This is a genomic window from Runella defluvii (assembly GCF_014195535.1).
GTDB lineage: Bacteria > Bacteroidota > Bacteroidia > Cytophagales > Spirosomataceae > Runella > Runella defluvii.
On record NZ_JACIBY010000026.1, the window covers coordinates 1 to 52908 of the forward strand.

Annotated in this window: 48 protein-coding genes, 1 pseudogene and 1 riboswitch; of the genes and pseudogenes, 16 read left to right on the top strand and 33 right to left on the bottom strand. The window is 44.9% G+C overall.

Annotated elements, in window-relative coordinates; translation table 11 throughout:
- Positions 1-219: 219 nt before the first annotated feature.
- Positions 220-1092, bottom strand: a complete 873-nt coding sequence (locus FHS57_RS29990; protein WP_183980222.1) for a ribokinase — start codon at positions 1090-1092, stop codon at positions 220-222.
- Between the two features lie 77 nt (positions 1093-1169).
- Here FHS57_RS29990 and FHS57_RS29995 point away from each other — a divergent pair, with 77 nt between their 5' ends.
- Positions 1170-2753 (top strand): Na+/H+ antiporter, encoded by a 1584-nt coding sequence (locus FHS57_RS29995; RefSeq protein WP_183980223.1) that lies wholly within the window; start codon positions 1170-1172, stop codon positions 2751-2753.
- 7 nt (positions 2754-2760) lie between these two features.
- Here the strand turns inward: FHS57_RS29995 and FHS57_RS30000 are convergent, their stop codons facing one another.
- From FHS57_RS30000 to FHS57_RS30020, 5 genes are all read right to left on the bottom strand, one after another.
- On the bottom strand, positions 2761-3024 hold the full coding sequence (locus tag FHS57_RS30000) for a hypothetical protein (RefSeq protein ID WP_183980224.1): 264 nt from the start codon (positions 3022-3024) through the stop codon (positions 2761-2763).
- 42 nt (positions 3025-3066) lie between these two features.
- Positions 3067-3576, bottom strand: coding sequence for an XAC2610-related protein (locus FHS57_RS30005; protein ID WP_221225772.1), 510 nt, complete (start codon positions 3574-3576; stop codon positions 3067-3069).
- Between the two features lie 377 nt (positions 3577-3953).
- On the bottom strand, positions 3954-5252 hold the full coding sequence (locus FHS57_RS30010; protein WP_183980226.1) for a prolyl oligopeptidase family serine peptidase: 1299 nt from the start codon (positions 5250-5252) through the stop codon (positions 3954-3956).
- Between the two features lie 133 nt (positions 5253-5385).
- Entirely contained in the window at positions 5386-5730 is a 345-nt protein-coding gene (locus FHS57_RS30015; protein ID WP_183980227.1) for a zinc ribbon domain-containing protein YjdM, read from the bottom strand.
- Between the two features lie 79 nt (positions 5731-5809).
- The gene (locus tag FHS57_RS30020) at positions 5810-6208 is read right to left on the bottom strand and encodes a winged helix-turn-helix transcriptional regulator (RefSeq protein ID WP_183980228.1); all 399 of its coding nucleotides are present in this window, start codon (positions 6206-6208) and stop codon (positions 5810-5812) included.
- Positions 6209-6333: 125 nt separating this feature from the next.
- On the opposite strand from FHS57_RS30020, the gene FHS57_RS30025 reads away from it, so the two are divergent.
- The 3 genes from FHS57_RS30025 (at position 6334) to FHS57_RS30035 (ending at position 9604) form a co-directional block, all read left to right on the top strand.
- The gene (locus FHS57_RS30025) at positions 6334-7206 is read left to right on the top strand and encodes an SDR family oxidoreductase (RefSeq protein WP_183980230.1); all 873 of its coding nucleotides are present in this window, start codon (positions 6334-6336) and stop codon (positions 7204-7206) included.
- 243 nt (positions 7207-7449) lie between these two features.
- Positions 7450-8343 carry a dioxygenase family protein gene (locus tag FHS57_RS30030; RefSeq protein ID WP_183980232.1) on the top strand — a complete coding sequence of 298 codons (894 nt, stop codon included), beginning with the start codon at positions 7450-7452 and terminating at the stop codon, positions 8341-8343.
- Positions 8344-8455: 112 nt separating this feature from the next.
- Entirely contained in the window at positions 8456-9604 is a 1149-nt protein-coding gene (locus FHS57_RS30035) for an acetyltransferase domain-containing protein (protein WP_183980234.1), read from the top strand.
- A gap of 370 nt (positions 9605-9974) precedes the next feature.
- On the opposite strand, the gene FHS57_RS30040 is transcribed toward FHS57_RS30035, so the two are convergent.
- Positions 9975-10892, bottom strand: a complete 918-nt coding sequence (locus tag FHS57_RS30040) for a CE1 family esterase (protein ID WP_183980236.1) — start codon at positions 10890-10892, stop codon at positions 9975-9977.
- A gap of 174 nt (positions 10893-11066) precedes the next feature.
- On the opposite strand from FHS57_RS30040, the gene FHS57_RS30045 reads away from it, so the two are divergent.
- The 5 genes from FHS57_RS30045 (at position 11067) to FHS57_RS30065 (ending at position 14475) form a co-directional block, all read left to right on the top strand.
- Positions 11067-11567 (top strand): DinB family protein, encoded by a 501-nt coding sequence (locus FHS57_RS30045; protein ID WP_183980238.1) that lies wholly within the window; start codon positions 11067-11069, stop codon positions 11565-11567.
- A gap of 59 nt (positions 11568-11626) precedes the next feature.
- Positions 11627-11717, top strand: a riboswitch (TPP riboswitch).
- A 107-nt stretch (positions 11718-11824) separates the two neighbouring features.
- Positions 11825-12550, top strand: coding sequence for a class I SAM-dependent methyltransferase (locus FHS57_RS30050; protein WP_183980240.1), 726 nt, complete (start codon positions 11825-11827; stop codon positions 12548-12550).
- A 2-nt stretch (positions 12551-12552) separates the two neighbouring features.
- Entirely contained in the window at positions 12553-13605 is a 1053-nt protein-coding gene (locus tag FHS57_RS30055; protein WP_183980242.1) for an AIR synthase family protein, read from the top strand.
- Complete coding sequence (locus tag FHS57_RS30060) at positions 13602-14240, top strand: thiamine phosphate synthase (protein ID WP_183980244.1); 639 nt, start codon at positions 13602-13604, stop codon at positions 14238-14240. The genes FHS57_RS30055 and FHS57_RS30060 overlap by 4 nt, the downstream gene beginning before the upstream one ends.
- Positions 14218-14475: a Trm112 family protein gene (locus tag FHS57_RS30065; RefSeq protein ID WP_183980246.1), complete on the top strand. Its 258-nt coding sequence runs from the start codon at positions 14218-14220 to the stop codon at positions 14473-14475. Before FHS57_RS30060 ends, FHS57_RS30065 begins: the two co-directional genes overlap by 23 nt.
- A gap of 4 nt (positions 14476-14479) precedes the next feature.
- Here the strand turns inward: FHS57_RS30065 and FHS57_RS30070 are convergent, their stop codons facing one another.
- A complete protein-coding gene (locus tag FHS57_RS30070) occupies positions 14480-15064 on the bottom strand; it encodes a Crp/Fnr family transcriptional regulator (RefSeq protein ID WP_183980248.1) in 585 nt (194 codons plus the stop codon).
- A gap of 6 nt (positions 15065-15070) precedes the next feature.
- Positions 15071-16093 (bottom strand): SDR family oxidoreductase, encoded by a 1023-nt coding sequence (locus FHS57_RS30075; protein ID WP_183980250.1) that lies wholly within the window; start codon positions 16091-16093, stop codon positions 15071-15073.
- Positions 16094-16280: 187 nt separating this feature from the next.
- On the opposite strand from FHS57_RS30075, the gene FHS57_RS30080 reads away from it, so the two are divergent.
- Complete coding sequence (locus tag FHS57_RS30080) at positions 16281-17471, top strand: MFS transporter (RefSeq protein ID WP_183980252.1); 1191 nt, start codon at positions 16281-16283, stop codon at positions 17469-17471.
- Between the two features lie 89 nt (positions 17472-17560).
- Here the strand turns inward: FHS57_RS30080 and FHS57_RS30085 are convergent, their stop codons facing one another.
- The 16 genes from FHS57_RS30085 to FHS57_RS30160 all read right to left on the bottom strand — a co-directional run bounded on the left by FHS57_RS30085 (position 17561) and on the right by FHS57_RS30160 (position 38176).
- Entirely contained in the window at positions 17561-18721 is a 1161-nt protein-coding gene (locus tag FHS57_RS30085) for an NAD(P)/FAD-dependent oxidoreductase (protein WP_183980254.1), read from the bottom strand.
- Between the two features lie 10 nt (positions 18722-18731).
- Positions 18732-19052: a 2Fe-2S iron-sulfur cluster-binding protein gene (locus FHS57_RS30090; RefSeq protein WP_183980256.1), complete on the bottom strand. Its 321-nt coding sequence runs from the start codon at positions 19050-19052 to the stop codon at positions 18732-18734.
- A gap of 92 nt (positions 19053-19144) precedes the next feature.
- Positions 19145-19513, bottom strand: coding sequence for a four helix bundle protein (locus tag FHS57_RS30095; RefSeq protein WP_183980258.1), 369 nt, complete (start codon positions 19511-19513; stop codon positions 19145-19147).
- Positions 19514-19598: 85 nt separating this feature from the next.
- A complete protein-coding gene (locus FHS57_RS30100; protein ID WP_183980260.1) occupies positions 19599-20366 on the bottom strand; it encodes an SDR family NAD(P)-dependent oxidoreductase in 768 nt (255 codons plus the stop codon).
- Between the two features lie 28 nt (positions 20367-20394).
- On the bottom strand, positions 20395-20994 hold the full coding sequence (locus FHS57_RS30105) for an HD domain-containing protein (RefSeq protein WP_183980262.1): 600 nt from the start codon (positions 20992-20994) through the stop codon (positions 20395-20397).
- Between the two features lie 455 nt (positions 20995-21449).
- A complete protein-coding gene (locus FHS57_RS30110) occupies positions 21450-22877 on the bottom strand; it encodes an aldehyde dehydrogenase family protein (RefSeq protein WP_183980264.1) in 1428 nt (475 codons plus the stop codon).
- 4 nt (positions 22878-22881) lie between these two features.
- Positions 22882-23469: an HD domain-containing protein gene (locus tag FHS57_RS30115; RefSeq protein WP_183980266.1), complete on the bottom strand. Its 588-nt coding sequence runs from the start codon at positions 23467-23469 to the stop codon at positions 22882-22884.
- 97 nt (positions 23470-23566) lie between these two features.
- The gene (locus tag FHS57_RS30120) at positions 23567-25381 is read right to left on the bottom strand and encodes a PEP-utilizing enzyme (protein ID WP_183980268.1); all 1815 of its coding nucleotides are present in this window, start codon (positions 25379-25381) and stop codon (positions 23567-23569) included.
- Between the two features lie 126 nt (positions 25382-25507).
- A complete protein-coding gene (locus tag FHS57_RS30125) occupies positions 25508-26581 on the bottom strand; it encodes a PEP/pyruvate-binding domain-containing protein (RefSeq protein ID WP_183980270.1) in 1074 nt (357 codons plus the stop codon).
- A 24-nt stretch (positions 26582-26605) separates the two neighbouring features.
- Complete coding sequence (locus FHS57_RS30130; RefSeq protein WP_183980272.1) at positions 26606-27841, bottom strand: cytochrome P450; 1236 nt, start codon at positions 27839-27841, stop codon at positions 26606-26608.
- A gap of 103 nt (positions 27842-27944) precedes the next feature.
- The gene (locus tag FHS57_RS30135) at positions 27945-29426 is read right to left on the bottom strand and encodes an AfsR/SARP family transcriptional regulator (protein WP_183980274.1); all 1482 of its coding nucleotides are present in this window, start codon (positions 29424-29426) and stop codon (positions 27945-27947) included.
- Between the two features lie 103 nt (positions 29427-29529).
- On the bottom strand, positions 29530-30864 hold the full coding sequence (locus FHS57_RS30140; RefSeq protein ID WP_183980276.1) for a TolC family protein: 1335 nt from the start codon (positions 30862-30864) through the stop codon (positions 29530-29532).
- Positions 30865-30882: 18 nt separating this feature from the next.
- Positions 30883-33939 (bottom strand): efflux RND transporter permease subunit, encoded by a 3057-nt coding sequence (locus tag FHS57_RS30145; protein WP_183980278.1) that lies wholly within the window; start codon positions 33937-33939, stop codon positions 30883-30885.
- Positions 33940-33945: 6 nt separating this feature from the next.
- On the bottom strand, positions 33946-34986 hold the full coding sequence (locus tag FHS57_RS30150) for an efflux RND transporter periplasmic adaptor subunit (protein ID WP_183980280.1): 1041 nt from the start codon (positions 34984-34986) through the stop codon (positions 33946-33948).
- Positions 34987-35100: 114 nt separating this feature from the next.
- Complete coding sequence (locus FHS57_RS30155) at positions 35101-35664, bottom strand: Crp/Fnr family transcriptional regulator (protein ID WP_183980282.1); 564 nt, start codon at positions 35662-35664, stop codon at positions 35101-35103.
- 49 nt (positions 35665-35713) lie between these two features.
- Positions 35714-38176 carry a TonB-dependent receptor gene (locus tag FHS57_RS30160; RefSeq protein ID WP_183980284.1) on the bottom strand — a complete coding sequence of 821 codons (2463 nt, stop codon included), beginning with the start codon at positions 38174-38176 and terminating at the stop codon, positions 35714-35716.
- 172 nt (positions 38177-38348) lie between these two features.
- Between FHS57_RS30160 and FHS57_RS30165 the strand changes: the two genes are divergently transcribed.
- The 3 genes from FHS57_RS30165 to FHS57_RS30175 all read left to right on the top strand — a co-directional run bounded on the left by FHS57_RS30165 (position 38349) and on the right by FHS57_RS30175 (position 40964).
- On the top strand, positions 38349-40016 hold the full coding sequence (locus FHS57_RS30165; protein ID WP_183980286.1) for a 7TM diverse intracellular signaling domain-containing protein: 1668 nt from the start codon (positions 38349-38351) through the stop codon (positions 40014-40016).
- A 101-nt stretch (positions 40017-40117) separates the two neighbouring features.
- Positions 40118-40480, top strand: a complete 363-nt coding sequence (locus tag FHS57_RS30170; protein ID WP_183980288.1) for a hypothetical protein — start codon at positions 40118-40120, stop codon at positions 40478-40480.
- Positions 40481-40538: 58 nt separating this feature from the next.
- Entirely contained in the window at positions 40539-40964 is a 426-nt protein-coding gene (locus FHS57_RS30175) for a hypothetical protein (protein ID WP_183980290.1), read from the top strand.
- A gap of 212 nt (positions 40965-41176) precedes the next feature.
- Here FHS57_RS30175 and FHS57_RS30180 read toward each other — a convergent pair whose 3' ends face one another.
- Entirely contained in the window at positions 41177-42346 is a 1170-nt protein-coding gene (locus tag FHS57_RS30180) for a hypothetical protein (RefSeq protein WP_183980292.1), read from the bottom strand.
- 131 nt (positions 42347-42477) lie between these two features.
- On the opposite strand from FHS57_RS30180, the gene FHS57_RS30185 reads away from it, so the two are divergent.
- Complete coding sequence (locus FHS57_RS30185; protein WP_183980294.1) at positions 42478-44076, top strand: hypothetical protein; 1599 nt, start codon at positions 42478-42480, stop codon at positions 44074-44076.
- A gap of 293 nt (positions 44077-44369) precedes the next feature.
- Here FHS57_RS30185 and FHS57_RS30190 read toward each other — a convergent pair whose 3' ends face one another.
- Both FHS57_RS30190 and FHS57_RS30195 read right to left on the bottom strand, forming a co-directional pair.
- Positions 44370-47987: an alpha-L-rhamnosidase gene (locus FHS57_RS30190; protein WP_183980296.1), complete on the bottom strand. Its 3618-nt coding sequence runs from the start codon at positions 47985-47987 to the stop codon at positions 44370-44372.
- Between the two features lie 129 nt (positions 47988-48116).
- Complete coding sequence (locus tag FHS57_RS30195; RefSeq protein WP_183980298.1) at positions 48117-48524, bottom strand: EthD family reductase; 408 nt, start codon at positions 48522-48524, stop codon at positions 48117-48119.
- Between the two features lie 127 nt (positions 48525-48651).
- Between FHS57_RS30195 and FHS57_RS30200 the strand changes: the two genes are divergently transcribed.
- Entirely contained in the window at positions 48652-49518 is an 867-nt protein-coding gene (locus FHS57_RS30200) for a LysR family transcriptional regulator (RefSeq protein WP_183980300.1), read from the top strand.
- Between the two features lie 63 nt (positions 49519-49581).
- Complete coding sequence (locus FHS57_RS30205) at positions 49582-49962, top strand: STAS/SEC14 domain-containing protein (RefSeq protein WP_183980302.1); 381 nt, start codon at positions 49582-49584, stop codon at positions 49960-49962.
- A 79-nt stretch (positions 49963-50041) separates the two neighbouring features.
- On the opposite strand, the gene FHS57_RS30210 is transcribed toward FHS57_RS30205, so the two are convergent.
- The 5 genes and pseudogenes from FHS57_RS30210 to FHS57_RS30230 all read right to left on the bottom strand — a co-directional run bounded on the left by FHS57_RS30210 (position 50042) and on the right by FHS57_RS30230 (position 52642).
- A complete protein-coding gene (locus FHS57_RS30210; protein ID WP_183980321.1) occupies positions 50042-50914 on the bottom strand; it encodes a metallophosphoesterase family protein in 873 nt (290 codons plus the stop codon).
- A 50-nt stretch (positions 50915-50964) separates the two neighbouring features.
- Positions 50965-51327, bottom strand: a pseudogene (locus tag FHS57_RS30215) (molybdopterin cofactor-binding domain-containing protein); the annotation flags it as partial.
- A gap of 69 nt (positions 51328-51396) precedes the next feature.
- Entirely contained in the window at positions 51397-51972 is a 576-nt protein-coding gene (locus tag FHS57_RS30220) for a hypothetical protein (RefSeq protein ID WP_183980323.1), read from the bottom strand.
- 9 nt (positions 51973-51981) lie between these two features.
- A complete protein-coding gene (locus tag FHS57_RS30225; protein ID WP_183980325.1) occupies positions 51982-52389 on the bottom strand; it encodes a protein-export chaperone SecB in 408 nt (135 codons plus the stop codon).
- Positions 52349-52642, bottom strand: a complete 294-nt coding sequence (locus FHS57_RS30230) for a hypothetical protein (RefSeq protein WP_183980327.1) — start codon at positions 52640-52642, stop codon at positions 52349-52351. Before FHS57_RS30230 ends, FHS57_RS30225 begins: the two co-directional genes overlap by 41 nt.
- Positions 52643-52908 lie beyond the last annotated feature (266 nt).

Below are 52908 nucleotides of genomic sequence, written 5' to 3' on the forward strand. Positions count from 1 at the left end.
TACTAACAAACGGGCATCCCCAAAAAAATGTGTCTTCTTGCGCATTTACAATATTAAAAATAAATTACGTACACTTATGGGGTTAAGGTAGGTTGCTTAACCCCAACGCACGAGGTTTCTCAAAACTGAAATAATCGAGGTTTTGAGAAACCTCCTAGTCAGATTTGAGAATCTGACTTCACACTTGATTTAAGAATCTGACTACACGACTTTCACTTCTTACATTACTTCTTCTTTGGATGGGATTGATACCGCGCCACCTGCACGGGTAACGCAAATGGCGGATGCTTGGGTGGCTTTTTGGAGGCAAGTATCTAAGGTTTCACCCAATGCCCAGTTAGCCAAAAAATAACCAATAAAGGTGTCGCCTGCGGCGGTGGTATCTATCGCTTTTACTTTTTTAGCATTAATGGATCTAATTTCAGACGCATGTTGGTAGCGTGCCCCTTTTTCGCCCAACGTCAGGAGCGTAGCTGCATTGGGAAATTGTTCTGCCATTTTTTGCAAAATACCCTCTGCTGTATTTCTGTTGGTTAGTTCTTCACCTTCTACTTCATTGATGATAAAAACGTCAATGGTTTCCAAAGGCAATTCAAAAACACTGGGCGTCATGGGGGCAGGATTAAAGAAAATTTTCAGCCCGCGTTCGGAAGCCGCAAGGAGCAATTCGGGCAAAGCATTGATTTCATTTTGTACCAATAAAATATCTCCTTTTTCAAAATGCTGAAGCACATCATGGATATGGAAAGAATGGATAGCCTGATTAGACCCGCCGTGAATGATGATGGCATTTTGGCCGCTAGGCTCCACCTGAATAATGGCGTGTCCCGTTGGGCCGTCAGAAATCGTTAAGAAATCAACGTTTACTCCCCAATCGTTCAACTGGTTTTTTATCCATATTCCATCTTCTCCAATAGCCCCTGCGTGATAGACTTGCACGCCTGCTTTGGCCAATGCCACACTTTGATTACAGCCTTTACCCCCCATAAAAACTTGGTACGACGTACTGGCAATTGTTTCGGCGGGTTTTACAAAATGGGGAACTCCGTACACATAGTCGATGTTGATAGAACCAAAATTTAAGATTTTCATATATTTTTGGAAACGTTAGTCAAAATTAAATTTGATTGATTTTGCTAACTTTACCAAATCCACCTATACATTCTCCCATGATTCACGAAAATTTACTGCTTATTGTTACCCTTTTGATGGCCGTGTCGATGCTGTCGATGCTCAGTGAAAAGCTAAAGGTGCCGTATCCCATTTTTTTGGTGCTTGCGGGCTTGGTGATTAGTTTTATCCCTGGCATTCCAGTTGTGACGTTGAATCCCGACATCGTTTTTCTCATCTTTTTACCTCCCATTCTCTACGCAGCGGCTTGGAATACTTCATGGCGAGAGTTTTGGGCGGCACGACGAACGATTAGCATGATGGCCTTTGGACTCGTATTTTTTACTTCCACGGCGGTTGCACTCGTCATGCAGTTGCTCATTCCTGATTTTCCTTTGGCACTCGGTTTTTTGTTGGGGGGCATCATTTCACCTCCCGATGCAGTGGCAGCGACGTCGGTGCTACAAACCGTAAAAGTACCTAAGCGTGTCGTCACTATTTTAGAGGGTGAAAGCCTCATCAACGATGCATCGTCATTGATTGTTTTTCGATTTGCGTTAGCAGCTGCTTTGACGGGAGAATTTACGTTTTCCAACGCGGCCACAAACTTTTTTGTAGTAGCAGGGGTGGGCGTATTTATTGGGCTTTTGTTTGGCTTTGCGCTTTTTTATATCCACAAATACCTGCCCACCACGGCCAGTATTGACACTTCTTTGACCGTTATTTCTCCGTATTTGATGTACATCGTTGCTGAGTATTTTCACACTTCGGGGGTAATGGCAGTGGTAAGTGGCGGGTTGTTTTTGAGCTATCGCTCGCACGAAATGTTTTCCTACAATACCCGCATTCAAGCCTATTCAGTGTGGGATGTTTTTATATTTATCCTCAATGGATTTGTCTTTATCCTGATTGGCCTACAGCTCCCCGCTATTTTTACGGCGCTTCAGTTGTACTCCTTGGCCGAACTTGTTTTTTATGGGTTAGTGATAAGTGTATTAGTGGTGCTTATTCGGCTAATGTGGGTATTTTCTGGCATGTATTTGTCGTGTTTTTTCAACAAAAGAGAGCGCAAATTGAGTTGGCGAAATGAGTTTTTGATTGCTTGGAGTGGTATGCGGGGCGTAGTTTCGTTGGCATCTGCGTTGGCCATTCCTTTGACCTTGGAGGGAGGCGCGCACTTTCCCCACCGCGACCTACTGCTTTTTATCACCTTTGTTGTGATTTTGTTTACGTTGGTATTTCAAGGGCTCAGTTTATCGCCCATTATTCGTTGGTTGAAAATCAGCGAAGAAGAGAACGAAGATAAAGAGCAAGAGGTGGAGATTCGGCTTCGTTTGGCAGATGCGGCGCTCAATCATTTGCAAACCAACTACGTTGCAGAACTCGAAACCATTGATGCCTATGGCCGCATCAAAGATCGGTACCAACGAATGTCCGAAATTGCCAATCAGAAATTATTAAAAGAAGATACCGAAAAGGCCGTGCCGCACTTTTTGCCCAAATACCGCCGTATGTTGCTGGAGTTGGTCAATGTACGCCGCCGAGAGCTTTATAAACTACGAAATGAGAAAAGCTATTCGGATGAATTGCTTCGCCGAAAAGAGCACGAATTAGACTTGGAAGAGGCCCGATTGAACGAATAAGGGCAACCTAAAATGGGCTATTTCTACGTTGAATTTCAGCTTGAAGGCTCTTGAGTTTATGAGTGGCATTGCGCCCAATAATAAAAGCCGCAACCATCAAAATGACGGGAAGGAATTTGCCATTGTGCGTAGCGGAATAAATGGCAATACCAACCAAAAAGCCAACAAAAATCGCCATCGGGATGCGTTGCGACTTTAGCTTTTTTTCTTCTGCCCTCAATTCTTCGAGCGTTAAGTGCCCATAATCTTTTGTGCCAAACGGATTTTCCATGTTTAACGTGGGTTTGTTTGGCACAAAGATAAGTAGCAGTCGTTACGGTTTGTAATAATCTGCCACTTTGTACTTTTTAAGGTTGGATACCCACTGTCCATTTCTTAGTTCACGGGTCGTCACTTTCACAGTTTCTCCATCAGAAGTTTCTTCAACTTCACGTACTTTTTTGAGGCCCTTTCTAAAAACAACTTCGTACTCGGTCTTTAGAAGCAAACAGCAACCTGATTTTTCCTTACAAATCAAACGTTTACGCGCGTGGTTCACCTCGAACATTCCCAAATTATCTACGACCAAATCAGTCAATTCTTCGCTTTTGACAAAACGTTGTTTCGTACTGTTGAACACATAAATGTCGTACGTTGGTGCTCCATAGCTGCCGTTGTTGCCGTTCCGAATGGCAAGGTCAGTTTGATTATCAAAGTTAAAATCATCAAACTTTAGTACTTGCTGTTGGTCGTATTTTATGACATTGTTTTTACCCCTCACAATATCAAAATCAATATTTTTCGACGTAAATACTTGAGAAACACCTTTTTTTACGCTGGACATTAACTCTATCGTCCCCTTTCCATGGCAGTTGGATTCTGTACATTTTTCGACCTTTACTTTGACTGCATAATTGTGGGGAGCTTGGGTAATTAGAAATGTATGCTGCGCCCATAACGCATTTGAGACAGTTATATATAGAAGAAAAGGAAACCACTTTGCCATTTGCGAGATGATACGAATTATACTTTCAAGTTGATTTTAAGGGTGAAAATACGTTAAAATTTGTTCAGCTTCAATGTTATCAAATCAGGGTGTACGAATAAATGCAGGGTTTAGAAGCATTTATTCTAAAACACATAGAGCACATTAGAATAAACACATAGTAAACATAAAAGACAGCCTCGCCACCTGCAAAATTTCGTACACCCAGAATCGCTCTACTTCTTCCGCTGTGCGGCCATCCATTCCATGATGGTGGTAGGGCGGCCGTTGAGACGAACGAGCGAGCCGTCGTAGTCGAGTTGGGCGTGGTTTACGTGCAAGTAAATCCACGACCAGTGTCCGTTGTAGTAATAATTGTCGCCACCAAAAAAGCCCGAAAGATCAGTGACGTGGTCGTAGTAGCTGAAATACACGTTTTTAGCACCTGCCTTTTTCAAGCGCTCGTACACGGGCACTACCGTCAAATCAGGCTTAGTCGTGGCGTCTTCTTTGCAGTGGATAAACCACATCGGCACATTTTTGATGCTGCTGATTTGGGCGTCGGTTATGTACTGCGATTGGTAGGCCAAGGCACTAATATAACCCGCCGCAAAATACGCAGGTTCTTTTAAAATTAACTTGAGCGCCATGTAGCCACCGTTTGAGCAACCACCCACGTAAATACGCTTAGAATCAATGTCGGGGTGTTGGGCCACATACGCTTTGATGAGCGCCATCAACCCTATGTTATATACGTCCTCGCCCGAGCCAGGCTGCATCACGCCCTCTTTGTTGTGCATCCACGCGCCAGGGCACTGAGGCACCAATACGTAGGCAGCGCCAAAGTATTTTTGAATATCGACAGAGGCATAGTTGAACGCTTTGTTGCCAATTAGCGGAATAGTGGGGTCGGTGCCACCCTCACCACCACCGTGCAACCAAATAATCAAGGGATTTTTGGCTGACTTATTTTTGGGGGCAAAGGCCGCGTACGACATGGTTTTGCCCGCTTCGTACTCGTATTTCCCTGTCAAATCAAACTCGTCGATGCCTGGACGAAGTCTTGCTTTTTCTTTGTTCCACACCTGATTGGTTTTGGTGTTGGTAGCGGTTACTTGATAGTTGACCCACGAATTACCTCGACATTGGCCACTCTGCGAGTACTGAAAAGGCGAAGAGAGAGGCATGTTGGGCGCTACGGTCAGCACGAGCGTAGCGTGCGAACCTTCTTTGATTCGATTACCTTGGACATCGGAAATGTAGGCAAAGACCACCGTCCGATTGCCGCTTTTGAGGGCATCGGGAATCGTGGCGCAGTCCGAACTCCGCGTTACGGCAACGGTAAAATCTTTAAAATCGACGTTGTTTGAGGGTGCATCCAGCGCAACAATCACTTTGCTGACTGCGGGTCCCCAATCGTAGCCTTCCACCACGAGGGTGTAGTCGCTCGAAGATTGAGCTTGGGCGGAAGTCCCCAAAAAAAGTGCGCACACAAGCGCAATACAAATGACTTTGGTAAGGTGTAATACTTTCATGAAAGGTTAAAGATTAAGTAAACCGCCAAAGTTAGCATTTATGCCGAGGGAAAGGAATTTAACACAAAGTTATTCACGCAAAGTCACAGGCATCTGAGCTCCTTAGCGACTTTGCGTGAAGACAACACTGTATTTACGCCTTGCGTACAAACTCCGATTTGAGTCCCATCGAACCAAAACCGTCGATTTTGCAGTCGATGTTATGGTCGCCTTCGGTGAGGCGGATGTTTTTCACTTTCGTACCCGCTTTGATGGGCTTTGGCGCACCTTTCACGGGTAAATCCTTGATAACCACTACCGAATCACCGTTTTGAAGAACGTTTCCGTTGGCATCTAGTACTTTCAATTCACCCTCTACCACTTCTACCTCCGCATCTTCGGGGTTCCATTCGTGAAAACATTCGGGGCACACCAACAAACCATCGCTTGGATAAGCGTATTCACTACCGCATTTGGGACAAGGAGGAAATTCTGACATAGGAAGGTTTTATTTTGATTAGGCCGCAAAAGTAGAAAAATTAGCCACAAAAAGACATACAAAAGTACCTCCTAACAATTTATCCTGCATTCCGCACGCCACTAAACGCAGGTAAATTGTCCATAATATTGGTTTGGCGATGCTGCAATCCCCACTCAATCATGGTATCAATTACCCTGTGCAATTGTTCCCCCGATTCGGTGAGTTCGTACTCTACCGTGACTGGAATGGTATTATAGACCTTCCGACTGATAATTCCATTGGCTTCCAAATCTTTCAATTCTTGAGAAAGCATCCGTGGAGTGATTTTGGGGATTTCACGCTCAATTTCTTTAAAGCGTTTTTTACCAAACAACAACGTCCCAATGATGGGCATTTTCCACTTCCCCTGAAAAGCGTTGAGGGTATCTTGCACGGCCAAAACGTAGGAGACGGGGCATTTTTTTACGTTTTCGACAGATTTTAGTGACTGTATCATGTTGTTAATCAGATTGCTATACTTTTTAATAGTGCTATACTTTTGTATATCGCTATATTTTCCATAGCAAAGATAACCTACTTTTGTGACCATCAAAAACATTTTTCACATAAACTTTTACAACAATGATATTAGTAACAGGCGCCACAGGACAACTCGGAGGCAGTGTAGTTGAAAATTTACTTACAAAAGTACCCGCCAGCGAAATCGCGGTATTGGTACGGGATGCAGCAAAAGCCGAACACCTCGCTGCCCAAGGGGTGGACGTCCGTGTAAGCAGCTATTTTGACAAAGCATCGTTGGCATCGGCATTGCAGGGCATCGAAAAGGTGCTTTTGGTTTCTTCCAACGATTTTAATGACCGTTTGGGGCAACACAAAAACGTGGTGGATGCTGCCAAAAATGCGGGTGTAAAGCATATTTTATATACGGGGGTGGCGATGAAAGACATTAACGAGTCGCCCTTAAAGCCTTTGTTGGGCGATCATTTCCAGACGGAAGATTACATCAAAGAAAGCGGATTGACGTACACATTTCTCCAAAACAACCTCTATTTCGAAGTTATTCCGATGTTTGTAGGGGCGGGGGTGTTGGAAACGGGTATTTTCTTCCCAGCAGGAAATGGAAAAGTAGCCTTTGCGGCCCGTCAAGAATTGGCAAAAGCGACTGCTACAATTTTGACAACCGAAGGCCACGAAAACAAAACGTATCCGTTGACGGGTTCGGAAGCCTATTCATTTGCCGAAATCGCGGTGGAGCTTTCTACGTTGTCAGGTAAAAATGTACCATACGTAAGTCCCGAACCTGCGGCATTTGAGGGCGCTTTGAAACAATTTGGCTTACCAGAGGGGATTATTTTGATGTCAGTGCTGTTTGCCGCAGCGGTAAAAAACGAAGATTTCGACCAGCCTTCACCTATCCTTGAAACTATTTTGGGCCACAAAACAATGCCTTTGGCAGCCTTTTTGAAAGAAGCTTTTGCCTTGGAAACGGTTTAGTAGTGTCGTTGGTTACGCATTGTGGTGCCGTCAGTTGCTCATTGTAGTGCCGTCGGTTGCTCACAACCGACGCTTGAGGTTTCTCAAAACCTCGTTTACGGAACTGATTTTTTCGCTGTTCATTCGGTTAATCATAACCGAATGAACAGCCGAGGTTTTGAGAAACCTCGGACACAAAAGAAACCTCGGATTCATGTTTTTTGAAGAAATTACCGTTATTTTAAGGAAGAAAACCTTACTACGATGGAACGCAAGGAATTTATTCAATCACTTCTAACGCTTTCTGCCATGGGAACCTTGAGCAGTTTTAAACAATATACCGATACTTTACCCACGCAAAGCACCCGAATGCCCGTGTTGTTTACATCGCACGGCAGCCCGATGGACATCCCTTTATCGAAAGAACAGCGTCCTTTTTGGAATGCACTGTTTCAGTTGGGGCTTGATTTGCAGAAAAAATACGAAGTGAAAGCGGCCTTGGTTGTTTCGGCACACTGGTGTTCGAGGGGTACGTTTGTGAATATTTCGCCCGAGCAACAGCAAATCTACGATTACTACGGTTTTCCGAAACATTATTACGACCCCAAGTACCATGCACATGGAGCGCCAGACATTGCGAAAGAGGTAACCAAAATTATTCCTTCCGTGAAAGAAACTACCGAGTGGGGACTCGACCACGGCGCGTGGCCTATGCTGATGCACCTATTTCCCAATGCCAATATTCCTGTGTTTCAGATGAGTATTAGCTACTACGAAACACCTCAGTACCATTATGAATTGGGCAAACAGCTCAAATCCTTGCGCGAAAAGGGTGTTTTAATCATCGGTAGTGGCTCATTGATTCATAATCTTCAAATCCTTGGCCCCAAAATGCGGTCGGGCGACATGACGCCATTTGGCTGGGAAGCAGAGTATGATGAATGGATAAAAAATCAGATTAGTGAACGAAACGTTGGGAACATTATCAAGTACGAGACGAGCCATAAACTGGGCAAATTGGCGGCTCCCACTCCCGACCATTTTGTGCCCGTTTTGTACAGCCTTGGACTGATGGACCCTAAAGACGAACTACGGTATTTTTACCAAGGGAAACCCAACCTACCTGCCTTCAGCGAGCGGAGTTTTGTATTGAGTTAGAAGGGGTTGGCTTTCTGGGAAAGTGCGAGCTAATTGGCGAACCCAACGGTTCGCCAATTAGTTTTTATACCTATTTGACTTTATATCCCAAACAACCCTATCAGCCCATTTTATGAAACGTATCTCTTCTATCGACTCCGTAAGAGGCATTGTGATGGTCATTATGGCCCTCGACCATATTCGTGATTTGATTCACATTCCTTCCCAAACTCTTGATCCTACCAACTTAACGACCACCACCGCATCCATTTTTATGGCACGATGGGTTACGCATTTTTGCGCGCCGATATTTGTGTTTTTGGCAGGAACCTCCGCTTATTTATCTTCCCAAAAAGAAGGTAACCACTTGTTTTTAATCAAGCGTGGGTTGTGGCTGGTGTTGCTAGAATTCACCGTTATTACCTTTGGTATTTGGTGGGATATTCGATTCAATGTATTTCTGTTTCAGGTCATTGCAGCCATCGGACTTAGCTTCGTCATACTTGGTTTGTTGCACCACGTATCTTCTTCAACTTTGGGCGTTGTAGGTGTGGCTATTATGGTGCTTCACGGGGCATTTGCGCTCTTGCCCTTGCCCGAAGGTTCGGCGTTGCGAACTATTTTGACGCCTATATTTTCGGTAACTGCCTTGCCGTTGCCTGCTTCTAAAACGCTCATTATGGGCTATCCTCTCATTCCTTGGCTGGGCATTATGTTGGCAGGATACGGCGCTGGAAGTTATTTTAAAAAGCCTGCCCAAGAACGAAAACAGATTTTTTTAAAACTGGGAGGGGCAGCCCTAGTTGCTTTTGTGGTGCTTCGTTTTACCAATATTTTACTCGACCCGCAACCTTGGTCGGTTCAAAAAGATAGCTTATTTACTTTCCTATCTTTCATCAATGTCACCAAATACCCTCCTTCCTTGTTGTACGATTTGATGACGTTAGGAACAATGTTTTTGCTTTTGTACTGCTTTGAAAGTGCAGAAAACGCCCTCAGTCGGTTTTTTACTACCTACGGCAAAGTCCCCATGTTTTATTATTTATTGCATTGGTACATCGTTCATTTAACCATGTTTGCCATTCTTTTTGCGGAAGGATTTGGGGTCAAAGATTTTGAATTTGGGTTCAGTTTTGGCCGCCCCAAAGCCGCCAATGGCTTGCCGCTCTGGGGCGTGTATGTGGTTTGGATAGGTATTGTCGGAGTGCTGTATCCGTTGTGCCAATGGTTTGGGAAATACAAAAAGGCAAATACCCACAGAACCTGGTTACGGTATATTTAAGTAGTAAAGCAAAAGTTCTAGAGTAGTTCAAAGTAGCCTCGGTAGAGGCGCAACATTTGTAGTAGTAACAGCAGGTAATTTTTTAATTTTTGCTTCGGACGGGGCCGCCCGAGCGGAAGCATAACTTGTTGCTTTGTTATGCTTCTCCGAAGCAAAAGGGGGTTATTGATGGGCTCTCTACTACTACAAAGGTTGCGCTTCCGCACAGGCGGCCCTGTCCGAAGCAATAGAAACTACTAATACACTAAAATTTATGCGCAACTATTTAACGAAGCGAAAAGAATCTTAGGCCCGCAGGTTCAAATTTGCCACATGCCCTTTGCATGTCTTGCCTTTTGCATATTTGCCACATGCCTTTTGCCTCTTGCCCTCACGGCAATTGGTAACGTTGAAAGAACTCCCAAATGACATCGTTGGCGTTGATGGCGGTGGAAGGGTCATCGGCGGCAACGCGACTTTTAACACCCCCAGGCCAGGAATGCCCCCCGTCGTTGGTAAAATAAAACTCGATGGTACTGTTGGTGCAATTGCTCCATTTGGTGAGCGTATAATTGGGGAAAGTGTTGACCGTTTTGCTAGTTGAAGCGCAACCGTCGTTTTTTACCCAAGCTGAAAGGCCGTCGGCAACGGGCGGGAAGTAATACCCAAAAATTCCCGTGCCACCTTCGTAGGGAACTTTGGCATCAAGTTTGGAATGAATGTGCAAAATCGGAACGGGGCGCGTTGGCTGGCAGGTAGTAGTGGTGGCCAATGTTCCTGCGACGGGAGCAATGGCGGCAATTTTGTTGGAAAGCTCACACGCAAGGCGGTAACACATCATGGCGCCGTTTGACATACCCGTGGCATAGACTTTTTTGGGGTTGATGTTGGGGTATTTTTTTATCAATTCATCAATCAGAACACCGATAAATTTTACATCGTCAATGTTTTTCTCCACGGCGTAGTCGCAGCACGTACCTGCATTCCAGGTGCGAGCCCCCAAGATTCCGTCGCTTTGTACGCCATCGGGATAGACAATGGCAAATTGAGCGGCGTTGGCTTTTTCCGTCAATAAATAATCACTTTCCATTTGCGAACCTTTTCCGCCACCACCGTGAAGGGCGATGACCAGTGGAACGTCGTTGGATTGGTCGTAATTGGGAGGGAGATTGATTAAATAAAAGCGGTTTCGACCATCTACGGTCAGGGTTCCTTCAGTGCGACGAAGGGTAGGTTCGGCGGGCTGTGTGGGCTGGCAACCAAGGGCAAAAACAAGAAAAATTCCCAAAATGATAGATAAAGTTTTCATGGAGGTTGAAAGACTGTTTAATGGTGAAGGTGTTGCGGGTTAGATGCGAAGACAGGGCGAAAGTTTAAACTGTGCCCCTAAAAAAAGCTACTGACATAGGGTTGTCATAGGCTGTCCCGACCTTTGTGTTGTTCAAAAAACAAAAAGAAAGTTTACCAAAAAAACACAACAACCATGAAAACATTACTTAATTTATTACTGGCCGAATTAGAAGATGAAAGTATCGGTACTCGCAAAATGTTGGCACTTGTTCCTGCCGACAAAGGCGACTGGAAACCACATGCTAAAAGTATGCCTTTGAAGGAGTTAGGAGAACACATTGCTGATTTGCCGACATGGATAACATTGGCTTTCACTACAGACGAATTGGATTTTGCCAAAAACCCCTACAACCCACATCATTGCAATGGCGGTGAAGAACTCGTTGCCTATTTTGATAAAAACTTGGCAGAAGCAAAAGCTCACTTTGCCCAACATGAAGATGCCATGCTTGAAGAGCGTTGGCAGTTAAAAAATGGCGATGTGGTATATATGGACATCAGCAAGTACGAAACCATTCGCCATACTTTTGGCCAAATGATTCACCACCGTGCGCAGTTGGGTGTCTATCTTCGTTTGCTTGACATTCCGATTCCAGGCGTTTATGGCCCAAGTGCCGACGAGATGGGCGCGTAGTTCAACTATTTTTGCCAAACTGTTGATACTTTAAAATTCCTCCCTACTTTTGTGCTCATATTTCATGCACGGGGTGCTGTAAAAAGCTGAGATGATACCCGAGAACCTGAACTGGTTAGGACCAGCGGAGGAATGCAGGAGACAAAAGACGTAGGAGAACTAGCCCCATCGTAAGAGGGGTATATTCATACTGGTTTTGAAACCTCATTTCGAGCATTCGGTGCAGAAATGAGGTTTTATTTTTTAATCCAACTCGTATGAATGAAGAACTTCAATTGAGCGAAAAAAGCCTTGTTAATCCTCCACTGCGCAACTGGCAAGGCCGCAAAGAATGGTTTTTTAACCGCGAACACACCGACACGTACGAACTTTGGTATGAAGGCCGCTACAAACGTGCCGAAGTTTGGCAGAAGAAAATCATGGGGCGGTTTGTCACCTCCGATACTCGCATCAAAACCTTGCTCGAATTCGGCTGCGGCACGGGGCGCTTCACCCGTTGGTGGAAAGAAATCGGCATTGAAGCCGCTGGGGGCGACATTTCTCCCTTCATGCTCGGGCAAGCAGTTCATCTTTTTGGGGGAAACTTGGTGTGGGCCGACTCCCATTTTATGCCGTTCAAAAATCATACCTTCGATTGCCTCGCATTTATCACGACTTTTGAATACTACCGCGACCCCGTGCAGGTAATCCGTGAAGCGGCGCGCGTGGCCAAATACGGCATTGCGTTTGGCATGATGAACCGCAATTCGCCCAAAGTCGTCCGCCGACGAGTGCAAGAAGCTTTTGGCAAAAACCCCTTTTACGTTACCGCAACGTTTTACACCCCTACCCTGCTTACCCAAAAAATCCACGAGGCGCTGGAGGGACGGAGCTATACGATTGAATGGCAAGCAACGGGGCTTCCTGAGTGGTTTCCTGTGCAAGAATGGCACGTTCCGTACGGTGATTTTTTCGGTTTGTTTGTCAAATTCAACGATGTGTAGTGATGGAAAACGCGGGCAAAATCAACGAAGAATACTTCAAACAAGTCATTTTACCCAACAGTGGTTTTCGGCGAAAAGAAGTGCTCGTCGGGCCGAATTTTGGCGTGGACGTGGCATTGATTGATTTGCTAGACGGCCGAGCAATGGCACTTACGAGCGACCCGCTCAGCCTTATCCCGACCTTGGGACTGCAAGAATCGGCTTGGCTATCGGTGCATTTGATGGCCAACGACATCGCGACCACGAGTTTTTCGCCCCAGTATTTACAAACAGTATTAAACCTCCCAACCAGCATCACCAACGCTCAGTTTCGGGAATATTGGCAGTACATCGACCACTTTAGTCAGCAAATTGGGGTGGCCATTACGGGAGGTCATACGGGAAGTATTGAAGGACAAAATTCGACGATTGCGGGCGGAGGAACGATGATTACCATTGCTCCCAAAGATCAAATATTGACCTCCAAAAACGCGCAAGCGGGGGATTTGATTGTGATGACCAAACAGTGCGCCATGTCGTCGGTGGCGATTTTGGCCTTGTCTTTTCCCGAAACGGTCAAACAGCGATTGGGCACAGAAATAGCCCAAAAAGCCAGCGATTTGTTTTACCAAACCTCGGTTTTGAAAGAAGCGGAGGCAGTTCGACAACTCAATGAAAAACAGCGGGTTGTCAACGCCATGCACGACGTCACGGAGGGAGGAGTGCTGGGGGCGGTGCTCGAAATGTCGGTAGCGAGTGGGCTTGGCGTGGAGGTAAACGATGAAAAAATTCCGCGTACTGCTGTAGAAATGGCGGTTTGTGAGCTGTTTGAACTTGACCCTCGCTATTGCATTGGGGCAGGTTCTATGATACTTTCGGTAAAGCCAGCCCACGAAACAGCGGTGGTTCAAGCGTTAGTTGAGCAGGGACTTCCAGCAACCGTAATTGGTAAGGTTGTCGCCTCTTCTGAAGGACGTACCATTATCGAAGATGGACAAAGAAAATCCTTGCCTTATTTTGAAACAGACCCGTATTGGGCGGCATTTTTTGGGGCATATCACAAAGGCTGGAAATGAAAAAGAGCATCTATCTAATTGCCGACCCAAGCCTCAACACATCGCTTTTGCTCCAAAAAATTGAGCAAGCGCTACGGGGCGGTTTGTTTGCGGTTCAACTTTGGAATAACTGGCGGGGTGTTTCAGCTCCACTTGCGGTGATTCAGCAAGTGCATGAATTGACCCAAGCAGCTCACGTACCTTTGTTTTTGAATGAAGGATTGGAGTATCTAAAATGGACGTGTTTCGACGGGATTCACCTCGACAAACCCAATGAAATACTTCCCTCCTTAAAAAAACAACGCCCCGATTTACTGTGGGGAATGACCTGTTCTAACTGCGTTGAAGAATTACAATGGGCCGAACAGCATTCGCTTGATTATATTTCTTATTGCTCCGTTTTTCCGTCCAAAACAAGTACGAGTTGCGAGTTAGTCACCTCCGAAACCATCCAAAATACCCGTCAATTTTACCAAGGAAAGGTATTTTTAGCGGGGGGAATCAATGAATTGACCTTACCGCGTTTGCACTCGTTGCCTTTCGACGGAATCGCTTTGGTTTCGGCCATTATGGGGACATCAAGTCCTGCCGAGGCTGTTTTGAATTACCATTCACTTTTAAATCAACCCACCGATGACAACCCATTTTCTCTCTAAGTTGTGTTGCCCATTTGATAAAAGCGACCTTCATTTACAAGTTTTTACCGAAAAAGAACCAGACCTTATTCACGAAGGATTACTGGCTTGCCCAACTTGTAACCGACTGTATCCCATTATCCACGGAGTACCCATTATGATTCCTGACAATTATCGCGAAGCCCAACTGGAACAACCTTTTTTTGTAAAATGGGAAAGTCAATTGAGTCTCGAAGCGAAAGAAAAAGCAACGTAGCAACTCAAGGGCGTTCTTTCGTAGCTAACTCCTTGCGGATTCTGCTCAATGATTGCGGGGTTATTTTGAGGTAAGAAGCGACGTATTGTTGCGGAACTTGGAGCAAAATTTCGGGATAACGTTTTTGTAACTCAAGGTATTTCTCCATAGCTGTGCCATAGTTCAGGAAGTCATTGTCTTTGATTTTGGTAAGAAATGTGGCTTCAATAATGGTTTTGGTAAAAATATAAAAATTAGGAATGGTCTCATTAAATATTTCCCAGTTTTTGCGTCTGATTACCAAAACTTTCGCAGGTGTCACTGCTTGAATGGCATTTTCACAAGGAGTTAAATTGTAGAAGCTCTCCAAGTCGGCGTAAAATTGATTAGAGCGAACAAAATACTTAGTAATTTCTTCGCCCTGATTTCCAGTATCATAGCTACGTAAAATACCCTCATCCACAAACATAATTTCGTGCGCAACGGCTCCGAATTCGAGAAAATATTCTCCTGTTTTGAGGGTTTTTAAATGGACGTGGTTGAGCACTTGCTGGATGCTATCATCGCCCAGAATTCCACCAAATTGAAGGGCTGACTTGAGTTTATTCATACTATTCTATTGGACTATCCCAAGTTTTAAAACACTTTCAGCGCAGGCAAGTACAGCTTCTCGGTTGGTGCGGGGGCGCCATCCAAGTTCGTTGATTGCTTTTGAATTATTGATTTTTCGTTCGACGCCTAAATCTACTAAAATGGGCTGGAGGGTTTTGTCAAACAGTGAAAAAAGTTGCACCACAAAATTGGGCAAAAGAAACGAAGGAATCCTTCGACGAGGATAGGCAGTTTTTAAAAGCTGAGCCACTTCTTTGAACGAAATAAATCCTGCTGAACCCGCGTAACGTTGATGAGCCGCTTGGGGTTTTTCCATGGCTAAAATCAGTAACTCAGCGACCGAACGTACGTCCACCATATCGAAACCAATAGCAGGTAAAGCTGGCATGGTTCCGTCCAATGCTTTGATGACAATGTTTGCAGAAGTTCCAAAGTCTTCTTCTAACACAGGGCCTAAAATTGCCCCAGGAAGAACCGTCGTAAGTTCTAAGCCCGATTTGTCGGTTTTAATGTACTCCCACGCGGCCTTTTCTGCAATGGTTTTACTTCGGAAATAAGGAGTGGTATCTGCCAAATTGGAGACGTCTGTCCATGTATTTTCGTCAAGAACAACGTTTTTGTCATTTTTTGCTCTTCCATACAAAATAGCTGAAGAAGAGGACGTTAACACAACTCGTTTAACACCGTTTTTTGAGGCAGCTTTCAGAATATTGAGAACCCCGTTTTTAGCAGGCTCTATTAGTTCCTCATCGTTTTTGGGTAACTCTCTTGGAAACGGTGATGCAATGTGTTGCACGTAATCCATTTCTTTGGTAAGTAGCATCCACACTTTTTCGTTGCTCAAATCGGCTTCCGCAAAACTCAGTAAATGGGTATTGGCAGTGTGCTGACCAATGACAGCTTTGATGGCGTCGGCACGTTGGAGGCTACGGAGCGTCCCTACGACTTCGTAGCCTTTTTCGAGTAGTTGAATGGCCGTATGCGACCCTAAGAAACCTGTTATTCCAGTGACTAATACTTTTTTCATGGCGATTACTTTTGTTTTAGGCAAAAGTAGGGATGCCCAAAATCACTGCAATTACCAAATGGTAAGAAATGATGGAAGTAAACAGTCTCAAAATATGACGGGGCCTAAAAACCTCCCTAAAATGTCGCAATTCCCCCCCTTTGAAACCTAATACTTCTCTTACTTTTGCTAAAATGTTTTATTTGAAATGAAAAACCCTAAAAAGGTTTCGAAAGAAATCATTGTTTTTACGTCTTGCTCAATGGTTTTGACTGCTTTGGGTATTGATATTATGCTACCAGCCTTTGCGGAAGTTCGACGCCATTTTGCCGTCGGAAACGACGTTGCCCAAACCGACAGGTTGGTTACTTTTTTCTTTATGGGGCAAATTATGCAAATTGTATTTGGCTACCTCACCGACAAAATGGGAAGATTGCCTATCCTACGGTTTGGAATTATCCTCTACATTGTGAGCGGATTCGCCACGGTCTATGCGCCCAGTTTGAATTGGATGTTTTTCTTTCGGTTTATTTCAGGCATGGGAGCAGCAGCGGTATTTATGACTTCTATCGCTTCTGTTCGCGACCGATATGCAGGTGATGAAATGGCCCGAGTGATGTCTCTAGTGCTAACCTTGTTTTTATTCACGCCCGTCATTGCGCCGTCGCTCGGGGCGGTGATTTTAAGTTATTATTCGTGGAAATGGGTGTTTTTAATCCCTCCCATTTTTGCGGTTTTGGTATTTATTTGGTCATTTCGGATGGGCGAATCGTTGCCCGTCGAAGCCAGAAATGACATAAAAATTGGCGAGTTGTTACCGAAACTCAAATCAATTGCTACTGATGCCCATTTTCTTCGATATGTCACCATCGCTACTTTAATCTTTTCTGTGTTAAGCAGTTATGTATCTAGTTCTGAAAGAATCATTGGGGATATCTACCAGCGCCCCGATTTGTTTCCAATTATTTTTGGTGCTATTGGTTTGTTAATGGCCATTTTATCGTTGACCAACTCCTATTTTACCAAAAGGTATGGAGCAAAAAAGACGCTTAGAATAATTCTTCTGCTTTATTTAGCGGCAGCATCTGTATTGCTTGGGGGTGTGCTGTTGTTGGGAAATCCTCCACCGATGGTCTATTTCTTTGTGATGATAGCACTATTGATGGCGTTCACAACTGCTGGTGACCCCAATAGTGGGGCGTTAGCCCTGAAGTTTATGGGCGAAAATGCAGGTTTGGCAGCCGCAGTTGACGGCACTATCTTCTTTTTTATTGGTTCAGGAATTGGAGCCGTCATTAGTAGTCAGTTGACCAACGGCGTTTTACCATTGGCGATTGGAGCGGTTGTTGCTAGTTTGATTTCGGTGATTTTGGTTTTTGGGGATACTGCTAAAAAATAGGGACACATTGCTTTTTAACGTTTCCCTCGCGGAACTCGCTAAAGAATAAAAACGCAGATGCGCGCGGATTGTGAGGGGTTGGTTATCAATCAGGATGTTATCAATTTGAGGGTTGCGTCTTCCACTTGTTCCTTGGTAGGAGTGATACCCGCTTGAATCAATTTGCGAGCTGCCAAGTGATCAGCGGGGCGATTTAGAGAATCTACCGCCACCAGTTTATTTTCTTTAAAGTAAAAAATAGAAAACTTATTGGCCACTAAATCTCCTCGGAAGGCGTACGAATCGTAGTCCGAATTGATGCCTGCCATTTGTAATTTAAGGTCAAACTGATTGGTCCAAAACCACGGTACGGCATCGTACGGCTGTGTCTTTTCACAAATATGCGCTGCCGCTATTTTGGCTTGATCCACTGCATTTTGCACCGATTCTAAACGACACTGTTTTCCTGCAAAACGGTTGTAATGGCTCGCACAGTCGCCAATGGCATAGACGTTGGAAACGGAAGTTTGTTGATACTCATTGACCAAAACCCCATTTTGACACTCAATACCTGCCTCCTGTGCAAGTTCTTGGTTTGGAACAACCCCAATCCCCACGACGACCAAATCAAACTCAGCCAATGCTTCCGCCGAAACAGTGGCATTTAACTGTACATTTACGCCCATTTCTTGGTGCTTTTTGAGAAATACTTCCGACAAAACGGGCGGCAATACGCGTGCCATAAGTCGATTTTGCACCTCCAAAACTGTCACCTGTTTACCAGCTTCAGCAGCACTAGCAGCTACTTCTAATCCGATAAAACCACCACCTACCACGGCTACACTTTCTACAACATCAAGCGCTAATTTCAGTTGTTGAGCATCGCTCATACTTCTTAAATACAGCGCATTGGAGGCAATAGCCTTCGGAAGTTCTCGATTGCGAGCACCCGTGGCAAGTATCAAATAGTCGTACTCAAATGTATGGCCAGTTGATGAGGTTACGGTCTGGTTATGAAGCTGAATTGCTTCTATTTTTTCCCCAACAATTACCTCAATGTGATGTTCGGCGTAGTAATTGGCATTCCGAAATAGTAGGTTCTCAACGGTTTGTTTACCATTAAGAAAACCTTTTGACAATGGAGGTTTCTGATACGGCAAATGCGCTTCATCGGCAATCAATTGTATCGTTCCTTCAAAGCCCATATCGCGCAAAGAAGTAGCCGCTTGGACACCTCCATGCCCTGCTCCGATGATAACCACTTTTTTCATGTTAAAAACGCTATTGTACTGAAGGAATACGAACAATCAAGCCCTCTACTTTTGGAGTTGCCCGCACTTGACATCCCAAGCGACTATTCGGCCGTCGCTCGGACGTGGCGCTATCTAGCATTTCGTTTTCTTCTTCCTCCATTTCAGGCAATTGGCTCAAAAACGCATCATCGACATAGATATGACAAGTGGCACACATGCAGGAACCACCACATTCGGCGACGATACCGTTTACACCATTTTGTACAGCGCCTTCCATAAGGCTAGCTCCCAAGGGCAAATCATACGTCTTTGCCGTTCCGTTCGGTTCAATGTAAGTAATGTGAGGCATAGGGATTAATTTGATTTACGATTAATTCGACTTGCGATTAATTCGATTTTACGAAAATCAATTATAGTTAAGTTCAAAATTATTATCTTTTGTTAGTCGGTACCTTTGCTTTTTTTCTTTCGAAGGGTGCGCAACGATGCTACAACCATGGATAGTATTTCATTAGTCTCTCGCATCAAGTCGGCTATCCTTTCTCGCGGCACTAAGTTTGATTCAGTTACAAGTTCGAGCCAGTAGAGTGTTTCATCTGCTTCTTCTTCAACAATTTTAAGCTTATTTATCATGTCTGCCAGCGATTTTGCCCTACAAACAGCTCGATAATTTGCTCCTACTGACGAGGATGAGCGAATGAGTTGTTTACCATAAATATCTGCACTCCTACTCGAAGGAAGGGCGTCAGCTAATCGTCCAATCCGAAGAGCTAGCTTTTGGGTTCTTGCTTTAAATTCGTCAGCATTCATGCGATTTAATTAATTTGATTAATAAATAAGACTACTAAAATAATCGAATTAATCGTAAATCGTATAATCGTATAATCGTTTTAATCTAAAGGAACTGTTTCCCTCCGTCCACCACAATGGTTTGGCCCGTGACAAAATCAGAGGCCGACGAGGCGAGGTAAAGGGCTGTTCCTACGATATCCTCAGCCGTAGAGGAACGTTTAATTGCGCCACGTTCTACTCCGTATTTCTGCGCATTTTCAATCAAATTTAAACTAGCATCGGTCAACGTAAATCCTGGAGCAATCGCGTTGACGGTAATGTTAAACTCGCCTAATTCTTTGGCCATCGACCGCGTTAACCCAATCACGCCCCCCTTGGAGGCCACATAATGTGACCACATGGGCGAACCACTCATGACTGTTGCTGATGAAATATTGATTATTTTACCCGTACTCATTTCGCTATTGGCCGTACTTGCACGACGCTCCTGAATCATGTGCTTTGCGACGGCTTTGGTACACAACCACGCCCCTTTCAGGTTTACATTCATCACCAAGTCCCACTCAGCGACGGTAATTTCATAAAATGGCTTTCGTTGAATGGTGGCATAAATCGCGGCGTTGTTGACCAACACATCTATTCTCCCCCATTTTTCTATGACCGTACGAGCCATTTGTTCCGTTGAGGCTTCATCGGCTACGTCCACTTTCAGCGCCAAGGCATCTTCTCCCACCATGGCCGCCGTTTCTTCGGCTCCTGCAAGATTCAAGTCACAGACAGCCACTTTTGCCCCAGCACTGGCAAATCCCAACGCGAAAGCACGTCCTAATCCTCCTGCGGCTCCTGTGATAATGACTACTTTCTCTTTCATGCTAATCTCTTTTTAATGGCTCTGGGTTTTACAATTCACCTTCTTTAAAGGCTAACTCAATACGTTCTGCATCTAGCATGGACTTGGCCAGGCGTTTCCCAAAATCGGTCAGCAAAGTCGGGAAGACGTAGTTTTGTAAAATCTCGTGAACTTCCGCTCGCGTAATGCCAAACCACCGTTGAATGATGGTAATCCCGCCCGATGAGTAACGCCACAATTTGTCGGCATCTTTCATCACGGCGTCGTTCAATGAGCGGGCTACAGACGTGGTATCATGCCCATCTATGATTTGAGCAACTGCTTCGATGCGAGTTGTTTCAAACCCTGCCTCCATCATTATTTCTTTGGCTACTTTTACCCCTTCCACTTCGTGAAGTCGTTGGATGTCGGGGTATTTTGCTCCTGGACCAAAAGCTAATAAAAGTTTGTCCTGAGGGACTTTTGACCAACCCGTATCGTGTAGCAAAATGGCAGGCAGGACGATTTCTGCCTCTGCTTCTGGGTAATAATCAAGCAGTTGTTTGGCAAAAGTCATCGCTACCAACGTATGAACATCGTTTGAACGAACGTTGAGGTGAGGCTTAGCTGCTTGCCATAACGTACTGTATTGGCCTAACAAATCACTCATTTTTGGTTTATTTTAATGGTTCTTATATGTGTGAAGGGTTTCTCAAAACCCGAGCGTCGCAATCAATTGTGTCGAGGGTTTCTCAAAACCCAAGCGTCGCAATCAATTGTGTCGAGGGTTTCTCAAAACCCAAGCGTCGCCAATTGTGTCGAGGGTTTCTCAAAACCCAAGCGTCGCCAATTGTGTCGAGGGTTTCTCAAAACCCAAGCGTCGTAATCAATTGTGTCGAGGGTTTCTCAAAACCCGAGCGTCGCAATCAGGGTCGGGTTTTGAGAAACCCTCCGCACTGGACACGGATTCTTTACATACACACCATACGTCGCAATCAGGGTCGGGTTTTGAGAAACCCTCCGTACTGGACACGGATTCTCTACACACACCACACGTCGCAGTCAAAGTCGGGTTTTGAGAAACCCTCCGCACGGCACGAAACCCTCGACACGACAGACACGTTGCTAATAATTAAGATAAATCGTTTTTAACTCCGTGTAGGCTTCTAACCCGTAATGTCCTTTTTCGCGACCAACACCGCTTTGTTTTACTCCTCCAAAAGGCACATCTTGGTACGAACGGTGAATGTTATTAACCCACACCGAACCTGCTTCCAACTCCTCCGCTATGCGTAATCCTGTTCCCAATTGTTGGGAAAAAACATAAGCGGCTAATCCATAGTCAGAATCATTGGCGAGCGAAATAGCTTCGTCGATGGTCGAAAATTTCATGACACCGACCACGGGACCAAAGGTTTCTTCGGTCATGATTTTCATGCCAGGGTTAGCATCTGCTATAACCGTGGGAGGGAAAAACCAACCTCGGTCGTACATTTCTCCCGTCAGGCGTTTTCCACCTGTTCGTACGGTAGCTCCTTTGTTAAGCGCATCTGCAACCTGAAGTTCGCTGTTTTGGTAAATTTTTTGGTTCACCAACGGCCCCATGTCCACGCCATCAAAAGGGAATCCAACCTTGATTTTTTGGGTCAATTTTACTATTTGTTCAACAAACTGCTCATAAATGGTTGCATGAACATACATCCGATTCACTCGGTAACAAAACTGTCCGCTGTTGGCAAAAGCGTGTTTGACAATGGCAGGGCAAGCTATCGCCAAATCGGCATCTTCGCAGACAATCACGGGCGACTGCCCCCCGAGTTCGAGCGTAATTCGTTTGTTGAGGCTTGCCGCTAATGCCCCTATTCGTTTTCCCGTCGCTGTTCCGCCCGTAAAGGCGACTTTTGACGTAATGGGATGTTCAATCAAAGCATTCCCAATTTCGTGGCCATAGCCCGTAATGACGTTCAATACGCCTTCTGGATAACCCGCCTCTTTAAACAACTCCGCAAGTCGCAAGGTGGAAAGAGGGGTATCCTCGGAAGGTTTGGCCACTACCGTACAACCCACGGGCAGCGCTGCCCCAATTTTCATACAAAGGAGCGTAATTGGATAGTTAAAGGGCGTTATAGACACCATTACGCCAATGGGTTCACGTACGACCAGTGCTTTTTCTCCTTCCAAATTATGAAGCGGAATTTCTCCTTTGAGACGTAAGGCTTCTTCGGCATAAAAATCCAGCAGGTCGGCACTACGGCCTATTTCATGAATACAACCTGCTATGGGTCGCCCAAGTTCGTTGGCTAAAATACCACCAAGTTCCTCGGCATTTTTACGCATCAGTTGGGCCACCGCATGTTGTAATTTGACCCGCTGGGCCGTCGGTTGTTTTTTCCATTTTCGAAATGCTTTTTGGGCACTTTCTAACGCAAAATTCACGTCCAACCCATTCCCTCGGGCGCACCTCCCCACGACTTCGGCGGTACATGGGTTTAAAACCTCAATGTACTGCCCAGAGTCAGGAACGTGGTCATTATTATTGATGAAGTGATTCATATGTTTAAAGTATCTCGCAAAGCAGCATTTTACGGGTTTCGGCTAAATCTGCTTGGGCCATTTCGACCGATTCTGGCAAATCTAACAGCGGAATGATGTCGCGCTCGAGGCGATTGGCGTAAAGCGTGGGCGTTAGTTTAAACCAATCAGCCGCAACACTGACACCCACTACGTGAAAGCGCCACAGTTTGTCCGCATCCCGAACGATTTTATCTTCCAACGATTTGGCAAAACTCCGTGTATCGTGTCCGTCGATGATTTCAGCTACTTTTTTGATAAATGCCTCCTCATAACCCAGTCCTTTTAGCACTCCTTCCGACAAGCGTACACCCTCTGATTCGTGCAGATACCGAACGTCGCTTTGCATAAAGTTTTCTGACTGAAACCCTTTTTTAAAAATATCATCTTCGTCGATGGAATACCAACCGATGTCGTGAAGAATGATACCCGCCGCCACTAAATCGGCATCGGCGTCGGGATAATACTCCAACAATCGGAGAGCATACGCAAACGAAAGCGGAATATGGACATCGTTTTTACGAACGCGCATATACGTTTCCGCAGCCTTGAAGATAAGAGCGTATTTTGTCATAACAATTTCAAAAGGTATTGAAAACGAATGGGCAAATGTCTTAGCTATTAGCCATTTTTTATTCACCCATTCGTCATTCGATGATTCGTCATTCCTATCAAGCTGCTTCTACAATCAGCACTTCGCCGCTTGAACCATTTACTTTGATTAAGTCGCCCGTTTTGATGGCCGTACTTGCCGACCCCGTCCCCGTAACGGCTGGCAGTCCATACTCACGGCACACAATGGCCGCGTGCGACATCATTCCGCCAATATCAGTCACCGTTGCTTTGATTTTTCCAAAAACAGGAGCCCAACTAGGTGCCGTCACGCGGGTGACTAAGATTTCACCTTCCACGAGTTGGTCAAGGTCTTCGGCTGAAGTAATCACCCGCGCTCTTCCTTCTACTACCCCTGGCGACGCCGCCATGCCTTTGAGCGAGCTTGTATCGTCGCTTCCACCTAGCCAACTTTGAACGCTTTCGGTGGTAATACCCCACAACATAATCGTGAAAGGCTCCGTAATCACCGCTGGAGGTTCGTTGTAAGCGGGTTTTGGAGGGGCTGTCGCCAACGCTGCCAAAATTCCCTTGCGGCGTTCGATTTCTTGGGGCAAATAATCGGGGCCAATGTACGGCACACCAATCGCCCACGCATTGCCATAGTCGAAGATAATTTGCCATATTTCCTCCCGACGGAAGTAGAAAATATCCTCCACATCGCTCCAAAAACCTGCCTTTTGGAAAATAGCACTAAGCTCCCGCATTTTGCGCCAAAATACGCCCAACGACCAGTGTTCAATGTAAAAATTATGGTTTTCAACGTACGGAAACACCAAACGTGCCAAGCCTAACTTCCCTTCAAAAGCCGCGATGGCTTCATCATTGGGGAGCAAATCGCGGTATTCTTCGGTGATGCGCTCTCTTTCTGCCGCAATGGCTTCGGTAGGGCGGTCGATGTTCTCACCTTTGAGCAAACGACCTGTGTAGGTTTTTAAGTACCCAAAAGGAATATCAAGGTGGTCGCGCCAGTACTTGTCTGACGAATACATCCCGTTGCCAGAGGTAAAATTAAACCACGGATTTTTTGCTGCCTCCCAAGCGGCCAACCATTGCTGCCCATTTTCGCTCGTTGCAAGTGCGGACAAAGCATCATTGACGTCGTTTTCTAACACCACCGCCGATACATTCAATTCGATGGCCAACTTGGCTAATTTGCGAATCTCTTCGTCGGGGCGGAACAAATCCACTTCAATCCCTTGCACCATTTTGGCTACGGCCAAATCAGGAATATTTGGGAAAGATTCTTTACAAAAACCAAAGAAGTCTAAGTACGCGGCATAACCCAAGTTCAAAAACTCGAAGTGGTACATACACACTTCATAACACAGCTCAATAAGGCGATTGTAATTTTGAGATAGTTGCAAACTTGGGTCGGTTCCTACTCCCCCTTTTACGTCTTCGATGGAAATTACGTCGGGAAGTGGCTCAAATTTGAGCGTTTCCATGTCTTTAATCACTCGTTGAACTTTCTGATGCCAATTATCCAACAAGTCATTCCAATTCATAAAGTAATGCCCCGCACGCTCCAAAAACTGAGGCACACGGTCGCCTATCAACTCGGGAGACACCCCTACTGGACTCATGTAGCAATAGCCATTGTGAATCTTAAAATCCACACCATTGGCAGGCGGAATCAGCCATTGACGCGTATTGTAAGCCCCCAAACAGCGAACAAAAAATTCGACCGTAATGGCATCAAAAGGTTTAAATACGTTAGGCCAGTGCTGAGAATCACAAAAGAAAAACTTGGCTTCTTCGCGTTCTTTGAGGTTGTCGTGAAACAACATGTAGTAGGGATACAACTCCCTCCACCCTTCCGAACCCGCTGGTGCTTTATCGTCGTAGGGACTAATGAACTTGGTTGCTGACATTGGTTTGATTGATTAAAGTGGTTTAAGAATGGACTTTTTAAATGACGAATGATCCGAATGGCGAATTATTCGAGTGATGACAATTCGTCACTCGTTATTCAAATAATTCGTCATTCATTACTCGTTCTATTTTTTGCTTGCCAAAGGGTTGATGAGGCTTCCTACTAAGCCTTCCATGCCCATTTTGAAAGCAGGAGCAGTGGCGGTTTTTTTCTGCGACCAAACCGTTTCTGGACGGCTTTGAAGTAGCGTAAAATTTTGTCCTTCAGGCAAATCGGCATCAATGGCCCACTCAATATCCTGCGGGCATTTGTAGTGTTTTTCAATGATTTTAGCCATTCGGCACACTTCCTTTACCTCTGATTCGGTAAGCGAAGGCTGCGAGGCACGGTCCTCTGGGACTTCACGAGTCAGCACTTTTCGGCTCACTTTATCAGGGACGTGTTCGATGTGTTTGTGTTGGATATTGGCCTTCACAATGTGCATCATTACTTTGTCAACCAAGTAGTTATCGGGCGTCACTTCTCCCGACACCACGGCTTCACCCAAGCCCCAAGCGGCGTCGATGGCAATGGTGGAGCGGTCGCCATTGGTGGGGTTGAGCGTCATGGCAACGCCAGCGGTACGGGCATTCACCATTTTCTGAACCACTACACTCATCAGCACTTCGTTTTCGACGATTTTTTGGTCACGGCGGTAGTTGATGGCCCGAGAGGTAAACAAACTTGCCCAACATTTACGAACGTGTTCCAAAACCGCCTCCTCTCCCACTACCCACAAATAAGTATCTTGTTGTCCCGCAAAACTCGCATCGGGAAGGTCTTCGGCCGTAGCACTCGACCGAACCGCCACGGGCAAATCATCGTTTGCGTTACATAGTTCACACAACGCTCGGTACGACTGCTTGATGCTCTCGGCAACCTCAGCAGGCAGCTCAGACGCAATGATGAGTTGGCGAATTTGTGCCGAAATAGCGTCCAATTCGGACACTTTCTCAAAAGGAATCGAAGCTACTTTTTGGAAAATAGTTTCGCCGTGCCCACTATCATGCAAAAAGGCTTCATAGGCATGAGTAGTCACACAAAAACCGATGGGTACGGGCAGGTTGGCGCAGGTCATACTGGCTAAACTCGCCCCTTTGCCACCCAGCAAAACGTAGTCGTTGGGAGTGGCGTCCTTGAAGAAAAGGGTATGTTTCATTTACTTGCGAATTGTCCTTTTAACTTACCATTCAACTTCCAGCGCAATGGGTGCGCGAAACGATGTATTGAAAGCAAATTCAAATGTCTGATTGGGTTTGAGTTGGAGTTGCGGAAAGCGTTTTGTCAGCTCCTCCAGTACGATTTTAAACTCTAATTTGGCCAACGGAGCACCTAAACAATAGTGGATTCCACTCCCAAACGATAAATGTTCTTTGGCATTCGTACGCTCAATATCCAAGGTTTCTCCGTTCGGAAATACACTTTCGTCGCGGTTGCCAGAGCCCATGATGAGTAACAAATTAGCCCCTTTTGGAAAGGTTACTCCCCCAACCGTTGCCTCTTCGGCAGCTCGGCGTCGCCACGTTATCACGGAGGGATTGAAGCGAAGAATTTCTTCAATTGCCCCAGGAATGAGCGCGGGATTAGCGCACAATTTTTCCCAATTTTCGCGGTATTTCAACAATTCACGAATACCGTTCCCCATCAAGGAAGTGGTGGTTTCGTGGCCTGCAAAAAGCTGGTTGTAGCACATGGCCGCAATCTCTTGGTCGTTGATTTCGTAGCCTTCCTGCTGCAAACGCACCAAATCGCTTGGAAAATCGTCGCCCAGTTGTTCCTTACGGCGGGTGACCATGTCTTTGCAATATTGCCAATACTTAACAACTTGATTGGCATGAAAAAGCTGTTCTTCTTCGGTCGTTTCGCTGAAAGTCAGCATCATGCGACTAATCGCCCATGCTTTTACCTGCGTCACTTCTTCTTTGGGAACGCCTAGCAACATAAAAATTACAAAAGCAGGCAAATCATACACCAGTTCTTTGACCAGCTCAGCGTGGTTGTTCTGCTCAAACTTCTCAATCATTTCAATCGCCAACGCCCGAATGTCTGGTTCAAGCTTCCGAAGTCTTTTAGGAGTAAACGCCATCGTAACAATCCGACGAATACGAGTATGGTCAGGCGGAATCCGCCCTGAAAGCCCCGAAAGCCCTACGATACCGCCTTCAACCATGATTTTACGCACCGAATCAGGGACGGGTTTGGGGGGAGTTTGCGCATTTTCAGACGTAAAAACCTGCCAGTTTCCAAAGATTTCTTTGATGTCGGCATAGCGAGTTACTACCCAATAACCCAACTCTTCGCTAAAAAAAATGGGTTCTTCTTCCCGCGCTTTTTTGTAAACGGGAAAGGGGTCGGTCAGGTCGAAAGGTTTAAACTCTTTCGATAACTTAGAATGATAAGGGCAAGCCGAAATATCCATGATGTAGCGGTCGAATTTGCGATTAAGGGATGCATTTGCTTGAATGATGAAACGAAGGTAAGAAGCGATTCTTTGGTTTTTCTTTGGTTTTTGTTGAAGTATTTCAATTTATTTTTGAAATATTCAAATAAAGGCTTCGCATGGCTTCTGAAGGCATTCCCATGTTGAATTTTTTCAACGATTCGCAGTACACCCGATACTGTCGATGAATGGCGTCGATGCGCCTTACTGCCGCAAGTGCTTTGATTTTTTCTTGGTGGGCCATTTCCAAGCAGGGGTCTTCGGCCAGGGCTTTATCGGCGTATTTGATGGCTTCGTTGGGATTGCCCAATTGCCGATGCACCGACGCCAAACTATACAACAACTTATGGTACATTTCGCGGTACCAAAATCGGCGGCTCCAGCACCAATCGTTGTCGTTGTTTTCGACGTATTTCATTGGAATATCGCTGAACAAATCGCCCCGATACAAGCGTTCGGCTGATTCGTAGCAGATTAATCCTTGTTCTAAATTAGCTACTTTTAGTTCTTGACTCCCTTTAAAACACAATTCTTCGAACATCGGAAGGTCAATCCAACTATCGTAGGGCAGCGCCAAATAATAATGACTATGCTGATAGACTATAAACGGAGAGTCTTTTTGCGACACATCGCTACCACCCAATGCCACCCGTAAATACCGAATACAATGGTAAAGCCGATTGAGCGTTTGGGTTGTATCCGCCTCATCTTTCCAAAGCAAATCTGCCAATTCTTCCAACGTTGCGCCTTTTTCTCCTTTTAAAAGTAAGTATGAAAATAAGGCTTTTAGTTTCTTGGTTGCTCCCCCTTTGGAAGACCAATCGATAAGCTCCCCGTTTTCGCGATAGACTTTTAATTCCCCCAAACACCGCACTTTCCAGCGTCCTTCGTCCGTTTTGGCGTTAAATGTTGTCAAAGGATTCTGAACTGCGTACGTTATTTTTTCTACTTCTGCCTCGGTTGAAATCCCCTTAGATTGCACCGTTTTAGGTTCTTTTTCGGGAAAAATACGCTCATACCACGCTTCAAATTGCAGTTTTGGGGTAATTCGACGAAGGACTTGACTCGGCAAATAATACGGATTAGCCTGTAAATGGTCGTGAGAATACAAAAAAGGATGGGCGTACAAACCTAACAGCAAGTGTTCGTCGAGCAGCAAACTGCGGTTGTATAAACAATAAATTGTCAGTGATTTTCGGCCAATGAGTTGTTGTAGATATACCAAAATATCGCGCAAATACACCGAGCCCGAAGGCGTCCGAATGGCCCACGACATTTCTAAAAAGAGTATGGAAGGTACCGTGCCGCTCGTCCACTGGTTTTCAAGCTCTTCGACAACTTGCTTAGCCCGAATGACTTGCTCCCGTAATTTTACGTCGGATGAATTGATAAAACTCCCTTGGTCAATGTCCAATTGGCGTTGCCTAAACCCATCTTTTACGACCGATACGGGCCGTTCATCGCATACATACAGCCAATTTTTACTTTCGTGGGTCAATGAAAGTAAGTTTTGAAGCAGTTCTTCCGAAGCGTCAAAAAACAATCCAATAAAATTCCCGTTCACGCCTTTCACTCATTCTTATTATTTCAACCAAAATTAGTGAAAGGCGTGCGTTCCTATTCAATTAATCCTATTTTTTCTTGCTAAAATAAGAGAGATGCTGGGTTTATTGCCCAATCAACTGCTTCACTTCTGACACCGACAAGATATACGCCAACTGGGCAGCATATACATCGGCTTCCGCTTTGGCAATGAGCGCTTTGGTTGTCAGCAAATCGGTTTTGAGATTCATCCCTACCGATTGTTTGTCTTCTTGAAGCTTTAATTCTTCGCGACGGTAATTCAACGCTTTTTCGGCTACCCCAATCAACGATTTGCTTTGAACCGTTTTGCGGTACGCTTTTTCCAAGTCGTACGTCAATTGTTGCTGGGTATTTAGGATGTTTTCTTGGGCTTGTTTTAATTGAAATGAACGTTGTTTTGCTACCTGTTTGTTGGTGTACAAATCCTGCAAATTCCATTTCAGGTTCAACCCAACAAAGGGGTTGTTCATGGGGCTAATCGGATTCCCACTTTGGAAAACATACCCCGCCACCAAACCTACGTCAGGACGGTCGCTTAGCTTAGCCGCTTTGATGCCCAATTCGGCCTTGTTTTTGGTCAATTGAGCCATTTGAAGGTCAGGATTTGACGACACCTCCCCCGCCAACGTTGCATACGCAGGTAATTCAGGGAGAACGGGCACTTGGCTTTCCACTTCAAAATTGTCATCATTGATTCCCGTCAACTTGGCCAAATCCGATGTATAGTTTTGGATTTGGTAGGTAAGTTTAAGGATGTTTTGCTCTTCGTCGGCAATGCTTGCCAGCAATCCCGCACGGTTCACTCCAATCGTTTTTCCAGCTTCCAGAGCGTTCGTAACATCCTCCAATTTTGCCTTGGCCAACTCCCATTTTGCTTGTGCCTCCGCCAATTGTTTTTGGTTGATAAGAATCCCAAAATACAACTGCTCGATGCCATATTTGATTTGGAGCGTTATTTTCTGTTTTTCTTTTTCGGTCAAATTCACCTCCAACTTACTGGCTTCTACTCCTGTTTTGATTTTGGCTTGTTGCGAAAGAGGCTGGTAAGCCGTGACCCCTGCGTTGTACATGTTGTTTTTACCAACAGTAAACGTTTTATCGACATTCGGCAAGGGCACTTGGTTAGTCGCACTCAACGGAATCACACCGATGGTTCCTGCGGGGATGGTGATTTCGGCCAAATTAAAATTATACTGGTAAGAACCATTAACGTTGACCACAGGCAAACGCTTGACTTCGTCTTCTTTGATTTTGGCTTGACGTTCTTCGATTTGAAGTTGTTTGATGGCCAAAATATGGTTGTTTTTAAGTGCAATGTCTGTAAGCTGACCCAACGAATATGTCGTCGATTGGGCTAGGACTGTTCCCCCAAAAAGCACCAAAAGCACTACGGGGATGGTTTTATTGAACGTTTTCATGTGCATTTCATTTCGATGTTAATTCTTCTCTTTGATCCAACCGATGTACAAAATAGGGACGGTCAAAAGCGCCATAATCATGCTCCAAACCACACCAAAGGCCAACACGCTCGCCAACGGCGCCCACATGGGAGACTTGGAAATAATCATGGGCAACACCCCAATCGCCGCCGCCATGGCCGTTAGGAAAATAGGGCGCAAACGTCGCTTGCCACTTTCGATGGCCGCCGTTCGGATGTCCATGCCGTGTTTGCGAAGTTCATTGGTATAATCCACCAAAATAATGGCGTTCCGAACCACAATTCCCGAAAGGGCAATCAACCCGACAAAGGCCGTAAAGCTGAAGTTGTTTCCAGTTACGTAAAGACCTAAAATCGCCCCAAATAAGCTCAATGGAATCGTCAACATCACAATCGTGGTTTCCTTGAGGTTTTTAAATTGGAACAATAAGATGAAAAATATAGCTACCAAACTTACTGCCAGCGCCGTCACCATTTGGCTCAAGGTTTCTACTTTGTTTCCTTGCTCGCCCCCGTACTCAATATGATAGCCATTGGGTAGTGCTATTTTTGCAATTTCGGGTTGTACTTGTTTCAGCAATTCGGCGGGCAATACATTTTCCACTACTTCCGACTGAATGGTGAGGGTACGCACGCCATTTCGGTGCATAATTTTGCCCGTTTGCCACTGAGGAACAATGTCGGCGATTTGACGGAGAGGCACGTTTACACCCGTAATCGGCGATTTTAAATAGACCTTTTGGAGGTCGTCGGTGTTTTGCCGTTTGATATCGTCTAATCGAAACACAATGCTTACGGGGTTATTTCCTTCGTACATGGTCGAAATCGCCGCCCCACTAAAACCCGTATAAACCGTTTGTGAAACGCTGGTGGTGGTAAACCCTAGCCGACTTGCTTCAGGCTTGAGGTTTATGCCGATTCCGTAATAATCTTCCGCAAAATCTTTTCGTACGTACTTACTTCCGTTGGCTTGTTTGAGAATGGCCTCGACCTGCCCCCCAATTTCTTTCAATCGGCCCATGTCATCCCCTACGATACGCACCTCCACGGGCGCTTTCAAGGGCGAACCTTGCTGCATCAATTTAACGAAAGTCGTGCCTTCAGGAATCGTCGTATCGACTTTTTGGCGCAGTTCTTCTGTCAATTCTTCCGCCGTTTTATCGGTGGTTGTGTTGACCAAAATTTGGGCATAGTTAGTTGTCGGAAACTCAGGAGAGAAATTATAGTAAAACCGTGGCGCCGCCGTTCCCGTAAACGTCGCATAGGTGGTCACTCGTTTGTCGTTTTTAATCAACGCCTCGGCCTTCAAAATCGCTTGATTGGTTTTATCTAGCTTGGTTCCCGTCGGCATCCAAAGTTCGATGACAAATTGATTTCGCTCAGCGGCAGGAAAAAACAATTGGCGAACCCCTTTGGCAAACAAAACTCCCGCCAGCGCAATTGACAAGAAACTCACCGCAATCGTTGTTTTAGGAAATTTTACGCACACATCCAACAACCGATTGTAGCCATCTTGCATGTAATCCAACAACGATTTGCGTTTAGCAGGCGCATTTTCTTCGTGCTGGTGCAAGCCTTTTTTGATAAAAACATAGCACAACAAAGGCGTCAACAACATCGCTACCACAAAGGATGAAAGTAAGGCGATGGCAACCGTAATGGGCAAGGCAAAAATAAACTCACCGATGCTACCATTGAGCAAAACCATGGGCATAAAGGAAGCGATGATTGTCACGGTGGCTACCAAAACAGGCACTACTAAATCGTTGGCACTTCGCCACGCTGCGGTCCAGCGGTCGATGCCCTCGTCAAGCAATTCAACGTAATTATCGGCAATAACAATCGCATCATCAACCACCATTCCAAGCACCAAAATCAACGCCGCAAGCGATACTTGATGAAGCTCAATGCCAAGGGCGTGCATGAGCGCAAACGTCACCGCGACAGTCACAGGGATGGCCGTAGCAGCCACCGCTGCAATGCGAAATGGCAGCAATAAAATCACCACGATAATCACCGAAACGATGGCCAAGAAAAACTCTTTGATGAAGTGCGAGATGTTTTCTTGTACCAAATGAGGCTGGTTAACGATGGTCGTTACGGTAACATTTGAAGGGATGACTTGTTTGGCAAGCTCAATTTTTTGGTCAATGGCTTCGCCAAACTTCACGATGTTGTTTCCCTCTTGCATCTGCACAGTCAGCAAAATGGCTTGTTTTCCATTGACGGTTATAAGACTTTGCGGTTCGGTGTAGTCGCGTTTGAGCGTAGCCACATCACCCAATTTTACCAGCGACCCCGATTGCGACGTTCCTACAATTTGATTGGCGAGGTCGTTTTCGGTAGTAAAATACCCATTCGTATATAAAGGTGTTTTGCTGTTGTCCGTTTTGATGTCACCCGTTGGGTTAATGGCATTTTGCGATTGCAGCACCTTCACTACTTGCTGCAAACTCACGCCGTACTGCGACATCTTTTCAGAGCTGGACGAGACAACAATCTCTTCTTTCTGTTCGCCAATGCGCTTCACTTTTGACGTGGCAGGAATCGCGCGGAGGTAATCTTCCAATTTTTGAGCGTATTCCTTTAATTCCGTGGGGCTTGCGGTTGGACTTTCCAAGGCAATCACCATGGCTTCGGTATCGCCAAAGTCAGAGTTGACCAACGGGCCTCGAACACCTTCGGGAAGGTCGAGCTGCTTGGCTACCAACAACTGATTGCGCAATTTGCTCCAAAAAATATCTGGTTGTTTTACCCTTTCTGTCAATTCCACGTTGATAACAACCACACCGTCTTTGGTGGTAGAGTACGTTTTGGCCTTGTTAACTTCTTCGTATTGAAACAAATACTGTTCGAGTTTCTTAGTCACTTGGTCTTCCACTTGGGCAGAATTCGCCCCTGGAAAATAGGCAATGACCAAGCCCGAACGAATGGTGATTTTGGGGTCTTCGCGGCGGGGCATGTTCAACAATGACTGGATCCCGACGGCAAACAACATCAACAAAACCGACAATGTTATTTGCTTGTATTTCAACGATGCTTGAATGATATTCATGGCTGTCTATTGGTTGATTGAAACCACGGTTCCGTCCGTAATTTTTGTTTGTCCTGCTACCACCACACGCTCGCCAGCTTGCACGCCTTTGGTGATTTCAATTTTGTTTTCTATCATTTTACCAATGCCTACTTCGCGCTTAAACGCCTTGTTTTGAGCTTTATCCACGACATAGACGTAGGTTTGGTTGTTCAAATCATGGATGATACATTCGGCAGGAAGTAGTAATGCCTGCGAGCTGGCATCGACCTTGATTTTTGCTTCGGCAATCATCCCAGGGCGAATTTGGGAGGCGGGATTGGCCACCTCAATCTTGATGGTAAACGCACGAGTTGTAGCGTCGGCGGCAGAACCAACCTCAATCACTCGCCCCATAAATGTTTTTTCCAGCGCCGAAACGGTAATTTCGGCGCGTTGTCCAATTTTGATGTAATGAAGTTCACCCTCAGGAATATACGCCAACACCTTTACTTTACTAATGTCCGATACGACAAAGGCTGGAATACCGACACCCACAATTTCGCCCGTCTCGGTAAGTTTTTTCAACATCACTCCCCCAATCGGCGAATACAGCTTGGTGTCACTTTCGTTTTTGGCGTGAAGTTGCTGCTGAAGTTTGGCTTGTTGCAAAGAGAAATTCACCTTTGAAAAATCACTGTCTGTGACACTTCCTTTGTCGTGCAAGGTTTTCAGACGCGAAAATTCGTCCGAAACGGCATTGACCTGAACATCCGACAATTCTTTGGCGATGTGGTAGTTGGTAGGCTCCAAACTTGCTACCAACTGGCCTTTTCTGACCATTTGGCCTTCTTTGGCCGAAATAAAATTTACTTTACCCGCCACCAAAAAGGCTAGCTTCACGGTGGTATTTCCTTCGATATTACCACTGACCGACACATCGTTTTTCACGGTCGTGGTCTGCACTTCTTCTATGCTAACGGGAATGACGGCTTCGGCCGTTTTTTCAACCGATTTTTCAGGTTTTGAATTACAACCTACCAGCAATGCAACTAAGGCTGGTGCGGCAAAAATGACTGTCTTTTTCATGGGGATTGCGTACCTTTTGTTTTGATGCTACAAAGGTCGCGGGTATTTTTCCCCCAATTTTTAAGATAGATTAAAAAATGAACTGATTTTCATTTTTTAATCAACCACCCCATTTTAAGCAATTTGCCCACGAATTACGCTGAGGGTTTGTTGGGTAATGCCCAAATACGACGCCACGTGCCCAAGCGGCGCCCGAAGAAGAATGTTGGGATACTCGGCAATCATGCGCTCGTAGCGTTCTTTGGCCGAATGAAACTTCAAGAAGTAATTGGTATCGGCTAGTTTTTTGATAACACCATACAAAATGAGTTTTTCTAAATGACTCACCTCAGGTAGCTTGTTGCTCAGCTCCGTAAAGTCACGAAAATTGAACGAAGTAACCGTAGTTGGCTCTAAGGTATCGCAGCCGTACGCAGAGGATTGTTGGTAAAAAATACTTTCCACTGACATCAACACGGAATCTTCGGCAAAGAAACCGTGGGTGATTTCTTTGCCATCTTTTTCGTAAAACATCCGCAAAAGTCCTGATTCGATAAAATAGACGCGTTGGGGAGAATCGCCTTCGGCAAATAAAACCTGGCCTTTGGGGTAGGTCTTGGTTTTGGAATGATGCTGTACCCAATCGACGAGCGAATCTGAGTAAATACCGTGCTGTTTGAGGTACGACAATATGTCCATCGAAATTTGCTTCTTGAGTTTGAGGGGTAAAGTAATAAAAAATCCGTTTTTAAAACTCTCGCTCCCCAAATTCGCTCGATGGTAACTTGGCTTTACGGTCGGTTTTGTTGAAGCTATACGAAAGGTTTAGCAAGAAAATATTGGTTTCTTGGATGTAGTTGGTAGTCGTATAAAAATTGGCACCCCAAGTCGAGATCCGTTGTTCATTTACTTTCATTTTTCCAAAGGACGTATTTTGCCAAAGCAGCGAAACGCTCATTTTGTTGTTCATCAATGATTTCTTTATCGAAAAATTGGGTTGATAAAAACGCGAATCTTCTCCCTGCGCCGTATTTCTAGCTGATAAATACGAGAGGTTAAACTGCGTGCTCAACGTTGGCGTAAATTGGTAATTGAGGTTAGTATTGATGGAATAGACCCAACCTTGACTATTGACTACCACCGAGTTATCAAACAATACCCCTTTAATTCTTAGATTATAAACGTTGCCTCCCACAAAGATTTTCAGCTTCTTGGCGGGCGAAATTGTCACCCCGATTTCTGAACCCATCAAGCGCGCTTTGCCTGCATTGGTATAAATTCGATTCAAAATCGTGTCATTATATACACTGTTGACGCGGTTGACAATGTTGGTAATTTGTTGGCGATACACGTTCCAGTACAACGATACCTTTTTATAATCTTTGGTGAGCCCAAGCTCATAAATCCCTACAAACTCAGGACGAATATTAGGGTCGCCCTGTTCGAGGGTTTCGCTGTGTTCGCGTTCAGGATAAGGATTCAGCTCATTGTTGGTCGAGCGTTGCACGCGGCGACTGTAAGCGGCTTTGAGGCGAAGGTCTTTTCCCATATCGTACAGCAAATTGGCCGAAGGGAACAAATTTGACAATTTCAATTCATTCGGCTTTCCTCCTCGGTCATCCGTAAATTCCCGCAAAGCGTTCTCATACCTCAGTCCCGACGAAAATTCCAGCTTTTTGTACTTGCCCGCGTACTGCGTATAAAGACCATGTATTCGGTTATAAATAGCAACGTTGGCCGTAAAAGCAGGGTTAACCACCAACGGCTGATTGTTTCCATTTTTCTCAGAATACACAAACACGCCCTCTTGGTTTTGTTGACGATATTGGTAACCTATTGAGAGTTTCCCAATGCCTAGTTGCTTTTCGTAATCGGCTTTGAGGCGGAGGGCGCGGAGCGGATTCGAGCCCGTATTGAGGGTGTATTGAAGGGTATCTCTGAGGTTATTGATGTTGATATTGCTATTTTTGGTAAAGCCATCAATCATCGCATCTTCGTACAAACCCGAAACGCTCAAGGCGGAGGAGTTTTTGAATTTGTGGGTATAATCGAGGTTTACGACCTTAAACTCTCCCGATTTGAGCACCAAATTGGGGTTATAATACTGCGCTCTCCCCACCATTTGGCTGGTAAGAATATTTCTTTTAGTATTGTTTCGGTAATAAATATCTGCCGTTCGGTACTGGTCGCGGCCACCCACATATACGCCCGCCGAAAGTTCATCCGATTTTGAAATGGTATAAATGGCGGAAGCCCGCAGGCCATAGTTTTCGCGTTTTAGGCTTCGCTCTCCGTCGCTCGGGAACTGGGTCAGTACATTAGTAATAATGGTATAAACATCTCCTACGCGTTGTCCTGCAATGTCGTTTTTGAGGTAATTGCCCGAAACCGTCACGTCCCACTTTCCTTTGCGGTAATTGAGCGTCGCATCGGCCCCATAGCGGCGGGGTTCAGTGGCGTTTTCGTAGGCTTTCAGACGAGGCAAGCCGTATTGGAGATTGGTGGTTAGCGACAACCCGTCGTTAGTACCCGTTTTGGTGATGATATTAATAATTCCCGCTTTGCCATCGGCGTCGTATTTGGCCGAAGGTGCAGTAATCATTTCTATTTTTTCAATGGTATTGGCGGGAATTTGCGACAAAATTGTGGCGGCATCAATTTGCGAAGGTTTGCCATTGACCAAAATCAAAAAACCTTTTGACCCTCTGACCAAAATTTCCCCTTCGGCATTGACCATCACCGACGGGATATTTTTTAGCACATCGGTGGCCGTCCCGCCCCTTGCTACTTCAAACTGTTCGGCCTTAAATACTTGTTTTTCGAGGGTTGCTACAACGTTGGGTTTGATTCCAGTCACCGTTACCACGTCTAATTGTTGGCTCGTTGGAGTGAGGGAGATCGACCCCAAATCTAGGCGTTGACTGGCTTTGTCATAACTCACTTCGATGTACTTGGTTTTGTAGCCAACGTACTCGACTTTGATGACGTACTTATCGTCTTTTAGACCCACAAACTGAAACGACCCTTTGTCGTCGGCCACCTCACCTTTGACCATGCTACCCTGCGATTTGGACTCCAACCGAATGGTGGCGAACGACAATGGCTCGGCTGTCAGCGAATCAACAAGTTTACCTTTGATAAAACTGCCCGACTGTGAATAGCTCGTCAAAGCCAGTAGAACTAACAATGGAATAAAAATCAACTTTTTCATAGAATGGGGTAAATTCAACTTCTCATTACAAAAGTGTAAACTTCCCCCAAGCTACTTTGGTTTCCAGTGGGCGAGACGTTTACCTCACCTCCAACACCACAGACCCCAGCAACCCCGAGGTTTATTGTTATTTTTTATTTAACTTGCTGTAACGCTCCTCAACCCTTTCGCCATGCGGTTTTTCATTTTTTGGTTTGGTTTCTGTGCTTCCGTGTCGTTGTTTGCTCAACAGCGTTTTGTGTATCGTTCTTCCGAGGAACTGCAAAACGTAGAACCCTTTACCTATTTTTTAATTGATTCTTCTAAAACATTGACGTTTAATCAATTACGTCAACTACCCGACAAAGCATTTACCCAAAACACGAAAAGTTTTCTCAATTTTGGCAATACCGAATACCCCATTTGGCTTCGCGTAGATGTTGAAAACTCGTCGAATGAAGCGTTATTTTTGACGCAAGAATTGCACGACGTGCGATTGCTGGATGTGTATGTATTTGACAAAAACGATTCGCTAAGAACCTGGCAAACAGGCGCTATGCGGCCTTTTGGAACGCACTTTTTGAAACGCAGCAATACTGTTTTTGACATCGGGAAAGCACCCAAAAGAGTCTATTTACGCATCCAAAACACCAGCGTGTATGTACCCCTAAAAATGGGTACGATTCAGGCCGTTTCTAATTATTTACACAAATATGACTTGCTTTATGGGGCTATTTACGGCGTTTTGTTGGCGTTGATGTTCTACAATTTGTTTGTGTTTTTGGTCGTTCGCGATCGCGTATTCCTCTATTATTTCTTCTATATCCTAACCTCGGGTTACATCATTTTTAAAGCCGACAACCACCACCACGAATTTATTTTTAAGCAAATCCCTAATTTTAGTTCTGACATCAATTCTTCTTCCGTCATCACTCTATTTTTTATCATTCTCTTTGCCAATGCTTACTTGCGAATGAAGGAACTGACCCCCAAATTCTTTTGGACGTTGGTGGTTTTGTGGTGTATTGGGCTAGTTTTGCTGCCTTTTGAATGGCTTCCTTACCGTGGCTGGGTCAATGACGTGTTTCAGTTGTTGGTGATTTCCATCATGTTGGTGCTTTTGGGAGCCAGTATTTACATTCATTTTCTGGGCTTCAAACACGCGCGGTACTTCGTACTGGCCTTTGGTTTTTACATTTATGGGGTCGTCAATGTGTTGTTGGGTTTTATGGGAATTGTGTCGATGAACAATTTACGTTCGGCGTATATCTACCAAATTTGTTCAGTGTTGGAGGCCATTTTCTTTGCTTTTGCGGTGGCCTACCGTTTCAACACTTACCGAAAAGAAGCCAAAGATGCGCAGGAAATTGCGTTGAAACGCTCGCAAGAACACGAAGCGTTACTGCAAAAAAACAGTCAGTTGCTGGCCGAAAAATTACAAATGGAACAAAGCCTTCAATCGGCATCGAATCACAAAGATTTTGACCAGTTGCTTCAACAAATCAAATCGGATAGCCAACCGATTAAGAAAATTTCAATACCGACCGTAGAAGGGGTGATTCTGTTTCCCGAACAGGACATCAACCGCTTAGAAGCAATGGGAAGTTATTGCACAATTTACTTGACCGACCACAAAAAAATCACTACCTCCAAACCCATGGCGCACTTTGAGCAGATGATTGACGAACGGCAGTTTATGCGCATTCATAAGTCGCACATCGTTAATCTCGACAACGTAACGCGCTACATTCGGGGTGAAGGTGGGTCGGTAGAAATGAAAGATAAGTCGGTAGTACCCGTGTCGCGACGAATGAAAAACGAACTTTTGCAACGGTTGGCGATTGAAACACCCGCCGTTTAGAAATTAGATGCCGCCGTTCAGAAAGTAGAATTGTTTTGAGGGTAGTAAAGCCACTACTTTTGGAGTGAAGAAATAAAAAAGCACTCTTAAACCTCAAAATTATGTCAAAATCGGCCAAAACCGTCTATTTTTTCAGTTTTTACCTTTTCTTGGTAGGGCTTGAACTTACCTTTATCCCAAACTTTTTCACCAAAACGGCGCAACTACCCGAAGCCCACGAACCCTACATTCGGGTGGTGGGGATTTTGGCCCTTATCCTCGGCGTTTATTATTATCAGTCGGCCAAAAATGAGCTTACTCCTTTCCTCAAAACCACGATTATCGGTCGGCTGATTTACTTTTTGGGAGCCGTTGGATTGGTCGTTACGCAAATCGCTCCTCCCCTTTTTATCGCCTTCGGTGTGCTTGATTTGCTGGGCGCTGTCTGGACGTGGCAAACACTGAAAAGCGAAGGCAAAATGTAAGTGCACCTCTTTCTTCTACAAATACCCATTCACTAACTGTGCCTACGCACGTATTCCCATGAAAAAGCTCCTTTGTTTCTTATTTTTTGCCGTTGCGTTGACAACTTCCGTTTCGGCCCAAACTCCCATTGCGACCTTGTTTGAGAACATGAAAAAAGAGTTTGAAGCAAATCCTTCTAAAGCCATTCAAGACCAAGCGATAGAAGACTATGTGCTTGTTTCGGGCACGGGCTACATTGCCAACAAACAACAGATTGTCAATTTGTTCAAAAACGTCAGTAAAGTAGAGGCACGCTTTCAAGACCTGAAACTCCGCCAATTTGGCAACCTCGTCATTGCCACTGGTCGCGAGTTTTCCGTTCGGCACTATTCCAACGGCACTCCCGACTTATCCACTGATTATTTGGTCACTTATGTGTATGAAATCAAAGACGGCAAACTCACTTACGTAAGCGGACAACATACAGTACCCGCAGCTAAATGATTTCCGCTTACGCACATAACGCGTGAGGTCTGGTCTGACTATCGTCTGACCTGTGTTATTTTAAAATTAAGCCCCATCGGGGCGACCGACACTCGAAGACTTCTTTCTCCGAGCACTGGCCGCCCCAATTGGGCTTGGTGGAGGGGTTTGTTTACTTTTTCTACAAAGGTTTCGCCTCTCCGAGGCTGTTTTTTAATGCGTTTAACCTTTGTCTAAAACACATAAGAAAGCGTAAAACTTGGCGATAGGCGGCTCGATAAATTTGCGCCCAACGTTTTTGCAGGGTCTCGGTATTGAAAACCTATACTTGCTAACTGTGTTTCCACCAAAAAATGATTACTAACAATATATGCCAATCCAAGACTTGAACGCACCTGATATACGTTATCATGTGAGCTACTGGTATAGACACTACTCGTCTGCAGATTAATATTAGTGCGAATATAATCCAAGGATGTTTCCCAATAAGGAGTAAAGCGGCTCGAAGCCAAATACCTTTTCACAAACAATGACCCTGTAATTGTCTCTCGTTTCTGGGTACTTTTTTCTGGATTTGAATATTCTTCTTTATCTGTGAAAGAGCTATAGTTGCTCCGAACCCCTACCAATGTCCGATTACTGACGAATCTGCCTACACTCAGTCCCGCTTCAAACGTCTTTTCATTGTTTGATTTAAGATAGTTCGAAGAACTTCCTCTGTTGTCTGACTGCAAAGTTTGAAATCCAATGTTTGTTCCCAACATCCAACGCCCTTTTTGGAGTGTTGAAAATTTTGTATCCTCAGCACGATAAGAAGTAGGTTTAATCCAATATAACAATCCCGCAGAAACACCATAAATTTCGATTGGAAACGTGTTAGAACCCGTAGCTGCCTGAATAGCCCAATGTTTATCAAAAAAATACACGACGCCCGCCTTAAACAAAGGAGCGATGTTGATTCTAGATAAATTAGAAGCCGAAATTAACACCCCATCGCTTTTTGTTTCTGAATCACTAAAACCTGCCGAAATTGTCAGCCCTGCCCCTACAAAGCCTCGCCAACGATCTTTCCCAAAATAATAGGCGCCTGATGTCCCCACTCCCAAGTCGGTCATACCACCACGTGAGCGATAGTTGGCTCGTGATGATTCTGACAAGGAGCTATTAAACCGCTCACTGACATTGACTTCCCACAAGATATTATCTTTGACAAACTTTCCATACGACAGCCCAGATTCCAACGAAAATGTCCTCCATTTTCCAGTGTATCCGCCCGATTGGGATTGGAGGGCTGATTGAACCCGCGTTGACAGATTACCTGTGATAAACGAATTTCCTTTTTCGGTTTGACCGCACACACTGAGGGCAGAGAAAGTGAGTAAAAATACGTAAGCGTTTTTCATGACATTGTTTTTTTGAGTGAATAACTATACTCAAAACGCCGATTTCACTACTTTATTGGGGAAACTACTTCCTAAATAATGTTAAATTTCGTCGGTTGTCTGCTTTTGTCATTATTCCTAACACCTCCTCCATGTTTCGCCATTTTTACCTCCTCCTTTTTCTTCTTGGGTCGCTCAAAAGTTGGGCGCAATCCAACGAACAAACCTATTTTGACCAAGCCCTGGCCAACGGCAAAGTGGCTAACGAAGCCTTCCTACGAAGTCACCGTTTTTTGTTGGGATGGCTTGGCAAAGCTGACCCCGCTACGGGTCTTATTCCGCGTAACCTTACTCAAAGTACCTGCATTTGGAACGCTTGGGATGCCGCCGCCGACAATTATCCGTTTATGGTCATGACCGCTTCCATGCTCGACAAGCCCCTTTTTGAGGGCAAAATGCGGGAAATGCTTGCTACCGAAACCCGCCTTACGTCACGCGTCGGGCGACTTCCTGATACGTATTCGTTTTGCAAAAAAGGCTTTGAAAATGCGGTGATTGATAGCAGCCAACTGGTGTTTGGCAGCGCCGAATACATGAAAGACGGGCTCATTCCGCTGACCGAATGGCTGGGGACAAGCCCGTGGTCGGAGCGGATGTTGGGAATCTTGGAAGACCTCGATAAAATCGTGGATGTACCAACTCAAATCAAAGGCAGCTTTTTTGGAAACAGCGCCGTGGTGGAAGTTGGCGGCGATTTGTTGCAGGTATTGGCGCGAATGTATTGGCTTACCAAAAACCCCAAGTGGCTGGCGTGGGGCATCCAAATTGGCGATTATTACTTGAGCGAAGCCCATTTGCCCACTCGTGCATTGCCGCGCCTTCGCCTTCGCGACCACGGCTGTGAAATTGTGTCGGGGTTGGTAGAAATGTACGCGGTGGTATCGGTGGCAAATTCTGCCAAAAAGAAACAGTGGCAGCCGTTTATTCACGAAATGTTGGATACCATTTTGGCCAAAGGGAGAAACGAACACGGGCTTTTTTACGACGAAGTAAATCCACTGACGGGCGAAGTGCTTCAAAAGCGAATTGCTGATAATTTTGGCTATACGCTCAATGCCTTTTACACCGTGTATCTTCTTGATAAGCAACCCACTTACCGCGACGCCACATTAAAAGCACTAAGTTCTCTCCACGCCCACTACCGCAACCACGATTGGGAATCGGGCAGCGCTGATGGCTACGCCGACGCCATTGAAGGCACGTTGAATTTGTATTTGCGCGAGCCTATGGCCAGCACCAAAGACTGGCTCGACAGCGAAATCAAGGTGTTGTGGAATTTTCAAAAACCCGACGGAATCATTGAAGGTTGGCACGGCGATGGCAATTTTGCCCGAACGTCGCTGATGTATGCCCTTTGGAAAACGGCAGGCACGCAACTTTCAGACTGGAATCAGGAGGTTGTGTATGGCGCTGTGACCGACAACAATACTGTTTACATTACGCTCAGTTCGCCCAAAGCTTGGTCGGGAAAGTTGGTTTTTGGTGGACAATGGCACAAACAAAACTTGCATTTGCCGTTTGACTATCCGCGCATCAATCAATTCCAAGAATGGTTCCCGATTGAAGCCAACAAAAGCTATGAATTGACGATTGACGGGAAGTCATCCAAAGTAAAAGGGGCGGTTTTACTGGCAGGCTACCCCCTCCAACTCAAACCTCAACAAACAATTCAGGTACGGTGTAAGCGTTGACAAAAAAAATTTAAATTTGTCAAAATCGCCTCGGCAGAGGCGCAACATTTGTAGAAAGGTTTAAAAAAAATCCAAAATTGCTTCGGAGAAGCGCAACCTTTGTAGGCGCAACATTTATTGAAAGGTTTTGAACAATCCAAAATCGCTTCGGAGAAGCGCAACCTTTGTAGGCGCAACATTTATTGAAAGGTTTTGAACAATCCAAAATTGCTTCGGAGAAGCGCAACCTTTGTAAGGGTTACGCTTCCGCACAGGCGGCCCTGTCCGAAGCAATATAAACGTCTTTGTAACTATTACTCTTTTACCTCAAAAACATAACTTCCTGATATTAAAGGCAAAATCACATCTCCATTTTCCAACTTTGCCCCTTTCCATTGCGCAATAGGTTTGCCGCTTTCGGTGATTTGGGTCAGGCTTTTGGCAGGAAGATGCAACGTCGCGGTTGTATTGGCAGGCACCGTGCATTTGTACGTAAACGTAGTTGATTTGCTTTCCCATTCACTCGAAATGCGTCCGTACATCGTGTCCACGTAGCCTTTGGCAAACGTAATACGATTGTCGGGATCAAGAGTAGGCTTGAGTACAAACTCTTTGAACGCTGCTTTGTCGGGATGGCGCTGAATTCCCAACGAATAATTGTACATCCACGAAGCTACAGCCCCAAACGAATAGTGGTTGAAGGAGTTCATGCTGTTGTTTCCTCCAAAACCATTTTCAACGGTGTAGCTGTTCAAACGTTCCCAAATCGAAGTTGCGCCATTGACCACCGAGTACAACCACGACGGATAATCTTTTTGCTGCACCAAACGATACGCTTGGGCGTGATTTCCGTTGTCTGATAGCGCCTCTGATATAGAAGCAGTCCCGATAAAGCCCGTCATCAGCGAATAAGGGGGACGTTCGATGCCGCCGTCGTCTTTGTTTTTACGCTCAATGGTTTCGTTTAAATACTTGATAGAAAACGGTTTATTTACTTCGTCAAACATTCCCAACGCTAACGGAATGGCGTACGAGGCTTGGGTATCCATGAGCACGCCTTTGTCCGATTTTGTTTCAGCCGCTTGCGGCCCTGGAGGCCCCATACGTGCTGCTACTACCCCCGATTTGACGGTACGGTGCGTATTTTTATCAACATAGACGTCATTGATGGTCTTTTTGATTTCTTGTTGACGTTTGGCAAACTGCGCCGCTTCGCCGGTTTTACCCAAAATGGTCGCGACTTTGCTCATAATTTCCAAGTCGTAGGCAAAGTACGACATCCAGAAAAGGGTGTTGTCATTTTTGTTGTTTTCGGGACTCAGCCAGTCGCCCAGCGGGCCTTCGTTCAAAATCCCGTTCGTTTTGTCCACCTTGGTTTCCAAGAAGTTGATGTACTTTTTCATGGCATCGTAGTGTTCCCGTAAAAGTTGTACATCCCCGTATTGACGGTAGGTTTCCCACGCCACCGTAAGCCCTGCACTTCCCCACAACGTTCCCCCAAAACCACCACCCACGGGCGCGACGTCGGTAAAACGGCCATTTTCAGGCTGCATGTCACGCATGGCCAACAAATGGCGACGTAAGAAAGGATTGGCCTGAGTCAAAAAGGTAGCACTTTTGACAAAAACCGAAATATCACCACTCCAGCCCATGCGCTCGTTGCGGGCGGGGGTGTCGGTGGGAATCGACAAGAAATTACTGCGCAACGACCACGTAATGTTTTGCCAAAGCTTGTTCACCAATTCGTTGGAAGTGGTGTAACTCGACGATAAATCCATCACCGAGCTAATCACCAAGCCCTTTACATCCGACACGGGAATGGCTTGGTCGATGCCCGTAATTTCTAAATAGCGATAGCCGTGGAAGGTAAAACGCGGCTGAATGACTTCGTCGCCCCCCTTCAAAATGTACAAATCTTGGGCCAACGCCGCCCGAATGTTTTCCATCATCACCATGCCTTCATTGCCTTTGTAGTCGGGCAAATTGGGGTACTTTACTTCCGCAAAACGCAGGGTAACAGCTTGACCTTTTCGGCCATTTTTGATGGTGATTTGGGGGACACCTACCATGTTTTGCGTCATGTCATAGACAAATACCTTGGGGCGCACTTCCTCCACGCTTTTAGCGGTCAACGTTTTGACAATCGTGGCATTTTCGCCCATTTGTCCAACAAGTTTAAAGTCATCGTATTCCAGCGACGATTTCCGCCCCAAGGCATCGGTAACGGTACCCTTAAACGCAGTTCCGTCCAAAGGTACAACGACTGCCGATTTCCATGCAGCATCGTTGTAGTCCGCCGTCGCCCAGCCATTGACGGCTGCTTCTTTGTTGGCATCATAAACCTCGCCCTGAAAAAACGACCCGTACCGAATGGGACCATCACCATAAAATTTCCATTCGGTAGGATTTGACGTCACCACTTGCTCTGAACCATCGGCGTAGGTAATGACCAATTTGCTCAACAACGACTGACGGTCGCCGAAGAAATTCCAGTTTTCGCCGCTGAACGTGATATTACCACTCCACCAGCCTTCGCTCAACCATGCTCCAATGGCATTCTTTTTACCCGATTTTATACCAGTAGTAACATCGTACGTTTGGTACATGTGGGTTTTGTTGTACTGCGTAAGACCTGGGTTAAAATAATCGTTAGAAACGCGACTTCCGTTGAGAAATAGTTCGTAAATCCCACGGGCAGTAACGTACAAACGTGCCTTTGCAATGGGTTTCGACTGGGTGGTAAACGTAGTCCGAAGCATGGGCGCTGCATTTTGGCTGGGGTCGGCCGTGACTAAGCCGCCACTTACTGCGTAGCTTCCGTTCTCAATTTTCACATTTGAAGCCGAAAAAATCCCCGAATATGGTTGTTTTTGAAGGTTTTCGGTAAAAATTGGATTGGATGGATAGCGATAATTTCGAATTATTACTCCCGAAAAAAAGGCTTTTTGTCCGTTAGGTACACGAAAACCAATGTCGGCTAACATCGGGAAACTGATGTAGTTATTTCCACTTCCAACGGGGTTTAAGTTGTACCCCCGAGCACCAAAACGCCCTCCACCGCCAGCGGGTGCCGCTTTGTCTTTTAGCTTGTTAGCATCTTTGTTGCCGTCCACGTAAAATTCAAACAATCCAAAATTACATTCCACCAGCAAGTGGTGTTTTTCGTATTTATTGGCCGCATTTATCAACGATTGCGGAATGTCAAAGCTTTTCAATGGGACGTCTTCTTTATCGTCTTTGGTATAGCCTACACGATAAATATTCAGTTTGGCAAGACCGTCTGCAGCGTCGCTAACGTTGGAAATATCTAACTCCAAGGCCACATAACTTTCGTTTTTGCCTTTGGTCATCCCCATGAGATTCAAGTCTTTGGTCATCAAGCGGCGGTCGTTGGCACCAAACACAAAAGAAGCTTTCGTAGCATTGCTGGTTTTATCGAGTTGAAGACCATATTCAAACTTAAACACCGATAAATAATGCGAATACAACACCATATCGTCGTCGCTTCCCCCAATCCAATTGGCTCCCGACCACGCCGCAATCGAAGGGTTCATCAAGCCCGTTTCAAACCACGAACTACTTGTAATCGGTTTGCCTGTATTGTCCCAAACGGTCAATTTCCACTGGTAGCGCGTGGCGGGTTGGAGGCCACTTCCAGCATATTCGATGCCATGCGAAAGCGCCGAGTTTACCTTTTTGGTGTCCCAAACCACTTGATTTTTAGCGTTAGAAACCACAATTTGGTAGGCGGTTTGGCTGTAACCTCGTTTTGCGTCTAAGGCTTTCATTTGCCAAGAAAACTGCGGAATTGGGGTATCAATTCCTAACGGCGTGGCTTGATAGTTGACTTGTAATTGGTTCAGCACGACGTTTGCCAACACCTTTGCTCCCCACAAAAACAAGACACAAGCGGTAAAAATTAGTCTTTTCATTTTTGAACTTTGGTTTAGATATGCCATTGCATTTCTTTTAATTATTCAAAAATATATTGACATTATACCGCTTGTATCCTGTGCTTCCCCGTTATTGTCTCAAGTGGGGGCAATAAAAACTGACTATGGCTACTTCACCACTTCACTCACCAAAATGATGGGGGCGACATTGGTATAATTGGCAAAATCAGCCCGAATAGCTTCTCTATTAGGGGCAACGGCTGCTTGATAGTCGCTTAGACTTTTGATGTAAAAAGTCCCAATCGCCATAAAGGGAAGTGGTTGGTTTGGTAAGCCGCTCGCAAGCCCTTTTTCAATGGTATATTTTACCAAATTTGCCCCCAAATATCCTGCCACCATGGGCATGTGCTTGGTTTCGTAGTACTCCATGTTGAAGGTTTTGCCTTCGGCGTAAGGATACATGACGGATACTTTAATCAAGCCCTTTTCGGCAGCTTGATTTGACTGTTTTTCTTGGCTAAACGCCGCCAAACAAGAAATAAGAAGAAAAGATGACAGAAGTAGTTTGAGCTTCATGGCTAAGGGTATTTTTTAAGTGTTAACTGATTGATTTAAAACAATTTCGCACAAATATCTAAAGAGGTTTTATATTTGCAAAACGCTATTTTTCGATAAAAACCATCGAAAAAACCGATTTAGAAAGATGGAACTAAGACAACTGAAGTATTTTTTAAAAGCCAAGGAGCTCTTGAACTTTACGGAGGCGGCAAAGGCATTAAATATTAGCCAAAGCACCCTTTCCCAGCAAATCAAACAATTGGAAGATGAATTAAACGTGCCTTTGTTCAACCGTATTGGCAAACGAATCACGCTTACCGAAGCGGGAGGTCTGTTTGAAACGTATGCGTTTCAGTGCATCAATAGAGCAAATGAAGGATTATTGCTCTTGCAAGATTTGAAAAACCTGAACACAGGAAAAATTACCGTCGGCGTGATTTATTCCATGCGGATTCTTTTTGCCAAAACCTTGATACAGTTTGCCCAGCAGTACCCAAACATAAAAATTCAAGTGGTATTCGGCACCACCAAAGACCTGCTCGATAAGCTCAATTCGCACCAATTTGATTTTGTCTTGATTTTCCACGAAAAGCCCAATGAGCCTCACCTCAAATACCAGCCTATTTTGACCTCTAATATGGTATTGGTTACTGCTAAAAAATCATCGTTGGCTTCCAAAAAAACAATCTCTCTTCATGAAGTAGCAGCCCTTCCTTTGGCACTCCCTTTCAGCGGCTACAGTACAATCCAGTTTTTTGAAGAAGTGTTCAGCCAAAAAAATTTAGAACCCAACATCTGCATGGAAATCAACGATATACCTACGTTGTTTGAAATTGTAAAAACGGGCCATTGGCACACCATCTTGAGTGATACCAGCGTCAATGACCCCGAAGTAGTGGGCATTCCCATCGAAGGCGAAAACATGAAGCGGACGATTATGATTATTTCACTCAAAGAAGCCTACGAGAAGCAGGCGGTAAAAAAGCTGTATGAATTGCTGCGGGGGATTTAGAGTAATGTTTTTCTTTCTGCGTTATTTTTCTTGTATTTTAGTAAAAAATCAACCTTCCAAGGCATGAATTCTTCCCTCTCAGCGCTTTTTCACGAGGCCGAGCGATTAGATAATCGTTCTTTAGATGCTCTTATTGCCAATATCCTTTCATTAAGAATCCAGCGTGAAACCCCTGATAATCAAAAGAAAGAAGCTTTTTTATTGAAAAAAATAAATAAGAGTCTCTCCATTGACCAAATCGAACGTTTTAAAGTCCTCAACCAAAAACGTTTAGATGAAACAATTTCTGCGGAAGAGTACGCTGAGCTTCTTATTTTACTCGATAAAATTGAAAAACTAAATGTAAGCCGCCTCAAGTACTTAACCTCACTTGCTCGGCTGCGACAAGTCACAGTCCGTGAATTAATGAAGCAGTTGGGAATTTCAGGATCACTTAATGGCTAAGTCTTATATTTCACCAAGCACAAAGCAAGCAAAGCATGAAACTGCGACTTCCTTTTATTGGTCTTCTATCTCAGAAACGTCAGTCTTTATCCTCATACGATACAAACTCATAGGTAGCGTTGCCACCAGATACATTAAATTTCAAAAAGCCCCTTGAACCGTGTGTATTACCGCGCCATGATGGTCGACCAGCGATGGATCCCCCAGTGATGTAGTGCGTTTTTCCCGCTATGTTTAAGTCCTCAAACCAGTGAATATGTCCTTGAAGAACAAACTTGAGGTTATGGTCTTTATAAAGCGCCAAGACTTCGTTACGGTTAGCCACTGGGGGCTGAGAGAGATAGCCGTTTTGTGGAGGATACAAGTCATGGTAAGTTGTCACCAAAGGAATATGGGCGACCACCACCACGGGGGTTTCGGGCTTTATGGAACTGAGGTCATTTTTTATCCATTTTAACTGACCTTCATCCACTCTCCCTATGTACTTGTAGTTATCTACATCTAACACGTTTAAGACCATAAAATGCCATCCTTTGTGGTTAAATGAATAGTAGGGATCACCAAAATATCGCTTAAACATGCCCAGTTTATAGTCGGGATGCGAGGAATCCTCTGGGCTTTCCTCGTAAATTCCAAAGAGGTCGTGGTTTCCTACGCAATTGTAAACTGGGACTTTAAATCTACGGGTCTGGCTTAGGTAATAGGTAAAAAGAGAATCTCCTTTTGCTCGATTCCCCCGCATGATGTCAAAAATCTGGTCTCCACCCGAAAGCACAAAATCAGGTTTTAGTTGCTCTATTCGTTGTACTACTTTATTGAATGCTTTTTCTACGACGGGGTCGGGGCGTAGGTGCATATCAGTCATAAAAACGAAAGAAAAGTTGCCGTTTTGAGCCGAAACTGCATCTAAACAAAGACAGTAAACCAAAACAAGTAGAAAGTGCTTCATCATGAGAATGCCATTTTTAAAGGTATAACTGAAAAAAGCACGGTTCGGACTATCTATTTCACCCCAAACCTCACTCCTTTCATCGCCTCTTCCTTCATAAAAGGTTGGTTGTAAAGGCGTTTGCCTGTGGCTTTGAAAAAGGCATTGGCAAACGCAGCGGCGGCAGGTGGTAGGGCGGGTTCACCCAAACCCGTGGGGTTGATGGCGCTGTCCACAAAATGCACCTCCACGGCGGGAATTTCGTTGATGCGTATTAGGCGGTAGGTATCAAAATTTTGTTGGTTGGGGACACCGTCTTTGAGCGTTACTTCGCCATATAAGGCGTGCCCCAAGCCGTCGATGATTCCACCTTGCACTTGCTGGTACGCACCGCTTAGGTTCACGACCACGCCGCAAGAAAGCCGTGAAAAAACTTTATGAGTTGCTGACTGAAAATTAACGTTTTTGTCCTTGGTGGTGAAAATACCGCCAAGCGTATTTGTTACTTATATATACTCATTTTGTGCATATTCTTCCGGATAAACCACACTATAATTGCGTAAACTCATTGCATCCTTAGAAAAAAAACATATTTGAACTGCAGGCAATAAATCTAAGTATTGAGGCTTATTTGGCTCAAATAGTACATTGACACTATAATCAGAATTAAACCCCTTGCTTTTAAGTCCATTGGCTCTTACGGCTACGTAATCAAAACTTTTTAGTGTTCCTTTCAAAAAAGCAAGTATTGTTTTGACAGTAGTCCTATTAGTTATGAGCCCTTTGCCTTTCATTATTTCATACGTTTGTTTGAGCCATTGCAGATGCTCTAAGTTTCCAAACAGATCAAAGCACTCATTATCGTTGAAGTCACAAACAGCTTTGCAAATAATGTAACCGCTTGAGTATTGGCGCACTTCTTTGCCCCACCAGTGGGCATTTTCTATTAATGTATCCCAAAAATAGTAACCATTGCCCAGCCACGTATTTTCCCAGTGACACGCATAGGGGCCATTAGTTTCGAGGCGGTCTAAGTCGCTATTGCGGTCTTCTAACGTCTGATATACAATCCTAATACTCAATGTTGTTGGCTATTTTTGAGTGGTGTTGTTTTTTAGACTACCCTCCAAACCGGAAAGGTTGAGTGTGGGGATGATTACACCAGGTACATTAGCTTGGGTAGTGACTAAACTTACATAAGCCCTCACATAAGGAAATAGAATAGCGATAGCATTGCGATAGAAGTAGTCAGGGATGGCTTCGTAGGAAGAAAGATTTTCAAAATTAAACCAGCCCTTGCACTGTACCAACACAAAGGGGGCCGTCTGGCCTTGCACAAAAATAGTCACAACAAATGTTAGTTCGTAAACACTCTCTTGGTTGATGTAAGCTCCTTTGGGGTCGAAATCAAGAAGTAAATCGTTAGAAGTATGCTGTGTGAGGTCAATGTTTACTTTTTCAAATTGATAATTGGTAAGGGTAAATGCTGCCTTTTCCATTGATGTTGATTGATTTTACATAAAAAAAGCCCGAAGAACTCTTCGGGCTTGGCGTACTTAACGAAAACTGGTGCGATGGCCTTTTCATAGGATCACTCGACTGCAACTGATACAAATGGCAGTGGGTCAAAAAATCCTCTATGGTAGGCCCTACATTATTTTCTTCGTTATCGTACTTAGCCCAATTGTCAAAGATAATGTCTTGGGGCGTAGCCTCAAAATACTTCTTCAATTCTTCCAAAAAATTAGACATGACACTGTGAGTTTATACTACTATCAATGATAAAATATCCTATCTATCAAACGTCAAATGATGTAAGATAGTTTGATAAGTGGGCGCAAATGTAATAAATATTACAATAGCTACAATCAATCTAAGAAAACATTTAACAATGTCACTTTTCTGATTGTCAATATCTTATATTAAGTACTTGACCATATTTAGTTTTCATTAAAAGGGCTAAAATTTATATTGAGATGGGTACCTACATTAGCCATACACCGATTCACAGCGTAGAG

What these genes read in the sequence shown, in the direction of transcription:
- FHS57_RS30140 (WP_183980276.1), bottom strand. Translation starts at nt 30,864, where the DNA reads ATGAAAACGTTCAATAAAACCATCCCCGTAGTGCTTTTGGTGCTTTTT.
- FHS57_RS29990 (WP_183980222.1), bottom strand. Translation starts at nt 1,092, where the DNA reads ATGAAAATCTTAAATTTTGGTTCTATCAACATCGACTATGTGTACGGA.
- FHS57_RS29995 (WP_183980223.1), top strand. Translation starts at nt 1,170, where the DNA reads ATGATTCACGAAAATTTACTGCTTATTGTTACCCTTTTGATGGCCGTG.
- FHS57_RS30090 (WP_183980256.1), bottom strand. Translation starts at nt 19,052, where the DNA reads ATGCCTCACATTACTTACATTGAACCGAACGGAACGGCAAAGACGTAT.
- FHS57_RS30080 (WP_183980252.1), top strand. Translation starts at nt 16,281, where the DNA reads ATGAAAAACCCTAAAAAGGTTTCGAAAGAAATCATTGTTTTTACGTCT.
- FHS57_RS30190 (WP_183980296.1), bottom strand. Translation starts at nt 47,987, where the DNA reads ATGAAAAGACTAATTTTTACCGCTTGTGTCTTGTTTTTGTGGGGAGCA.
- FHS57_RS30115 (WP_183980266.1), bottom strand. Translation starts at nt 23,469, where the DNA reads ATGACAAAATACGCTCTTATCTTCAAGGCTGCGGAAACGTATATGCGC.
- FHS57_RS30020 (WP_183980228.1), bottom strand. Translation starts at nt 6,208, where the DNA reads ATGATACAGTCACTAAAATCTGTCGAAAACGTAAAAAAATGCCCCGTC.
- FHS57_RS30030 (WP_183980232.1), top strand. Translation starts at nt 7,450, where the DNA reads ATGGAACGCAAGGAATTTATTCAATCACTTCTAACGCTTTCTGCCATG.
- FHS57_RS30050 (WP_183980240.1), top strand. Translation starts at nt 11,825, where the DNA reads ATGAATGAAGAACTTCAATTGAGCGAAAAAAGCCTTGTTAATCCTCCA.
- FHS57_RS30005 (WP_221225772.1), bottom strand. Translation starts at nt 3,576, where the DNA reads ATGTCCAGCGTAAAAAAAGGTGTTTCTCAAGTATTTACGTCGAAAAAT.
- FHS57_RS30010 (WP_183980226.1), bottom strand. Translation starts at nt 5,252, where the DNA reads ATGAAAGTATTACACCTTACCAAAGTCATTTGTATTGCGCTTGTGTGC.
- FHS57_RS30205 (WP_183980302.1), top strand. Translation starts at nt 49,582, where the DNA reads ATGAATTCTTCCCTCTCAGCGCTTTTTCACGAGGCCGAGCGATTAGAT.
- FHS57_RS30160 (WP_183980284.1), bottom strand. Translation starts at nt 38,176, where the DNA reads ATGAAAAAGTTGATTTTTATTCCATTGTTAGTTCTACTGGCTTTGACG.
- FHS57_RS30155 (WP_183980282.1), bottom strand. Translation starts at nt 35,664, where the DNA reads ATGGACATATTGTCGTACCTCAAACAGCACGGTATTTACTCAGATTCG.
- FHS57_RS30070 (WP_183980248.1), bottom strand. Translation starts at nt 15,064, where the DNA reads ATGAATAAACTCAAGTCAGCCCTTCAATTTGGTGGAATTCTGGGCGAT.
- FHS57_RS30230 (WP_183980327.1), bottom strand. Translation starts at nt 52,642, where the DNA reads ATGTCTAATTTTTTGGAAGAATTGAAGAAGTATTTTGAGGCTACGCCC.
- FHS57_RS30035 (WP_183980234.1), top strand. Translation starts at nt 8,456, where the DNA reads ATGAAACGTATCTCTTCTATCGACTCCGTAAGAGGCATTGTGATGGTC.
- FHS57_RS30055 (WP_183980242.1), top strand. Translation starts at nt 12,553, where the DNA reads ATGGAAAACGCGGGCAAAATCAACGAAGAATACTTCAAACAAGTCATT.
- FHS57_RS30105 (WP_183980262.1), bottom strand. Translation starts at nt 20,994, where the DNA reads ATGAGTGATTTGTTAGGCCAATACAGTACGTTATGGCAAGCAGCTAAG.
- FHS57_RS30040 (WP_183980236.1), bottom strand. Translation starts at nt 10,892, where the DNA reads ATGAAAACTTTATCTATCATTTTGGGAATTTTTCTTGTTTTTGCCCTT.
- FHS57_RS30170 (WP_183980288.1), top strand. Translation starts at nt 40,118, where the DNA reads ATGTCAAAATCGGCCAAAACCGTCTATTTTTTCAGTTTTTACCTTTTC.
- FHS57_RS30195 (WP_183980298.1), bottom strand. Translation starts at nt 48,524, where the DNA reads ATGAAGCTCAAACTACTTCTGTCATCTTTTCTTCTTATTTCTTGTTTG.
- FHS57_RS30175 (WP_183980290.1), top strand. Translation starts at nt 40,539, where the DNA reads ATGAAAAAGCTCCTTTGTTTCTTATTTTTTGCCGTTGCGTTGACAACT.
- FHS57_RS30075 (WP_183980250.1), bottom strand. Translation starts at nt 16,093, where the DNA reads ATGAAAAAAGTATTAGTCACTGGAATAACAGGTTTCTTAGGGTCGCAT.
- FHS57_RS30150 (WP_183980280.1), bottom strand. Translation starts at nt 34,986, where the DNA reads ATGAAAAAGACAGTCATTTTTGCCGCACCAGCCTTAGTTGCATTGCTG.
- FHS57_RS30165 (WP_183980286.1), top strand. Translation starts at nt 38,349, where the DNA reads ATGCGGTTTTTCATTTTTTGGTTTGGTTTCTGTGCTTCCGTGTCGTTG.
- FHS57_RS30225 (WP_183980325.1), bottom strand. Translation starts at nt 52,389, where the DNA reads ATGGAAAAGGCAGCATTTACCCTTACCAATTATCAATTTGAAAAAGTA.
- FHS57_RS30015 (WP_183980227.1), bottom strand. Translation starts at nt 5,730, where the DNA reads ATGTCAGAATTTCCTCCTTGTCCCAAATGCGGTAGTGAATACGCTTAT.
- FHS57_RS30200 (WP_183980300.1), top strand. Translation starts at nt 48,652, where the DNA reads ATGGAACTAAGACAACTGAAGTATTTTTTAAAAGCCAAGGAGCTCTTG.
- FHS57_RS30095 (WP_183980258.1), bottom strand. Translation starts at nt 19,513, where the DNA reads ATGAATGCTGACGAATTTAAAGCAAGAACCCAAAAGCTAGCTCTTCGG.
- FHS57_RS30120 (WP_183980268.1), bottom strand. Translation starts at nt 25,381, where the DNA reads ATGTCAGCAACCAAGTTCATTAGTCCCTACGACGATAAAGCACCAGCG.
- FHS57_RS30125 (WP_183980270.1), bottom strand. Translation starts at nt 26,581, where the DNA reads ATGAAACATACCCTTTTCTTCAAGGACGCCACTCCCAACGACTACGTT.
- FHS57_RS30065 (WP_183980246.1), top strand. Translation starts at nt 14,218, where the DNA reads ATGACAACCCATTTTCTCTCTAAGTTGTGTTGCCCATTTGATAAAAGC.
- FHS57_RS30085 (WP_183980254.1), bottom strand. Translation starts at nt 18,721, where the DNA reads ATGAAAAAAGTGGTTATCATCGGAGCAGGGCATGGAGGTGTCCAAGCG.
- FHS57_RS30000 (WP_183980224.1), bottom strand. Translation starts at nt 3,024, where the DNA reads ATGGAAAATCCGTTTGGCACAAAAGATTATGGGCACTTAACGCTCGAA.
- FHS57_RS30210 (WP_183980321.1), bottom strand. Translation starts at nt 50,914, where the DNA reads ATGATGAAGCACTTTCTACTTGTTTTGGTTTACTGTCTTTGTTTAGAT.
- FHS57_RS30185 (WP_183980294.1), top strand. Translation starts at nt 42,478, where the DNA reads ATGTTTCGCCATTTTTACCTCCTCCTTTTTCTTCTTGGGTCGCTCAAA.
- FHS57_RS30100 (WP_183980260.1), bottom strand. Translation starts at nt 20,366, where the DNA reads ATGAAAGAGAAAGTAGTCATTATCACAGGAGCCGCAGGAGGATTAGGA.
- FHS57_RS30130 (WP_183980272.1), bottom strand. Translation starts at nt 27,841, where the DNA reads ATGGATATTTCGGCTTGCCCTTATCATTCTAAGTTATCGAAAGAGTTT.
- FHS57_RS30025 (WP_183980230.1), top strand. Translation starts at nt 6,334, where the DNA reads ATGATATTAGTAACAGGCGCCACAGGACAACTCGGAGGCAGTGTAGTT.
- FHS57_RS30045 (WP_183980238.1), top strand. Translation starts at nt 11,067, where the DNA reads ATGAAAACATTACTTAATTTATTACTGGCCGAATTAGAAGATGAAAGT.
- FHS57_RS30060 (WP_183980244.1), top strand. Translation starts at nt 13,602, where the DNA reads ATGAAAAAGAGCATCTATCTAATTGCCGACCCAAGCCTCAACACATCG.
- FHS57_RS30145 (WP_183980278.1), bottom strand. Translation starts at nt 33,939, where the DNA reads ATGAATATCATTCAAGCATCGTTGAAATACAAGCAAATAACATTGTCG.
- FHS57_RS30180 (WP_183980292.1), bottom strand. Translation starts at nt 42,346, where the DNA reads ATGAAAAACGCTTACGTATTTTTACTCACTTTCTCTGCCCTCAGTGTG.
- FHS57_RS30110 (WP_183980264.1), bottom strand. Translation starts at nt 22,877, where the DNA reads ATGAATCACTTCATCAATAATAATGACCACGTTCCTGACTCTGGGCAG.